The organism is Nocardia fusca NBRC 14340, from assembly GCF_001618425.1.
Lineage (GTDB): Bacteria > Actinomycetota > Actinomycetes > Mycobacteriales > Mycobacteriaceae > Nocardia > Nocardia fusca.
In genome coordinates this window covers 1-56,683 of sequence record NZ_BDCU01000062.1, presented here as the reverse complement: position 1 = coordinate 56,683, position 56,683 = coordinate 1, and the positions used below count along the sequence as shown (strand labels likewise).

Annotated in this window: 56 protein-coding genes (1 of these 56 cut by a window edge); 37 read left to right on the top strand and 19 right to left on the bottom strand. The window is 69.5% G+C overall.

The genetic code is table 11. The features are described from left to right. Positions 1-1,558: the 3' portion of a polyprenyl synthetase family protein gene (locus NF4_RS33795; protein WP_063131487.1), read on the top strand. 464 nt of this gene lie to the left of the window's left edge; only the last 1,558 of its 2,022 coding nucleotides appear in the window; its start codon lies off the left edge, out of view; its stop codon occupies positions 1,556-1,558. Positions 1,559-1,953: 395 nt separating this feature from the next. On the opposite strand, the gene NF4_RS33790 is transcribed toward NF4_RS33795, so the two are convergent. Further along, positions 1,954-2,295, bottom strand: coding sequence for a DUF1844 domain-containing protein (locus tag NF4_RS33790; RefSeq protein WP_063131460.1), 342 nt, complete (start codon positions 2,293-2,295; stop codon positions 1,954-1,956). A gap of 31 nt (positions 2,296-2,326) precedes the next feature. Then, entirely contained in the window at positions 2,327-2,854 is a 528-nt protein-coding gene (locus NF4_RS33785) for a DinB family protein (protein ID WP_232330771.1), read from the bottom strand. A 336-nt stretch (positions 2,855-3,190) separates the two neighbouring features. Between NF4_RS33785 and infC the strand changes: the two genes are divergently transcribed. The 9 genes from infC to NF4_RS33740 all read left to right on the top strand — a co-directional run bounded on the left by infC (position 3,191) and on the right by NF4_RS33740 (position 8,866). Next, positions 3,191-3,835, top strand: coding sequence for a translation initiation factor IF-3 (gene infC / locus NF4_RS33780; protein WP_030523710.1), 645 nt, complete (start codon positions 3,191-3,193; stop codon positions 3,833-3,835). Positions 3,836-3,978: 143 nt separating this feature from the next. After that, the gene (rpmI, locus tag NF4_RS33775) at positions 3,979-4,173 is read left to right on the top strand and encodes a 50S ribosomal protein L35 (protein WP_030523709.1); all 195 of its coding nucleotides are present in this window, start codon (positions 3,979-3,981) and stop codon (positions 4,171-4,173) included. Positions 4,174-4,287: 114 nt separating this feature from the next. Continuing rightward, the gene (gene rplT, locus NF4_RS33770) at positions 4,288-4,668 is read left to right on the top strand and encodes a 50S ribosomal protein L20 (RefSeq protein ID WP_030523708.1); all 381 of its coding nucleotides are present in this window, start codon (positions 4,288-4,290) and stop codon (positions 4,666-4,668) included. Positions 4,669-4,948: 280 nt separating this feature from the next. Next, on the top strand, positions 4,949-6,019 hold the full coding sequence (locus NF4_RS33765; RefSeq protein WP_084533783.1) for an NAD(P)-dependent alcohol dehydrogenase: 1,071 nt from the start codon (positions 4,949-4,951) through the stop codon (positions 6,017-6,019). 156 nt (positions 6,020-6,175) lie between these two features. Beyond that, positions 6,176-6,520, top strand: a complete 345-nt coding sequence (locus tag NF4_RS33760) for an ArsR/SmtB family transcription factor (protein ID WP_063131457.1) — start codon at positions 6,176-6,178, stop codon at positions 6,518-6,520. Then, on the top strand, positions 6,510-6,983 hold the full coding sequence (locus NF4_RS33755; RefSeq protein ID WP_063131456.1) for an SRPBCC domain-containing protein: 474 nt from the start codon (positions 6,510-6,512) through the stop codon (positions 6,981-6,983). Before NF4_RS33760 ends, NF4_RS33755 begins: the two co-directional genes overlap by 11 nt. Beyond that, positions 6,980-7,606, top strand: coding sequence for a dihydrofolate reductase family protein (locus NF4_RS33750; protein WP_063131455.1), 627 nt, complete (start codon positions 6,980-6,982; stop codon positions 7,604-7,606). The genes NF4_RS33755 and NF4_RS33750 overlap by 4 nt, the downstream gene beginning before the upstream one ends. 112 nt (positions 7,607-7,718) lie before the next feature. Continuing rightward, a complete protein-coding gene (locus tag NF4_RS33745) occupies positions 7,719-7,916 on the top strand; it encodes a hypothetical protein (protein WP_063131454.1) in 198 nt (65 codons plus the stop codon). A gap of 122 nt (positions 7,917-8,038) precedes the next feature. Further along, positions 8,039-8,866: a TrmH family RNA methyltransferase gene (locus tag NF4_RS33740; protein WP_063131453.1), complete on the top strand. Its 828-nt coding sequence runs from the start codon at positions 8,039-8,041 to the stop codon at positions 8,864-8,866. Positions 8,867-8,930: 64 nt separating this feature from the next. Here the strand turns inward: NF4_RS33740 and NF4_RS33735 are convergent, their stop codons facing one another. Next, on the bottom strand, positions 8,931-9,473 hold the full coding sequence (locus NF4_RS33735) for a TetR/AcrR family transcriptional regulator (protein ID WP_232330770.1): 543 nt from the start codon (positions 9,471-9,473) through the stop codon (positions 8,931-8,933). A gap of 122 nt (positions 9,474-9,595) precedes the next feature. On the opposite strand from NF4_RS33735, the gene NF4_RS33730 reads away from it, so the two are divergent. Next, positions 9,596-11,050 (top strand): MFS transporter, encoded by a 1,455-nt coding sequence (locus NF4_RS33730; RefSeq protein ID WP_063131451.1) that lies wholly within the window; start codon positions 9,596-9,598, stop codon positions 11,048-11,050. A gap of 78 nt (positions 11,051-11,128) precedes the next feature. Here the strand turns inward: NF4_RS33730 and NF4_RS33725 are convergent, their stop codons facing one another. Next, complete coding sequence (locus NF4_RS33725; protein WP_063131450.1) at positions 11,129-12,415, bottom strand: glycosyltransferase 87 family protein; 1,287 nt, start codon at positions 12,413-12,415, stop codon at positions 11,129-11,131. 168 nt (positions 12,416-12,583) lie between these two features. Between NF4_RS33725 and pheS the strand changes: the two genes are divergently transcribed. The 4 genes from pheS (at position 12,584) to NF4_RS33705 (ending at position 18,170) form a co-directional block, all read left to right on the top strand. Next, on the top strand, positions 12,584-13,657 hold the full coding sequence (gene pheS / locus NF4_RS33720) for a phenylalanine--tRNA ligase subunit alpha (protein ID WP_063131449.1): 1,074 nt from the start codon (positions 12,584-12,586) through the stop codon (positions 13,655-13,657). Positions 13,658-13,687: 30 nt separating this feature from the next. Then, positions 13,688-16,189 (top strand): phenylalanine--tRNA ligase subunit beta, encoded by a 2,502-nt coding sequence (gene pheT / locus NF4_RS33715; RefSeq protein WP_063131448.1) that lies wholly within the window; start codon positions 13,688-13,690, stop codon positions 16,187-16,189. Between the two features lie 68 nt (positions 16,190-16,257). Then, the gene (locus NF4_RS33710) at positions 16,258-16,761 is read left to right on the top strand and encodes a hypothetical protein (protein WP_063131447.1); all 504 of its coding nucleotides are present in this window, start codon (positions 16,258-16,260) and stop codon (positions 16,759-16,761) included. Positions 16,762-17,132: 371 nt separating this feature from the next. Then, positions 17,133-18,170 (top strand): hypothetical protein, encoded by a 1,038-nt coding sequence (locus NF4_RS33705; protein ID WP_063131446.1) that lies wholly within the window; start codon positions 17,133-17,135, stop codon positions 18,168-18,170. A gap of 36 nt (positions 18,171-18,206) precedes the next feature. On the opposite strand, the gene NF4_RS33700 is transcribed toward NF4_RS33705, so the two are convergent. The 4 genes from NF4_RS33700 to mscL form a co-directional block, all read right to left on the bottom strand. Beyond that, positions 18,207-19,013 (bottom strand): ABC transporter permease, encoded by an 807-nt coding sequence (locus tag NF4_RS33700; protein WP_084533782.1) that lies wholly within the window; start codon positions 19,011-19,013, stop codon positions 18,207-18,209. Further along, positions 19,010-19,984: an aliphatic sulfonate ABC transporter substrate-binding protein gene (locus NF4_RS33695; protein ID WP_063131445.1), complete on the bottom strand. Its 975-nt coding sequence runs from the start codon at positions 19,982-19,984 to the stop codon at positions 19,010-19,012. The genes NF4_RS33700 and NF4_RS33695 overlap by 4 nt, the downstream gene beginning before the upstream one ends. Continuing rightward, positions 19,981-20,763, bottom strand: coding sequence for an ABC transporter ATP-binding protein (locus tag NF4_RS33690; protein WP_157120745.1), 783 nt, complete (start codon positions 20,761-20,763; stop codon positions 19,981-19,983). The genes NF4_RS33695 and NF4_RS33690 overlap by 4 nt, the downstream gene beginning before the upstream one ends. Before the next feature lie 127 nt (positions 20,764-20,890). Beyond that, the gene (gene mscL, locus NF4_RS33685; protein WP_063131443.1) at positions 20,891-21,325 is read right to left on the bottom strand and encodes a large conductance mechanosensitive channel protein MscL; all 435 of its coding nucleotides are present in this window, start codon (positions 21,323-21,325) and stop codon (positions 20,891-20,893) included. 260 nt (positions 21,326-21,585) lie between these two features. Here mscL and NF4_RS33680 point away from each other — a divergent pair, with 260 nt between their 5' ends. The 7 genes from NF4_RS33680 to NF4_RS33650 all read left to right on the top strand — a co-directional run bounded on the left by NF4_RS33680 (position 21,586) and on the right by NF4_RS33650 (position 28,997). Beyond that, positions 21,586-21,942, top strand: a complete 357-nt coding sequence (locus NF4_RS33680; RefSeq protein WP_063131442.1) for a PNPOx family protein — start codon at positions 21,586-21,588, stop codon at positions 21,940-21,942. Between the two features lie 265 nt (positions 21,943-22,207). Then, the gene (locus NF4_RS33675) at positions 22,208-23,368 is read left to right on the top strand and encodes a Cmx/CmrA family chloramphenicol efflux MFS transporter (RefSeq protein WP_063131441.1); all 1,161 of its coding nucleotides are present in this window, start codon (positions 22,208-22,210) and stop codon (positions 23,366-23,368) included. Between the two features lie 199 nt (positions 23,369-23,567). Further along, positions 23,568-24,137: a GNAT family N-acetyltransferase gene (locus NF4_RS33670; protein WP_198165571.1), complete on the top strand. Its 570-nt coding sequence runs from the start codon at positions 23,568-23,570 to the stop codon at positions 24,135-24,137. A gap of 118 nt (positions 24,138-24,255) precedes the next feature. Next, a complete protein-coding gene (locus tag NF4_RS39890; protein ID WP_063131439.1) occupies positions 24,256-24,936 on the top strand; it encodes a hypothetical protein in 681 nt (226 codons plus the stop codon). Positions 24,937-25,061: 125 nt separating this feature from the next. Then, positions 25,062-25,481: a VOC family protein gene (locus tag NF4_RS33660; RefSeq protein WP_063131438.1), complete on the top strand. Its 420-nt coding sequence runs from the start codon at positions 25,062-25,064 to the stop codon at positions 25,479-25,481. A gap of 121 nt (positions 25,482-25,602) precedes the next feature. Beyond that, positions 25,603-28,404, top strand: coding sequence for a phosphoenolpyruvate carboxylase (ppc, locus tag NF4_RS33655; protein ID WP_063131437.1), 2,802 nt, complete (start codon positions 25,603-25,605; stop codon positions 28,402-28,404). 101 nt (positions 28,405-28,505) lie between these two features. Further along, a complete protein-coding gene (locus tag NF4_RS33650) occupies positions 28,506-28,997 on the top strand; it encodes a pyridoxamine 5'-phosphate oxidase family protein (protein WP_063131436.1) in 492 nt (163 codons plus the stop codon). A gap of 27 nt (positions 28,998-29,024) precedes the next feature. On the opposite strand, the gene NF4_RS33645 is transcribed toward NF4_RS33650, so the two are convergent. Together NF4_RS33645 and NF4_RS33640 are read right to left on the bottom strand one after the other, a co-directional pair. Then, the gene (locus NF4_RS33645) at positions 29,025-29,348 is read right to left on the bottom strand and encodes an AzlD domain-containing protein (RefSeq protein ID WP_063131435.1); all 324 of its coding nucleotides are present in this window, start codon (positions 29,346-29,348) and stop codon (positions 29,025-29,027) included. Beyond that, positions 29,345-30,037, bottom strand: coding sequence for an AzlC family ABC transporter permease (locus NF4_RS33640; RefSeq protein WP_369690967.1), 693 nt, complete (start codon positions 30,035-30,037; stop codon positions 29,345-29,347). The genes NF4_RS33645 and NF4_RS33640 overlap by 4 nt, the downstream gene beginning before the upstream one ends. Here NF4_RS33640 and NF4_RS33635 point away from each other — a divergent pair. Next, entirely contained in the window at positions 30,036-30,662 is a 627-nt protein-coding gene (locus NF4_RS33635; protein ID WP_084533785.1) for a helix-turn-helix domain-containing protein, read from the top strand. The two genes, NF4_RS33640 and NF4_RS33635, sit on opposite strands and share 2 nt — an antisense overlap. A gap of 22 nt (positions 30,663-30,684) precedes the next feature. On the opposite strand, the gene NF4_RS33630 is transcribed toward NF4_RS33635, so the two are convergent. Then, a complete protein-coding gene (locus NF4_RS33630) occupies positions 30,685-31,485 on the bottom strand; it encodes a crotonase/enoyl-CoA hydratase family protein (protein ID WP_063131482.1) in 801 nt (266 codons plus the stop codon). Between the two features lie 502 nt (positions 31,486-31,987). On the opposite strand from NF4_RS33630, the gene argC reads away from it, so the two are divergent. The 6 genes from argC to NF4_RS33600 are packed head-to-tail and all read left to right on the top strand — an operon-like array spanning position 31,988 to position 37,823. Next, entirely contained in the window at positions 31,988-33,040 is a 1,053-nt protein-coding gene (argC, locus tag NF4_RS33625) for an N-acetyl-gamma-glutamyl-phosphate reductase (protein WP_063131481.1), read from the top strand. Then, positions 33,037-34,248: a bifunctional glutamate N-acetyltransferase/amino-acid acetyltransferase ArgJ gene (gene argJ / locus NF4_RS33620; RefSeq protein WP_063131434.1), complete on the top strand. Its 1,212-nt coding sequence runs from the start codon at positions 33,037-33,039 to the stop codon at positions 34,246-34,248. Before argC ends, argJ begins: the two co-directional genes overlap by 4 nt. Further along, complete coding sequence (gene argB, locus NF4_RS33615) at positions 34,245-35,159, top strand: acetylglutamate kinase (protein ID WP_063131433.1); 915 nt, start codon at positions 34,245-34,247, stop codon at positions 35,157-35,159. Before argJ ends, argB begins: the two co-directional genes overlap by 4 nt. Next, positions 35,156-36,355, top strand: a complete 1,200-nt coding sequence (locus NF4_RS33610) for an acetylornithine transaminase (protein WP_063131432.1) — start codon at positions 35,156-35,158, stop codon at positions 36,353-36,355. The genes argB and NF4_RS33610 overlap by 4 nt, the downstream gene beginning before the upstream one ends. After that, positions 36,352-37,317 carry an ornithine carbamoyltransferase gene (gene argF, locus NF4_RS33605; RefSeq protein ID WP_063131431.1) on the top strand — a complete coding sequence of 322 codons (966 nt, stop codon included), beginning with the start codon at positions 36,352-36,354 and terminating at the stop codon, positions 37,315-37,317. The genes NF4_RS33610 and argF overlap by 4 nt, the downstream gene beginning before the upstream one ends. Then, complete coding sequence (locus tag NF4_RS33600; protein WP_063131430.1) at positions 37,314-37,823, top strand: arginine repressor; 510 nt, start codon at positions 37,314-37,316, stop codon at positions 37,821-37,823. Before argF ends, NF4_RS33600 begins: the two co-directional genes overlap by 4 nt. Positions 37,824-37,862: 39 nt before the next feature. Here NF4_RS33600 and NF4_RS33595 read toward each other — a convergent pair whose 3' ends face one another. Then, positions 37,863-39,374, bottom strand: a complete 1,512-nt coding sequence (locus NF4_RS33595; RefSeq protein WP_063131429.1) for a serine/threonine protein kinase — start codon at positions 39,372-39,374, stop codon at positions 37,863-37,865. Between the two features lie 73 nt (positions 39,375-39,447). Continuing rightward, the gene (locus NF4_RS38320; protein WP_157120741.1) at positions 39,448-39,591 is read right to left on the bottom strand and encodes a hypothetical protein; all 144 of its coding nucleotides are present in this window, start codon (positions 39,589-39,591) and stop codon (positions 39,448-39,450) included. Between the two features lie 294 nt (positions 39,592-39,885). Between NF4_RS38320 and NF4_RS33590 the strand changes: the two genes are divergently transcribed. After that, positions 39,886-41,088 (top strand): argininosuccinate synthase, encoded by a 1,203-nt coding sequence (locus NF4_RS33590; protein ID WP_063131428.1) that lies wholly within the window; start codon positions 39,886-39,888, stop codon positions 41,086-41,088. A gap of 44 nt (positions 41,089-41,132) precedes the next feature. Next, complete coding sequence (argH, locus tag NF4_RS33585) at positions 41,133-42,542, top strand: argininosuccinate lyase (RefSeq protein WP_439956798.1); 1,410 nt, start codon at positions 41,133-41,135, stop codon at positions 42,540-42,542. Between the two features lie 172 nt (positions 42,543-42,714). On the opposite strand, the gene idi is transcribed toward argH, so the two are convergent. Next, positions 42,715-43,293, bottom strand: coding sequence for an isopentenyl-diphosphate Delta-isomerase (idi, locus tag NF4_RS33580; RefSeq protein ID WP_232330769.1), 579 nt, complete (start codon positions 43,291-43,293; stop codon positions 42,715-42,717). 166 nt (positions 43,294-43,459) lie between these two features. Between idi and NF4_RS33575 the strand changes: the two genes are divergently transcribed. After that, on the top strand, positions 43,460-46,396 hold the full coding sequence (locus NF4_RS33575) for an AMP-binding protein (RefSeq protein ID WP_084533780.1): 2,937 nt from the start codon (positions 43,460-43,462) through the stop codon (positions 46,394-46,396). Between the two features lie 21 nt (positions 46,397-46,417). On the opposite strand, the gene rffA is transcribed toward NF4_RS33575, so the two are convergent. Together rffA and NF4_RS33565 are read right to left on the bottom strand one after the other, a co-directional pair. Continuing rightward, positions 46,418-47,554 carry a dTDP-4-amino-4,6-dideoxygalactose transaminase gene (gene rffA, locus NF4_RS33570; RefSeq protein WP_063131425.1) on the bottom strand — a complete coding sequence of 379 codons (1,137 nt, stop codon included), beginning with the start codon at positions 47,552-47,554 and terminating at the stop codon, positions 46,418-46,420. Continuing rightward, entirely contained in the window at positions 47,551-48,564 is a 1,014-nt protein-coding gene (locus NF4_RS33565) for a glycosyltransferase (RefSeq protein ID WP_063131479.1), read from the bottom strand. Before NF4_RS33565 ends, rffA begins: the two co-directional genes overlap by 4 nt. 307 nt (positions 48,565-48,871) lie before the next feature. On the opposite strand from NF4_RS33565, the gene NF4_RS33560 reads away from it, so the two are divergent. Genes NF4_RS33560 through NF4_RS33550 form a run of 3 tightly spaced genes read left to right on the top strand, consistent with a single transcriptional unit; the run spans position 48,872 to position 51,923 of the window. Next, positions 48,872-51,220, top strand: coding sequence for a hypothetical protein (locus NF4_RS33560; protein ID WP_439956797.1), 2,349 nt, complete (start codon positions 48,872-48,874; stop codon positions 51,218-51,220). Next, on the top strand, positions 51,217-51,687 hold the full coding sequence (locus NF4_RS33555) for a GtrA family protein (protein ID WP_063131424.1): 471 nt from the start codon (positions 51,217-51,219) through the stop codon (positions 51,685-51,687). The genes NF4_RS33560 and NF4_RS33555 overlap by 4 nt, the downstream gene beginning before the upstream one ends. 5 nt (positions 51,688-51,692) lie before the next feature. Next, positions 51,693-51,923, top strand: a complete 231-nt coding sequence (locus tag NF4_RS33550) for a Trm112 family protein (RefSeq protein ID WP_063131423.1) — start codon at positions 51,693-51,695, stop codon at positions 51,921-51,923. A 9-nt stretch (positions 51,924-51,932) separates the two neighbouring features. Here NF4_RS33550 and NF4_RS33545 read toward each other — a convergent pair whose 3' ends face one another. Genes NF4_RS33545 through NF4_RS33535 form a run of 3 tightly spaced genes read right to left on the bottom strand, consistent with a single transcriptional unit; the run spans position 51,933 to position 54,141 of the window. Then, the gene (locus NF4_RS33545; protein ID WP_063131422.1) at positions 51,933-52,577 is read right to left on the bottom strand and encodes a TetR/AcrR family transcriptional regulator; all 645 of its coding nucleotides are present in this window, start codon (positions 52,575-52,577) and stop codon (positions 51,933-51,935) included. Further along, complete coding sequence (locus NF4_RS33540; protein ID WP_084533778.1) at positions 52,574-53,413, bottom strand: ABC transporter permease; 840 nt, start codon at positions 53,411-53,413, stop codon at positions 52,574-52,576. The genes NF4_RS33545 and NF4_RS33540 overlap by 4 nt, the downstream gene beginning before the upstream one ends. Next, on the bottom strand, positions 53,410-54,141 hold the full coding sequence (locus tag NF4_RS33535) for an ABC transporter ATP-binding protein (protein ID WP_063131421.1): 732 nt from the start codon (positions 54,139-54,141) through the stop codon (positions 53,410-53,412). Before NF4_RS33535 ends, NF4_RS33540 begins: the two co-directional genes overlap by 4 nt. 177 nt (positions 54,142-54,318) lie before the next feature. Between NF4_RS33535 and NF4_RS33530 the strand changes: the two genes are divergently transcribed. Next, positions 54,319-54,939, top strand: coding sequence for a DNA-3-methyladenine glycosylase (locus NF4_RS33530; protein WP_063131477.1), 621 nt, complete (start codon positions 54,319-54,321; stop codon positions 54,937-54,939). A 129-nt stretch (positions 54,940-55,068) separates the two neighbouring features. Next, positions 55,069-56,358 carry a tyrosine--tRNA ligase gene (gene tyrS, locus NF4_RS33525; RefSeq protein ID WP_063131420.1) on the top strand — a complete coding sequence of 430 codons (1,290 nt, stop codon included), beginning with the start codon at positions 55,069-55,071 and terminating at the stop codon, positions 56,356-56,358. Positions 56,359-56,683: the final 325 nt, after the last annotated feature.

The window sequence follows — 56,683 nt, the reverse complement described above, 5'->3', positions numbered from 1 at the left end:
GGCCGCCGACCAGTATGTGGCCTCCCGCAGTGAACAGTCCTACCTGGAAGCGAGCGACGGCAAGACCGCGGCGTTGCTGGCGCTGGCCTGCCGGGTGGGCGCGATGGCGGCCGGCCGGCCTGACGATCAAGAAGAGGCACTGGCCCGATTCGGCCGATATCTCGGGCTGGCCTACCAGCTCCGTGATGACATCCTCGATTTGACCGCGACGGCCGAAGAAATCGGCAAACCCGTCAACACGGACCTACCCGAGGGCATCTATACCCTCCCTGTGATCCGTGCCGCCGCCCGCGACCGCGGTCTCGCCCGGCTGCTGCGCGCAGGAATGACCGGGGAGGAGGCCGCCCGTGCCCGTGCGCTTGTCATTGCCTCCGGCGCCGTGGAGGAAGCGCAGGCGATGGCCGACGAATTCATCGACCAGGCCGCCGGACAGCTCACCGAGTTGCCCGTCGACCCGCGCGCGGTCCACGCGATGATCGCCTACGCCCGGTCCGCACTCGACCGGCGAGCTTCGCTGCCGGTGGTCTCCCCACCTTCGAAGCAGTCACCCCGGGCCGACAGTAAGGAACTGCCGCCGCATGTCCTGTCATGGGTGCGGAGTTGGTTGGTGGACACCGGCCTTGCCGCATCCGCGGCCGAGTTGAACCACCGCCGGTGGGCGGGCGGATTCGGGCTTCTGGCAGCCGTGATGCCGGCAGTTGCTTCACCGGACGCCGACCATGAACAGACCTCGGCCGGCCTGGGCATGCTCTGCCTCCTGTGGGATGACCTGTTCGAGGATCCGCGGCTGAAGGATCCGGAAGCCATCGCCGCGCTGAAGCGTGGCCTGGTGGCAACATTGCGCCAGGACCCGGAGAACCCGTGGCGGCCCGGGGCGCTCCCGACGGCCTGGGCGAGTTTGTGGCCGCGCGTGCGGGCGGGCCGCAGCACCCGCTGGCAGGAGCAGTTCCTCGACAACCTGGAGGAATGGTACGAAGCTGCCGAACGCGAAGCGCACCATCGCCTCAGCGGCTACATCCCTTCGACAGCGGAGTATCTGCCGCTGCGAAGGTCGACCAGCGGGTTCGACGTCGCCATGGCCTTATTGGAGGTGCACCACGACTACGAACTGCCGCCGGTACTGCGCAACCACCCCGTTTTCCGCCGTCTCGAGGAGCTCGCCTTCTTTGTGGCGTTCGTGGAGAACGACCTGGTGGGGATCGATCAGGACGAGGCCGACCAAGTCCCCTACAACCTGGTTCGGGCCATCCGCCACGAAACCGGATGCACCCGCAGCGAAGCCATCGAGCAGGTGCAGCGCCAGCTCGCGGAGCACCGGGCTCAGCTCTACACGGTGGCCCGCTACATCCCCACGCTGCTGCGCATGCTTCCCGGCCTGTCCGGGCCGAAGAAAAAGTACTCGGCGGTCTACGAAACCGTGACCGGCATGGCACTGTCGGTACCTCACAGCGATCGGCACACGCAAACCTCCGCTTCCGAAGCGCCGGAGCCGGACTTCGAACGCCTGCGCCGAGAGATCTACCAACCAGCCCCGGGCCCGGTGCACACCGCGCTGTAACCACCCCGTCGGCAGGTAAAGCGGGTGTCCCGCCCGATCGCCGTGGTGATCGGGCAACGACTCCCGTTCACGGGGCGCCCGCGGCACCGCGTGCAGAAAAGTTACGAGCGCCGGACGCGCCCGCGCGACCTCCTCAGCGCTGCGCCGAGACGCTGTGTCGCGGATCTGCTGGCCCCAGAACTCTGTGTACTCCGAGCAATGTCGAGCCGGGCCGGACGTGTACCTGCCGCCGCCCACGAAACATTCAGCCGCGCGGGTGCAGCGCGATTCGCTGTTTCCGCCGTAGTCGGTGCCCTCGGCGATCTCCCGGTTCGGGTGTGCGTTCCGCGCGAGCTGGAATGCCGGAGCCGGTCGAGCCGCGGGGTTCGGCCGGTGAACGGCTTCCGGCGCGAAGGTCAGTGGACCGGGCCGGTGTACTTCTCGCCCGGCCCGGCACCGGGTGCGTCGGGAACCGCCGAACTCTCCCGGAACGCCTTCTGCAGCGACTGCAGCCCTTCCCGCAGCGGTCCGGCGTGCGGGCCCAGATACTCCACCGACGCGGTGATCAGCCCGGCCAGCGCGGTGATCACACGCCGTGCTTCGTCCATATCGCGGCGCGGGCTGTTGTCCGGATCGTCGTCACCGAGCCCGAGCTTCTCCGCCGCCGAGCTCATCAGCATCACGGCGGCGCGGCTGATCACCTCCACGGCGGGGATATCGGCCAACTCACGCACATCGCCTTCGGGCTGTTCGGTCATGGGTCCCAGGCTAGAGAACCCGGCGGGTGGCTCAACGAGCCGGTCCGGCGGCACGTAGCATCCGCAACTGGCCGATCTCGGTCGCGTTCTTCATCAGCTCGGCACCGACCCAGGCGGCCAGGTGCGCGACGGTCAGTCCGGCTTCCGCGGGCCAGGGATAGGAGGTGGCGGCATCCAGTTCCGCGTCGCCGGCACGGTCGAGGACCGCGAGCCACTGGGTACGCAGGGTGTTCAGCCAATCCAGAGCCGCGGCGGTATCGCCCGGCCAGTACACCTCGGTGCGTTCGGGCACCGGCCGGCCTTCGGCATGAGCAATGGCCGAACTCCACCACCAGCCGATATGCCAGGTCAGCCACCCGATGGTCGGTACCGGGATCGGATCGGGTTCGGTCTCCGCGAAATCGGCGCGCCACAGGCCGTCGGCGCCGCGGTGCACCGTCCAGCTCACCGCGGCGGGCGCCCAGTGCGTATCGTCGTCGGTCAGGGCTTCGAAATGCAGCTGGGACAGCGACCAGACCAGGTCGAATTGCCAGCGCAGCAGGTCACGTCGGCTGCTCACGGGGGTCGAGCCTGGCACGGCGCCGGCGGCGGGGCAAGCGGTTTACGGCCGGGGTCCGGGGCGCGATTCGTCGGATCGGGACCCCAGCTGTTAGAATTTTCGGCGACGACCGCCCCGGTCCTGTCCGGGGCAGACAAGTGGAGCCCGACTCCCACCGTTGCCGGCGAGTGATCGCCTGGTCAAACGGTCCGGTCGCCCACCCTTCCCGGGTGGGTTCCCGATCGCGCCTCCGGCGTGATCGCGGCGCAGGCGTGTACGACCTGCGTGGACCGGTCGACATCGGGCCTCGTGGCGGTGAAATACCGCACCGGGGCCTTTGTGTTGAACAAGGGGTCCATTGCGAGCGGTCGTCGGACGACACCGCTAGACCTAGGAGGCCCCATCAGCACTGAGACCCGCATCAACGATCGCATCCGTGTTCCCGAGGTCCGGCTCATCGGACCCGGCGGTGAACAGGTTGGGATCGTGCGTGTTGAAGATGCACTACGCGTCGCCCTGGAAGCAGACCTCGACCTCGTAGAGGTCGCGCCGGACGCACGTCCGCCGGTCTGCAAGATCATGGACTACGGCAAGTTCAAGTACGAGACCGCGCAGAAGGCGCGCGAGTCCCGGAAGAACCAGGTCCAGACCGTGATCAAGGAACAGAAGCTGCGGCCCAAGATCGACGATCACGACTACGAGACCAAGAAGCGCAATGTGGTGCGCTTCCTGGAGGCGGGGTCGAAGGTCAAGGTCACCATCATGTTCCGGGGGCGCGAACAGTCCCGGCCCGAACTCGGTTTCCGGCTGTTGCAACGGCTGGCCTCCGACGTGGCGGAATTGGGTTTCGTCGAGACCTCGGCCAAGCAGGACGGCCGCAACATGACGATGGTCCTCGCCCCGCACAAGGGCGCGAAGACGCGGGCCAAGGCCGCCGAGGATTCGGTCCGGTCACAGCCCGGCAGCGCGGCGCCGAATGCCGGTCGGCCGGTCGCGCAATAACAACGGCTTCCGCCGTGAACACTGCGGCGCTCCGCCGCATATATCGCGGCGAACGCCGCAGCGGTATTGCGTCGAGCCCGCAATAACGCTGATCAGTACACCTGGTCCGCCCCTGCGCGGGCACGACACAGATTGAGGTTGCCATGCCGAAGATGAAGAGCCACAGCGGCGCTTCGAAGCGTTTCAAGGTGACCGGTAAGGGCAAGCTGCGCCGTCAGCAGGCCAACCGCCGGCACCTGCTCGAGCACAAGCCCACCCGCCGGACTCGTCGTCTGGACGGCACGGAGTCGGTCGCCGCGTCCGACGTCCGCCGTGTGAAGAAGCTGCTGGGTATCTGATCCCCTTCCCCGGGACCGATACCGTCCGGTACCGCATCCGCGACCGGACGCCGAAGAACCGACCCACTCGGGTGCGCTCGACCGGGCACCCCCAAGATCGATTAGGACTGACCAGTGGCACGCGTCAAGAGGGCCGTCAACGCTCAGAAGAAGCGCCGTTCCATCCTCGAGGCTTCCAAGGGCTACCGCGGGCAGCGCTCGCGCCTGTACCGCAAGGCCAAGGAACAGCAGCTGCACTCGCTCACCTACGCCTACCGGGACCGCCGGGCACGCAAGGGTGATTTCCGCAAGCTGTGGATCGCCCGGATCAACGCCGCGGCCCGCGCCAACGACATCACCTACAACCGTTTCGTGCAGGGCCTGAAGGCCGCCGGTGTGGAGGTCGACCGCAAGAACCTCGCCGAGCTGGCCGTCTCCGATGCCGAGGCGTTCGCCGGTCTGGTCGCCGTCGCCAAGGCCGCGCTGCCCGAGGATGTCAACGCCCCGGCTGCCTGAGTCGTCGTTCCGGGTCCGGACCACTGTCCGGCCCGATGTGCGGAAGGCCCCCTCCTTCGGGAGGGGGCCTTCGGTATTTCCGGAGAGTGTGACCGAGGGGCGGCGATTCGCCGGGACGCCCGCGATGGTGGGCGTGCGGCGAAATTCTTGCGACAATGCCAGTGCGTGGTTGTCGACGTTGCCCGACGATGAGCAGGCCGAAGGTGCGTACCACCCGCTCGCGGATGGCGTGGCGGTGTCTCGGCCGATATCCCGGCACTCCTGTGGAGAGGTTGTGACCATGAAGATGCGCGCGGCCCGGATGTACGACTACAGAGAACCGTTGCGGCTCGAGGAAATTCCGATACCCGATTTCGGTCCCGAAGAGGTGCTGGTCAAGGTTGGCGGCGCGGGTATGTGCCGTACGGATTTCCAGCTGATGGACGGGTATTTCGCCGCCTCGCTCCCGGCTGATTTCCCGATCACCCCCGGGCACGAGATCGCCGGGTGGGTGGCCGGGGTCGGGTCCGGGGTACCTCGGTCGGCCGGTTTGCGTGAAGGCGATCAGATCGTGGTCGAGAGCAGTTGGGGGGAGGGATCGTGTCGCCAGTGTCACGACGGGAATTTCCAGCTGTGCGCGGGCGGCCGGTGGGCAGGCTTCGGGCCGCACGGCGGGTACCAGGAGTATCTACCGGTGCCCTATCGGCACCTCATCCCGGTGCGCTCGGGCAACGGCCTCTCCCCGATGAATCTGGCGCCGCTGACCGATGCCGGGCTGACGCCGTACCGGGGACTGAAGAAGCTCCGGGCGGCGGGGGTTCTGGGACCCGGGCGAACCGTGGCGGTGATGGGAGTCGGTGGGCTGGGCTCCTACGCGACGCAGTACGCGAAATTGCTCGGCGGCGGCGCGACGGTGGTGGCATTCGCCCGTACCGACAGCAAACTCGATATCGCCGCGGCGAACGGCGCCGACCACACGATCAATACGCGCGACAAGTCGGTCGAAGGCGTACGCACCGCACTCGAGAACTCGACCGGCCGGCCGGAGGTCGACGCGGTCATCGAATGCGCGGGGTCGGAGGAGTCGATTCGGCTGGCGTTCGCGCTACTCGCCACCCAAGGGGCGGTCGCATCGGTCGGGCTGATCGGCAACCGCATCGATATCCCGCTGTTCCCATTCGTCGCGCGGGAGTTCAGCTACTTCGGATCGTTCTGGGGCAACTACAACGATCTCACCGAAGTGCTCGACCTCGCCGAGCGCGGCATGATCAGGCACACCGTGAGCCCGGTCCGGTTCGAGGATGTCAACGATACGATCGCCGCCCTCGGTCGCGGTGATGTCGTCGGGCGAGCCGTGCTGGTCTACGACTGAGATGGCGTCGGCCGGAGGCCAGGGCCCGGGGCGCCTGTTCCGGGCCCGGCCCCGGCGACGCTTGCACTGCCGCGGACGTCCGGGTTACCCGACCCTCGGCGCGCGTGATGTGGCCGGACTTGCGGTGGGCCGGTGTGTCCGCTAATACTTAGCCATATGGCTAAGTATTCGGAGTCGCTGGACGGTGTGTTCGCCGCACTGTCGGACCCATCCCGGCGGCGGGTGGTCCAGCGACTCGGCACCGGTCCGGCCAGCGTCGGCGAACTGGCCCGGGATCTGCCGATCACCTTGCCGTCGTTCATGAAGCACCTGCGGGTGCTGGAGGACAGCGGGCTGATCCGGACGGTCAAAACCGGGCGGGTGCGGCGGTGCGAACTCGATCGCGAACGGTTCGCACTGATCGACGGCTGGCTGGCCGAACAGCGACGCGTCTGGGAAGGCCGCACGGACCGACTCGAACAATTCCTGCTGACAACCGAGGAGCCCACCGATGAATCCTGATCTCGACCTGTCCCTGCACCGGGTGATCCGCGCGCCGCGCGGCAGTGTGTGGAACGCCTGGACCGACGCCGGCAGCCTCGCCCGCTGGTGGCTGCCCGCCCCGGCCCGCTGCCGGGTCGAACGGCTGGAGGTCCGCCCGGGCGGCGCCTTCGTGACCAGGATGAGCGCGGACGGCGGCGAATTCGTCCCGCATCTGGACGCCTGTTTCCTCGTGGCCGACGAACGGGAACGCCTCGTCTTCACGACCGCGCTCGACAGCGGCTGGCGTCCGGCCACCGGAGAGATCCTGATGACCGCGGAGATCACCCTGCGGGATCATCCGGACGGTACCGACTATCGCGTACTGGTCCGGCACGGTGATCCGGCCGCGCGGGCCCGGCACGAAGAACTCGGGTTCGCACACGGGTGGGGCACGGTTACCGATCAGCTCGCCGAGCTCGTCGAGAGCGAGGTGCGGGCATGAAACTGGTGCTCACCGAATTCCTCACCCTCGACGGTGTCGGTCAGGGGCCCGGCTCACCCACCGAGGACACCAGCGACGGATTCGACCGCGGCGGCTGGCTGGTGCCCTACCTGGACGAAGTCTTCGTCCGGCGGACCTCCGAATGGCTCGACGCCGCCGACGGGCTGTTGTTCGGCCGCCGGACCTACGAAGCCTTCGCCCGGGACTGGCCCGCCGTCACCGACCCCGGCGACCCGTTCGCGAAGCGGATGAACACCCTGCCGAAATACGTGGTCTCCGGCATCCTGACCGAGGGAGAGTGGAACCCGACGACCGTGCTACCGGGCGACCCGGTTGTCACGGTCGCGGAACTGTTGCGCCGGCCCGGTCGTGAACTGCAGATTCACGGCAGCTCCCGGCTGGGCGATACGTTGCTCGCCGCCGGATTGGTCGACACCGTCCGGCTGGCCGTCGCGCCCACTGTGCTGCGCGCGGGTCGGCGGCTGCTCGCCGGCACCGGACCGGCCACGGGTCTGCGCCTGACCCACCACGAGGCCACACCTCACGGCCTGCTCCTGCTCGAGTACGAGGTCACCGGTCCCGCGCCGCTCGCCGAATTCGACGGTGTCTCCCAGTTCGCCTGATCGAACACCCACGCGTGCCCGGCCCGGTCGCGCCGAGATCCCTTGATTCGGGGGGCGCGCCGGGCCGGGTTGATACTGTGGCCGCTCGGGACGCGGACACCGAGGAGCGATCATGAACCGTCGGGTGCTGAATATCGTCGCCGCAGCAGCGGTTTCGCTGGGGATCGGACTGCAGCCGGTATCGGCGGCCGCGGACGGGATTGCGGTGCAGCCGGTCCTGCCCACCGAGCGGATCGAAACGGCGACGGCACCGTTCGATCCGATCTGCCCGCTGTGCTTCGTGCGCGAATTCCTGGAGACCTTCTCCTAGTTCGCGCGCGGCGCCGTCGCGTGCGGGCCGGCCGTCGCCGGCCCGGCAATGCGCGGAGAAGTCCGCGCAGCGGGTCTCGGCGGGTAGCGGACCCGGAGAGCGGTACCCACTACGATCTCTGGGTGCCCGACCGACAAGAACCCACCGACGTGCGGAATCCCCGTGTGGTGGCCGCCGTCAAACTCCATCGCGGCGTAGCGCGCAAGCGCGCCGGCAGATTCCTCGCCGAGGGCGCGAACTCCGTCGCTGCCGCACTGGAAGCCGGCCGGGTCCGCGAACTCTTCTACTCCGCCGAAGGCGCCACCCGGGAACACGCCCTGATCGCCGGCGCCGCAGCCGACGGTGTGCGCACCACGCTGGTATCCGATCGGGCCGCGCAGGCGCTGGGCGAGACGGTCACACCCCCAGGGCTGGTGGCGGTCTGTGATCTGGTCGATGTGCCGCTGGACCGGATCCTTCCGCCGGATCCGGGAGCGAGCATTCCGCGGATACTGGCGGTGCCGGTCGCGATCGCCGATCCGGGTAATGCGGGCACCCTCATCCGGGTGGCCGACGCGGTCGGCGCGGACGCGGTGGTTCTGGCCGGTGACAGCGTGGACCCGCACAACGGTAAATGCGTGCGCGCGTGCGCGGGCAGCCTCTTCCATGTCCCGATCGTGCGCGCACGCGATACCGGGACGGTACTGGATCGCCTCGACGCCGCGGGCATCACCACGGTGGCGACCACCGCCGCCGGCGAAGTCGATCTCGAGGATGCCGAGGAACTGTTCACCCGGCCGGTCGCCTGGTTGTTCGGCAACGAGGCCCATGGTCTGGACCCGGAGATCGCGGACCGGGCGCGGCACCGGATCCGGATCCCGATCCGGGGGCGGGCCGAAAGCCTCAATCTGGCAGCGGCGGCCGCGATCTGTCTCTACGCGAACTCGCGCACCCGCTTCGGTCGCGGCTGATCACGGCCTCCGTCGGTGTGGGCCGTGGTGAGCCGGCGGTAGGTCAGGGGCTGGACTCGCGCGTTCACATTCCGTGCTCGTACAGATCCGTGAGGATGTCACGGGCCCACTCGGCCTCGATCGCGTCCGGGCCGGTCACCCGCAGCGCGGCCAGGACGGTGAGCAACATACCGGTGGAGAGGAATCGCCGCGTATCGGCCACCGGGGCGCCGGTGAGCTCACGGACGAGTCGGTAGATGCGGCCGTACCGGTCGCGGACGACGGGGCCGATCTCGGGATCGCCCGCTGCCGCGAATGCGTGGAGCAGCACCTGTAGCAAAGTGCGTTCGGCGAGGATCTGTTCGTATGCCTCCGACAGTGCGTCGAGGGCGGTTCCGGTCCCGGCACCCGCCGCGGCGTCGGTGAAGACCTCTTCTATGCGATCGCAGACCTGTGCGACGGCCGCCAGGAACAGTCGCTGCTTGGAACCGAAGAGGCGAATGACATACGGCTGGGAGACCCCGGCCCGGCGGGCGATCTCATCGGTGCGGGTGGCGGCGTAGCCGGATTCCGCGAAGGCCGCGATCGCCGCGGTCAGTACCTGAGCTCCGCGCTCGCCGGCGGTCATCCTGGTCCTGCTCGCTTCCGGCATGGTCCTCCTCGTCGTTCGGTGTGGTCTTGACAGGTTATCAGTCGATGCATACCGTCAGAAGGAGACTAGTTATCAGTCGATTACAACAAGGACTGGATATGACCGAGATCCTGAGCCCACCGGCCGCCACACCACCCGCCGCGCACCGGCACACACCTCCCATCGCCGCGGAGGCACGGCGACCACTGGCCGCCGTGCTCGCCGCGGTCGGAATTCCGATGTTCATGGTCACGCTGGACAATCTGGTGGTCACCAACGCACTCCCGGTGATCCGCGCCGAACTGCACGCCTCACTCGGCGACCTCCAGTGGTTCGTCAACGCCTACACCCTGTCGTTCGCCGCCCTGCTGCTCACTGCCTCCGCCCTCGGTGACCGGCTGGGTCGCCGCCGCGTGTTCCTGGCGGGTATCGCGGTGTTCACCGCCGCCTCGGCGGCCTGCGCGCTCGCCACCGATCCGGCGATGCTGGTCGCCGCGCGGGTGGTGCAGGGCTTCGGCGGCGCCGCGGTGATGCCGCTGTCGTTGACCCTGCTCTCCGACGCGGTACCGGAGCGGCTGCGCAGCGCGGCCATCGGGATCTGGGGCGGTATCGCCGGGCTCGGCGTGGCCGTGGGACCGCTGCTCGGCGGCGCCGTGGTCGACGGATTGAGCTGGCAGTGGATCTTCTGGGTCAATGTGCCCATCGGCGTCCTCGTGCTGCCGCTGGTGGTCTGGGCACTGCGTGAATCGCGGGGCGGTGGCGGGCGCCTGGACCCGGTGGGACTGGTCCTGGCTTCGGCGGGCGTGCTGGCGGTCGTCTGGGGCATCGTGCACGGCGCCGACGACGGCTGGGATTCGGCCGGGGTGCTCACCGCGCTGATCGGCGGCGCGGTCCTGCTGGGCGCGCTCATCGCCTGGGAGCACCGGGCCGCGGCCCCCATGCTGGCGCCCCGGCTGTTCCGGATCCGGGCCTTCGGCGTCGCCAATATGGTGGCCTTCGCCTTCTCGATCGGCGTTTTCGGGTCGATCTTCCTGCTCGCCCAGTTCTTCCAGGTGGTGCAGGGGTACAGCCCGTTCGAATCCGGTATCCGGACCATGCCGTGGACCATGGCGCCGATGGTGGTGGCCCCGCTCGCGGGCCTGGTGATCGACCGCGTCGGGGCCCGGGTCCTGCTGGTCACCGGCCAGGCACTGCTCGCGGTGGCGCTGGCCTGGATGGCCGCCATCGTCTCGGTGGACCTCGGCTACGGCACGTTCGTGGCGCCACTGCTGCTCGCCGGAGTGGGGATGGGCCTGACCTTCGCGCCGCTGGCGACCGTGGTGATGGGGGCGGTACCGGAGGCGGATCGTTCCGTGGCCTCGGGCACCAACAACACGCTGCGCGAGGTCGGCGTGGCGATGGGTATCGCGGTCCTGGCCTCGGTCTTCGCCTCGTACGGCGCGTACACGGATCCGCAGAGCTATGTGGACGGGCTGGTACCGGCGGTCTGGGTCGGGGCGGGGATCGTCGCGGCCGGGGCGCTGGCCGCCGCACTGCTCCCGGGCCGGGCGAGCGTGCGGGAACCGGTGAGCTGACGAGTACCGTCCGCCGCGTTGGGCGCAACCCGGTACCGGATCGATCGATCGGCGGCGCGCGAACCGGCGCGTCGCCGATCAGCGTTCGCGGACCGAGACCAGCGATTCCGTGGCGTCGGCGGGAACGGCCGGGCCGGGCGTGCGCTGCCGCCGGCTCGCGGTCGCGTACAGCACGACCAGCAGCAGGCTGAACCAGACGTAGCCGTTGCCGATCACCTTGTCCCAGGCCGACCAGCCCAGCTCCCGGCCGTCGTTACCGGGCAGGTCGCTGTGTTTGGCCAGCACGAAGACCACCGCGGTGGCCACTGCCGCGGCATACCAGCCGCGCGCCTGCGACCAGGGCCGGGTCGTCGCGTACCCGATCATCGCCAGCAGCGCGGGTGCCACCCATACCCAGTGGTGCGACCAGGAAATGGGCGAAACGAGCAGCGCCACCACCGCGTTGACCGCCAGCGCGATCATCGGAGGTGTCCCGGTGCGCCGGATGGCGGCCACCGCCACCGCCACGAGCGCCACCGCGGCGAGTACCCACAGTGCGGTGGCCAGGGTGCCGGTGACCTCGAAGCGAGCCAGCACGGCCTGGATGGACTGGTTGGTCTGGAACTCCGACCCGCTCAATCCACCGACATTGCCGAACCCGCCGAACCAGTACCGCACCGATTCGTCGGGCATCACCGCGAAACCGATCGCCGTGGCGATCGCACCGCTGATCGCGGCCGTTATGGCGGCCTTGTAGTCCTTGCGGATCAGGAAATACAAGACGAAAGCCGCCGGGGTCAGTTTGATCGCCGCGGCGATACCGAGCAGCATCCCGCGCGGCCAGCGCGGATTGCGGGTCAGGCAGTCGGCGGCGACCAGACCCATCAGGATCAGATTGACCTGGCCGAAATCCAGGGTGGACCAGACCGGCTCGAGCAGCAGCGCGAGCGGGGTCGCGGTCGCGGTGACCACCAGGGCGAGTTTGCGCTGGTCCTGACGCGGCCAGACCTGCCGGGCCACCAGGAACAAAGTCATCGCCAGCGCGCCGATGGAGACCACCAGGTAGGCGACCACCGAGGCGGCCCACGGCAGCAGTGCGTAGAGCCCGAGCGCCAGCGCGGCGAACGGCGGGTAGATGAACGGGAGGCTGATATCGGCGGCCGTCTCGGGGAGATGACCGTAGAGATCGCCGCCGGCCCGCCACTCCTCGACCCCGAGCCGATAGACCTCGAGGTCGATGTACTCGCCGCTGATGGCGCGGAACGGATCGATCGGGCGCGACATACACACCCACGTCACGACCACCGCCAGGAGCGGCAGCAGCCAGACCACCTGCCGACGGGCATGTCCGGCGAGCGTCTCGGTGCGGGTCAAGGCGTTCGTCATCGGAGGGGACTTTACCGGTTGACGGTGTCCATGTACCGGGCAGTGAGCGGCGGGGGATATCGGCGTGAGTCCGGTAGGGGCCATCGAATACGATTCCACCAGCAGCAATACGGGCGCCGGAGCCGACCGGGCCCGCTCACCGATGCCCAGGGGAGAGACGAGTAGACCGTGGCCGACGACACCGACGCAGGCGCAGCGACCGGCGGGCAGGAATCCGCCCTCACCGAAGAAGCCCTGGCCGCCGCGGCCGCGGCGGCCGAGAAGGACTTCGCGGCCGCTGCCGATCTGGACGCGCTCGCGGGTGCGAAAACCGAGCATATGGGCGGCCGGTCGCCGATCGCGCTGGCCCAGCGGTCGCTGGGATCGCTGCCCAAATCGGAGAAGGCCGACGCCGGTAAGCGGGTGAACAAGGCGCGGGCGCGGGTATCGGAGGCGTTCGAGGAACGGCAGCGCGTGCTGCTCGCCGAACGTGATGCCGCGGTGCTGGTCGCCGAGGCGATCGATGTCACGCTCCCGGCCGACCGGGGCCAGGTGGGTGCCCGTCATCCGATCACCGTCATCTCCGAGCAGGTCGCCGATGTGTTCGTCGCAATGGGCTGGGAGATCGCCGAGGGGCCGGAGGTGGAGACCGAGCATTTCAACTTCGACGCGCTCAACTTCCTGCCCGACCACCCCGCGCGCACCATGCAGGACACCTTCCATATCGCACCGGCCGGTTCGCGCCAGGTGCTGCGCACCCACACCTCCCCGGTGCAGGTGCGGTCCATGCTGGAACGCGACCTGCCGATCTATGTGGTGTGCCCGGGGCGCACCTTCCGCACCGACGAGCTCGATGCCACCCATACTCCGGTGTTCTCGCAGGTCGAGGGGCTGGCCATCGATAAAGGCCTGACCATGGCGCATCTGCGCGGCACGCTGGACGCGTTCGCGCGGGCCCTGTTCGGTCCCGAGACCACCACCCGGATCCGGCCCAACTACTTCCCGTTCACCGAACCTTCGGCCGAGGTCGACGTCTGGTTCCCCGACAAGAAGGGCGGCGCCGGCTGGGTCGAATGGGGCGGGTGCGGCATGGTCAACCCGAAGGTGCTGATCGCCAGCGGGATCGACCCCGACGAGTACAGCGGCTTCGCGTTCGGTATGGGGCTGGAGCGGACGCTGCAGTTCCGCAACGGAATTCCCGATATGCGCGACATCGTCGAGGGTGATGTGCGGTTCACCCTGCCCTTCGGTATCCGGTCCTGACCTTTTTCGAGCGAGAGAGCGAACGTCACAGTGCGAGTAGCGCAGTCCTGGCTGGCCGAAACGATCCGCCGCACCGTCCCCGACTGGGAGGTGACACCGGAGGAACTCGACGCCGGATTCGTCCGGGTCGGGCTCGAAGTCGAGGAGGTCGACGAGCTGGAACGGGTGGGCGGGGATATCGAACACCCGCTGGTGGTCGGCCGGGTCGCCGAGATCACCGAGCTCACCGAGTTCAAGAAACCCATCCGGTTCTGCAAGGTCGATATCGGCGCGGCTGAACTCCAGGAGATCGTCTGCGGAGCCACCAACTTCGCGGTCGGTGACCTGGTCGTCGTGGTGCTGCCCGGCGGTGTGCTGCCGGGCGGTTTCGCCATCTCCTCCCGCAAGACCTACGGCCACGTATCCCACGGCATGATCTGCTCGGTCGCCGAACTCGGTATCGGCAAGGACCATTCGGGCATCCTGGTGCTGGAACCCGGTACCGCCGAACCCGGTACGGATGCCAACGACCTGCTCGGTCTCGGCGATACCGTCATCGAACTGAACATCACTCCCGACCGCGGTTACTGCTTCTCGGTCCGCGGCCTGGCCCGCGAACTGGCCTGCGGTTTCGATCTCGAATACGCCGATCCGGCCGTGCGCACCCTTCCCGAAGGGCCCGAGGCGTGGCCGGTGGACGTGGTACCGGAATCGGGCTGCACCCGCTTCGGTGTCCGCCGGGTCATCGGTATCGATCCGCACGCGGTGAGCCCGTGGTGGCTGCAGCGCCGGTTGCTGCTGGCGGGCGTGCGGCCCATCTCCCCGGCGGTCGATGTCACCAACTACGTGATGCTGGAACTCGGACAGCCGCTGCACGCCTTCGACGCGGCGAAACTCAGCGGCGGTCTGGTGGTGCGCCGCGCGCGCCCCGGTGAGACCCTGCGCACCCTCGACGAGGTCGAACGGGAACTCGACGCCGAGGATGTGGTGATCGCCGACGACACCGGGGTGGTCTCGCTGGCCGGTGTGATGGGTGGGGCGTCCACCGAGGTGGGCGCGGAGTCCACCGATATCGTCCTCGAGGCCGCCACCTGGGATCCGCTGTTCATCTACCGCACCGCCCGCCGCCACAAACTGGTGTCGGAGGCGAGTAAACGCTACGAACGGGTGGTGGACCCGGAACTCAACCTGGCCGCGCTGGACCGGGCCGCGTCCCTGCTCGCGGAGATCGCCGGCGGCACGGTGGAGCCCACGCTCACCGATATCCGGCTGCCGCTGACCCCGCCGGAACCGATCCGGATGGATATCGACCTGCCCGACCGGGTGGCCGGTGTCCAGTACGCTCCCGGCACGTCCGCGCGCCGCCTCACCCAGATCGGCTGCCATGTCGAGGTGGCGGTCGACGAGACCAGCGGCCACGGTCAGCTGGTGGTGACGCCGCCGAGCTGGCGGCCGGATCTCGTCCAGCCGGCCGACCTGGTGGAAGAGGTGCTGCGGCTCGAGGGTCTGGAACAGATCCCGCTGGTGCTGCCGCAGGCGCCCGCCGGGCGCGGCCTCACCGCCGTGCAGCGCCGCCGCCGCGCGGTGAGCCGGGCACTGGCCTTCGCCGGCTGTGTCGAGGTGCCGCCGCCGGTGTTCCTGCCCGCGGGGGTCTTCGACACCTGGGGGCTGGACGCCGACGACCACCGCCGCACCACCACCCGGGTACTGAACCCGCTGGACGTCGAACGCGCCGAACTCGCCACCACGCTGCTGCCGGGCCTGCTGGAGATCGCGGCCCGCAATATCTCCCGCGGCGCCCGCGATCTGTCGCTCTACGGGATCGCCCAGGTCGTACTGCCCGGCCCGGACACCGCGCCGGTGGCGCCGCTGCCGGTGGACCGCCGCCCGACCGACGCGGAGGTCGCCGAACTGCTGGCCTCGCTGCCCGATCAGCCGCAGCACGTCGCGGTGGTGCTCACCGGCCGCCGGGAACCCCGCGGTCCATGGGGTCCGGGGCGGCCGGCCGAAGCCGCCGACGCGTTCGCGCTCGCCGATGTGGTCGCCGAGGCCGCCGGGGTCGAACTCGAACGCCGGCCCGGCAAGCACCTGCCGTGGCATCCGGGGCGGTGCGCCGAGCTGACGGTGGACGGTGTCGTGATCGGCTACGCCGGCGAATTGCATCCCGGCGTACTGGAACGCTCCGGCCTGCCGCCGCGCACCTGCGCCCTGGAACTGGATCTGGACGCACTGCCGCTGCGCGAGGCCCGGCCCGCGCCGGCCATCTCGCCGTTCCCGGCCGTGCTGCAGGACGTCTCGGTGAGTGTCGCGCACGATGTTCCGGCGGCGGAGGTGGAGACCGCGCTGCGATCCGGTGGCGGGGAACTGCTCGAGGATATCGCGCTGTTCGACGTGTACGCGGGCGCGCAGGCCGGGGCGGGACGTAAATCGCTCACCTACGCCCTGCGTTTCCGGGCCACCGACCGCACTCTCACCGAGGACGAGGCCAGCGCCGCGCGCGATGCCGCCGTGGCCGCCGCGGCAGACGCGGTGGGCGCGGTGATCCGCTCCTAGGAGAGCCGTTCTCCGGCAACGTGGTCGGTACGTCCGAACGGGCGGGCCGGACGTCGTAGGCTGATCGCATGACTGAACCCAGCACAGGCGATCCGGGCGCGCTCGCCGCGCGGTTGGCGGCCCTGCCCGACGAGCAGTTGCTGGCCGTCCTGGTGGTGGCCGCGGCGGGCCGCGACAAGCTGGCCCCGCTGTACGAAGCTGCCACCCGGCTGCTGTCGGAAACCGGGCAGAGCGCGGCGGCGCCCGCTGTGATTCCCGGCACCCCGCCGCCCCCCGGCTATGGAGCCGCAGCCGATCTCGGTTCGTCGTCGCAGGTGGGCGGGGGTGTCGGCGCGGCCACCGGGCCGAGCGGGGGAGCAGCCGGTGGCTACAGCACTTCCGGTGTGCCGACGTTCGGCTCCGTTCGCGATAAGGTCGAGCGGCGTTTCGGCACCGCGTTCGGTGCACGGGCACTCGGTAGGCAGAGCCCGGCCGGCCGCGGCGCCGACGAACAGTGGGAAGCGCGTGAACAGGCCGCGCGGGAACGTCTGGCACAGATTCGCACCTCTTTGCACGAGGGCGAAGGGTCCTGATCCCGCCCGGCCCGCGCCGGAGCGACACGGGATGGGGCGATACCTTCGCCTTCGCTGCGGCCTCCGCCGACCGCATGGGGCTGCTTCGAAGGAGGATTTGTGAGGGGATACCTTCGCCTTCGCTGCGGCCTCCGCCGACCGCATGGGGCTGCTTCGAAGGAGGATTTGTGAGGGGATACCTCCGCCTTCGCTGCGGCCTCCGCCGACCGCATGGGGCTGCTTCGAAGGAGGATTTGTGAGGGGATACCTTCGCCTTCGCTGCGGCTTCCGCCGACCGCATGGGGCTGCTTCGAAGGAGGATTTGTGAGGGGATACCTTCGCCTTCGCTGCGGCTTCCGCCGACCGTATGAAGCCGCTTCGAAGGAGTATTTGTGACCGAGGACGATACCGCACGCGTACTCGCCGGACGGCTGCTCGATGCTCAGGTGCAGTGGCTGCTGAGCGAAGTGAGCGGGGACCGGTTCGCCGAAGTCGTCGCCCGGGATGTGGCGGCCGCGCTCGAAGTCGCGGGCACGGCGCGCGCGGGCGAGGTGGTCGAGATCGAACAGCTCGAGCAGACCGTGGCCACCCTGGTCGACAAGGTCGGCGGCAGCGCGGTCCTGGCGGATACCGCCGGTCTGTTCGCCGACGCGATCTACGACAGCATCGCCGCCAACGAGGACCACACCCTGGGCGAACTGGTCGAGCGCGAACCGGTCGAGGCGCTGCTGCAGAAGATCGTGGATATGCACCAGACCCAGGAACGGGTTCTGGAACGACTGACCGACAGTCCCCTGGTGGCCACCGTCGCCTCCAAGTTCGTCGACAAACTGGTCGGCGATTTCGTGGAGGCCAACCGGCAGCGCGCGGAGAAGATCCCCGGTATGGGCACACTCATGTCGCTCGGGCAGTCCGCCGCCGACCGCGCCCGCAAGGTCGCCGAATCCAACACCATCCTCGGCGATATCGCGGGCAAGGGCGCCCTGTACGCCCTCAAACGCACCAACAACGCCATCCGCGAAATGCTGCGCGACGCCCCCGTGCACGACGCCACCATGGAGTTCTGGGATCTGCACGCCGACGAACCGATCAGCGGCCTGCGGGAGTACCTCACGAAACAAGACCTCCACGAACTCGTCGCGCTCTGCTACCGCATCGCGGTGACCACCCGCGAGAAGGAGTATTTCGGCCTGCTGGTGGCCGAATGCGTGCAGGTTTTCCACGAGAAGTACCGGGACCACACGCTCGCCGAGCTGCTCACGGAGCTGGGCCTGACCGGCGAGGACATCGTCACCGAGATCCTGCGCTACGGTCCGGCGGTGGTGGCGGCCGCCGAACGGGACGGAGTGCTGGCGGGGTTGATCCGGGAGCGGCTGGAACCCTTCTACTACTCCGACGAGATCTTGAAGATCCTCACTCCGGCCGAGTAGCGGAGGCGGCACCGTGCCGTCCATCGGGTGGATCGCTCACCGCCGCGCCACGACCGCCCGTTCCACCGCGCCGAAGGCGATATCACTGATCTTGCCGAGGCCGGCCAGCAGCACGATGGCCAGCAGCATGATGTCGGTGCGGCCGGTGTTCTGACTGTCGATCAGCAGGAATCCGAGGCCTTTCGAGGATGCGATGAGTTCGGCGGCGACCAGGAACAGCCAGCCGTTCACCAGACCCAGCCGCAGCCCGTTGAGGATCGAGGGCGCCGCGGCGGGCAGCATGATCCGGGTGAGCAGGGCCGCGCCGCGCAGGCCGTAGGCGCGGCCGACCTCGATCAGCTGCGAATCCACCTGGGACAGCGCCGAAGCGGTGGTCGTGTAGATCGGGAAGAACGCGCCGATGGCGACCAGCACGACCTTGGGTTGTTCGCCGATCCCCAGCCACAACAGCAGCAGCGGCACCCAGGCCAGGGACGGCACGGTGCGCAGGATCTCCACCGTCGGCGCGAGCAGGCGACGGGCGAGGTCGGACAGTCCGATCAGCGTGCCCAAGGCCAGCGCGGCCGCCGCGCCGGCCAGATAGCCGATGATCTCGCGCTGCACACTGATGGCGAGATGGTGCCACAGCGCGCCGTCGCCGAGCAGGTCGGTGGCGGCGGAGAACACATCGGCCGGCGGCGGCAGCTGGGACGGCGAGTACAGGCCCGCCGCGGTGACGAGCTGCCACAGAGCGAGCAGCGCGAGCGGCACGATCAGGCCGAGCCCGATCTGGGCCCACCGCGGCGGGCCGACGGTCCGCGGAGCGTCCGTGGCGGTATCGGCGACCCGCGGTGTGGTGCTCATGCAGCGGCCCGCGCCGCGAATTCCGGCTCGAACAGGGTCTCCAGCGCGTCGGTGGCGGCCTCCGCCGACCGCACACTGCCGTCACCGACGATGATGGGTACCACCCGCTCCAGCACAGTGCGCAGCTCCGGGCCCGGCACCGGGTCGTTGTCGAGCACGGTCCGTTCCAGTTCCTCCGCGGCGACCTCGGGGGTGACGCTCGCCTCCCGTGCCAGCAGCGCGGTCAGTTCCACCGGATGCGCGAGCGCCCACTCACGCGCGGTCCGGTACGCGTCCACGACCGCCTGTGCCCGGTCGGGATGTTCGGCGAGGAAATCCTCCCGGGCGTTGAGGGTGCCGTAGGTGGTGAAATCCGGGTTCCGGTAGAGCAGTTGCGATTTGCCCTCCTGCCGGCTCTGCGCCATATACGGGTCCAGGGCAGCCCAGGCCGCCACCGCACCGCGCTCCAGCGCGACCTTTCCGTCCGAGTGCTGGAGGTTGACGATATCGACATCCTTGCCGGTGAGCCCGGCGGTGGCCAGCGCCTGCAACAGGAAGAAGTAGGGGTCGGTGCCCTTGGTGGCCGCGATCTTGCGGCCGCGCAGGTCCGCGACCGAACCGATCGGGGAGCCGGGCGCTACGGCCAGCGCCGTCCATTCCGGTTTGCTGTACAGCGATACGACTTTGATCGGAGTGTTGTTGGCCCGCGCCAGCAGCGCGGCGGACCCGGCGGTCGATCCCACATCGATGGCTTCGGCGCGCAGGTTCTCGTTGGCCTTGTTACTGCCCGCGGACAGTACCCAGGTCACGTCGTAACCGGCGTTCTCCAGAAGCTTCTGGTCCCGCACCACCAGGCTGAGCGGGTTGTAGTAGGCGTAGTCCAGCTTGATATCGGCGCCGCCCGCGTCACCAGATCCCTCACCCTGAACACAGCCGGCGGTCAGCGCGGCCACCGCCGCGGTCAGGATCGCCAGGGCGGCACGGAATTTCATCGGACGGTCTCCTTCACGAGAACCTCGGCGGCCGGGGCCGCGCCCGGCTCGGGGACTCCGAGCCGGTCGAGCAGAGTGGCGCGCAATGCGGTGAGCCGGCCGTCGGAGCGTTCCCGGGGCCGGGGTCCGGGCACCTCGAAGATCGCCCCGATGCCGGAGCCGCGACCGGGCTCCGGTTCCAGCAGCACGATCCGGTCGGCCAGCACCAGCGCTTCATCGATATCGTGGGTGACCAGCACGACCGTGGTGGCGACCTCACTGTGCACCTCGAGCAGCAGGTTCTGCATCTTCAGCCGGTTCAGCGCGTCGAGGGCGGCGAAGGGTTCGTCCAGCAGCAGAACTCCGGGCCGCCGCACCAGGGCACGCGCCAGGGCCGCCCGCTGGGCCATCCCGCCGGAGATCCGGCGGGGCCGATACTCCGCGAAACCGGTGAGCCCCACGATCTCCAGCCAGGTCCGCACCGCGGCGGCGCCGACGGCCCGGCCCGTGCCGGCCGGCAACCCGAGCGCGACATTGCCGGCCACATTCCGCCACGGCAGCAGGCGCGGCTCCTGGAAAACCACCGCGCAGCGCGGGTCGACCCCGATGATGGGCCGATCGTCGATGGTCACCGAACCGGCCGAGGGCCGATCGAGGCCGGCGATGAGTCGCAACAGGGTCGATTTCCCCGATCCGGACGCGCCGACGAGCGCGATGATCTGCCCGGGCGCGATATCGAGCTCGATATCGCGCAGCACGGTGGTGGGTCCGAAACTGCGGCGGACCCCGCGCAGCGTCAGGGCCGCGGGATGCAGGACGGTCGAGCTCACCGGGGGAAGGTATGCGCTTCGCCGCCCGGTGAACAGGTTTATACGAGGCGTGATTCGAACGATCGGCCGGTCACCGCCGGCCCCGGCCGTCCGCCGTCTAGGAGGAGCGGACCTGCGCGGTGTCCTTCTTATCCAGTTCCGCACGTTCGGCGAGCAGATCGCGGATCTCGGTCAGCAGGGCGATATCGGCCGGGGTCGACGGTTCGGCGTCCACGTTGTTGCGGGCGTAGAAGCGTTTCTGCATGGTCTTCATCGGCAGGATGAGCGCGAAGTACAACACTGCCGCGACCATGACGAAATCGATGGCGGCGCTGATGATCGGGCCGAGCGCGATGAAGGTCGCGGGTTTGCCCGCGAGCAGTGTGACACCGAAACCGAACTGGCCGCTGCCGCCGAGTAGGGCCAGCAACGGCTCCACTACGCCCTTGGTCACCGAGCTCACCACCGCGGTGAAGGCGGTGCCCATCACGACGGCGACGGCCAGATCGATGACGTTCCCGCGCATGACGAAATCTTTGAAACCTTTGAGCATCAACCCACTCCGTATCGAACGCTGCTGTTCACCGCCGGTCCCGGTCCCGCCCGCTGGGCGGTACCGCTGCGATCGAGGTCCCGGCGCTACACCGCAGGTGATGGTGGCAGCCGGGATTGCGCCGCGCAAACCGGCGGCGATCGGATGCGTGCCCTTGTCCGCCGGAATCCGCGTCCCGGGTGGCGTCGCCGGACCGGCGGCCCGCGCCGCACCGCGCTAAGGTCGAGACATCGCCGGGCGAACAGCAATCAGGAGGAACCGTGGCATCGACGACACTGCTGGGCCGGGCGGTCCGGGGCTTCAACACGGGAGTGGTCGCCCTGCTCGGCGCCCCGGTGCTGGGCCCCCTGCTGGGTAAGGGGTTCGTGGAGATCGAGTACGTGGGGCGGCGGTCGGGCCGGACGTTCCGGACCCCGGTGAACTATGTGAAGAAGGACGGCGGCCTGCTCATCGGTGTCGCCATGCCGGACAAGAAGACCTGGTGGCGCAACTTCCTCGGCGAGGGCGCGCCCATTGTGCTGCACTTCCGCGACGGCGATCGGCGCGGGCACGCGACCGCCCGGCGCGACGAGAAGGGCCGTGTCGGCGTGCGGGTCCGGTTCGACGAGCCCGGCTGAGTTCGGCGCGGGTATCGAGAGCGCGGACGGGACGTTGTCGCGGGACGCGGAAAACAGGTGTGCGGCAGACCGGGCGAGCCGGTAGTCTTCCTGCCGTGTCGAGCCCGGAGGCATCCAGAGCAGGGCTGCCGGTCATCCCCGTCAGCCCCTGACCTTTCGCTATCTGTTCGCCGTGCCGCCTTCCGGCCGCATGGTCATCCGGTGATTCCCGGGCGCTGACCGGGGTGACGAGACGTCTCCTGTCTCTTCCACCTCGGAGCCTTTCATGCCTTTCGCTCTCTATCTGCTCGCCCTGGCGGTTTTCGCCATGGGCACTTCGGAATTCATGCTCGCCGGTCTCGTACCGGATATCGCGGCCGATCTCGGTGTGGACCTCGGTGCCACCGGTCTGCTGACCTCGGCATTCGCCATCGGAATGGTCGTGGGCGCACCGCTGATGGCAGGTCTCGCCCGGAACTGGCCGATCCGGTCGAGCCTGCTGGGTTTTCTGCTGCTGTTCCTGGCCGCGCATATCGCCGGAGCGGTGACCGGCAGTTTCTCCGTCCTGGTCGCTACCAGGGTGGTGGCCGCCGTGGCGAATGCCGGGTTCCTCGCGGTCGCGTTGACCGCGGCCGCGGCGCTGGTCCCCGCCGGCCGCCAGGGCCGGGCGCTGGCGATCCTGCTGGGTGGTACCGCCCTCGCCACCGTGGCGGGGGTGCCGGGCGGGGCACTGCTCGGGACGATGCTCGGCTGGCGGGCCACCTTCTGGGCGCTCGCCCTGTTGTGCCTGCCGGCCGCGGCCGGTGTTGTCCTGGCCGGAATCCCGGGGCGGCCGGGGCAGACCGCCGCCCCCGACCTCCGTCGCGAACTCGCGCAGTTGCGACGTCCGCGGTTGCTCGCGGTCATGCTGCTGGGGGCCCTCGTGAACGCGGCGACTTTCGGCAGTTTCACCTTCCTCGCGCCGTTGGTCACCGGGACAGGCGGGTTCGGCGCGTTCTGGGTGCCGGTGACGCTGGTGCTGTTCGGTGCGGGTTCCTTCGCCGGGGTGACGGTCGCCGGGCGGCTGTCCGACGAATACGCCGCGGTGGTGATCGCGGTCGGGGGCCCGCTGCTGTGCGGTGGCTGGTTCGCGCTCGCGCTGACCGCCGACCGTCCTGGCGCCCTGCTCGTCCTGGTGTGCGTGCTGGGTGCGCTGTCGTTCGGGGTGGGGAGCACGCTGATCGCGCGGGTGCTCCACGAGGCCGCGGGCGCTCCGACCATGGCGGGCTCCTATGCGACGGCGGCGTTGAACGTCGGTGCCGCGGCAGGGCCCGCCATGGCGGGGCTCGCCCTGGGGGCCGGTTGGGGCGACCGGGGGCCGATGTGGGTGAGCGGTGTCCTGGTGGGAGTGGCGCTGCTGCTGGCACTGCGCTTCCGCGCGATACTCACCGCGGCGGCGACTCGGTAGACGGCAGAGCCGGTGTGCGAGCGCGGTTTACCGGCCGGTGAACACCCGGTGGTGTGAACGGAACGTAACAGTGTCCAGAGTTCGACAACACGCGACCGGAATCGGTGTGCCGACCCCCTGCCGTTCGTTAATCTCACCCTCACCATCCGGATCGGCCGAGTGGCGTGGCGCAACGGCCAGGGTGATGGAGGTGCCGAGCGTGGGTACACCGTCGGTGATCGACACACGGGCCCGTGGTCCGCGTCTGTATCACGTACACCAGGATCATCCACTGGCCGTCGCGCTGCTCGCGGAACTCGCCATCGACCACAGCATCCGCTACGGCGGTACTGCCGGTGCCATCCACCGGCGACTCCGGGACTGCCCGGCCGCCGATTACTCCGCCCCCGACGGTGATCTGCTGGTGCTGGTGGATCACGGCGATCCGGTCGCAGGCGGCGGATTTCGCCGCTTCGATCCGACGACCGCCGAGATCCAACGTGTCTGGACCGCGCGTGAGCACCGGCGTAGCGGACTCGCGACCCGGGTGCTCGCGGAACTGGAAGCCGAGATGGTCCGGCTGGGCTATCGGGAGGCGCTCGTCACGGCCGGCGACCGGCAGCCCGAGGCACATGCGCTCTACCGTGCGGCCGGATACGCGGAGGTGGGTTCCGGTGCCGCCTGCTTCTTCCGGTTCTCGAAAGCGCTCGGTGCCGGAGCACGGCAGCTCGGCACGACAACGCCGGGTGCCGCGGCGCGGACGCGCGGCCGGGGTCGCCGGCGCGGGTGAGCCGGGCAGTCCGGCAGCGACTCCGGTGTCCCGCGGACGGGCCGCAGGGTGATCCGGTGGCCGGGACGGCAGTATCCTGGCGCCCGGTCCCGGCCCGCCGCGGCCGGAAAGGATTCCCGTGCTCGCATCCGTACTCTTCGCCGTGCTCGCCGCCGGACAGCTGGCGCTCGCCGGCCGGTGCGCGCTCCGGTTCCGGGAGAACGGTGACCGGCTGCTCCTCGTACCCGCCGTGGTGTGCGCGGCCTTGGCCTACGACAACGCGGTGCTCGCGGCGGGTCGCTGGATCGGCGCCGGTGCGACGCTGGAGAGCTGGTCGGCGCCCCGTTTCGTCGCCCATATAGTGCTCACTCCGCTGTTGATGCCGTGGGCGTGCGCCGCCGCGGCCCGAGCCGGGGTCGGAGGGGCGCGCACACGGTGGGTACGTGCCGCGGTCGCGGCGGTGACGGCGGCGGTGATCGTGGTGGGGGTGGCCGGCGAACTGACTCCGCTCACGCTGGAACCGCGGGAGTGGGCGGGCACCGTGCGCTACACCACCGCGCACGCGTCGGTGGGCGGACTGCTGCCGCCGGTGGTGACGGTGGTGGTCGTGCTGGTGGCGGCCGTGGCGGTGTGGCGGGCGCGGGGTTACCGGCTCTGGACCGTGACCACCGTGATCATGACGGTGGTCTCGGCGGCCATGCCACCCATGCTGCTCACCAACTGCGCCGAACTGGTGTTCACCGGAGGTGTCGTGGCGACCGCGCTATGGCTGGCGGAGCCGTCCCGGGCGCCCGGTGCCGAGGCGGGCGCGGCGCACTGAGGGAATTTCCGGCCGTGCGATGAATTCCGGGCACGGGGCCCGTCTGGTGTGATGTTCAGACCGGCCGGCTCGAATCGATCCGGCCGGACGCGGTACGGGCGTGCCCCGCAGCGAAGGAGAATCGGATGACCAACGGCAAAGACCTCGCACTGTCGCATATCGGTGTGCTGGTCGGAGATCAGCAGGAGGCCCTCGAGTTCTATCGGGATGTGATCGGCCTCGAGGTCCGTGCGGATCTGCCGCTGGGCCCGCTGCGCTGGGTCACCGTGGGGCCGGCCGGACAGCCCGGTATCGAGTTCATCCTGGAAACACCGTCCATGGTGCCCGACCCCGAACAGAGCGCCGAGGCGCAGCGCCGGCTGGCCGCGGGCGCGCACGGCACGCTGATCTTCGTCACGGAATCGGTGGACGAGACCTTCGCGCGGCTGCGCGACGCCGGGGTCCGGGTCACCCAGGAACCCGCCGACCAGGTCTACGGGGTGCGCGACTGCGGTTTCGCCGACCCCTGGGGAAACTTCCTGCGTTTCTCCCAGCCGCTGGGCTGAGCGGTAGGAGGGGCGTCACCTGTGCCGATAGCCGGATTCCGCGGCGTCCGGCGCACACAGTCGGCCCCGGCCGTGTGCGTCGTCACAGCTACCGGCACGGTGGCCGTCCATACTGCTGATCATGGGCGATGCGCAGACCGCTGAAGGAAACGACGCGACCCTGCCGCTGCGCGAGGACATCCGGTTCCTCGGCGGCGTGCTCGGCGACACCATTCGCGATCACGAGGGCCCCGAGGTCTTCGACCTCGTGGAGCGGGTGCGGGTGGAGGCGTTCCGAGTCCGGCGCGAGGAAGTGGAGCGCAGCGCGGTCGGGGAAATGCTGGCCGGGGTCGATATCGCGGTGGCGCTACCGCTGATCCGGGCGTTCAGTTATTTCGTCCTGCTGGCCAATCTCGCCGAGGACATCCAGCGCGACCGCCGCCGCGCCGCGCACGAGGCAGCGGGCGAAGCCCCGCAGGACTCCTCCCTGGCCGCCACCTACCGGAAACTGGACGCGGCCGCGGTGCCGGGCGAGCGGGTGGCCGAACTGCTGGCGGACGCGCTGGTGTCCCCGGTGATCACCGCGCACCCCACCGAGACCCGGCGCCGTACGGTGTTCGACACCCAGACCCGGGTCACCGAGTTGATGCGCCGGCGGCAGCGGGCCCCGGAATCCGAACGGGAACAGCTCGAGCTAGAGATCCGGCGGCAGGTACTCACTCTCTGGCGTACGGCGCTGATCAGGTTGTCGCGGCTGCGTATCCAGGACGAGATCGCGGTCGGTCTGCGGTACTACGAACTCACGTTGTTCGATGTCATCCCCGCGATCAACGCGAGTGTGCGCGCGGCGCTGGGGTCGCGTTGGCCCGAGCAGCGGTTGCTGCCGAAACCCATGTTGCGGCCCGGTTCGTGGATCGGCGGGGACCGGGACGGTAACCCGTATGTGACAGCGGAGGTGGTGCGCACGGCGGCCGCGCAGGCCGCGGGAGTGGCGTTCGCGCGCTACCTGCGCGAACTGGTGCAGTTGGAGAAGACGCTGGCACTGTCGGCGCGGCTGGTCCCGGTGATCGCGGAACTGCGCGCGCTCGCCGACCGCGGCTATCCGGACCCGACGACCTACGCCGACGAACCGTACCGGCGGGCGCTGTACGGCATCCGGGTCCGGCTCACCGCGACCGCGCGGCGCGCCGTCGCCGCGCTGGTCCCCGAGGCGGCGGGTCCCTGGGAGTTCGAATCGTCCGCCGCCGGCGAGGGCACCTCCGATGCTCCCTACGGCACGCCCCAGGAGTTGCTCGACGATCTCGACGCCGTCGATGCCTCGCTGCGCGCCGGCGGGGACGCACTGCTCGCCGACGACCACCTCGCGGCGCTGCGCTGTGCGGTGGAGACCTTCGGGTTCCATCTGCAGGGCCTGGATATGCGCCAGAACTCCGAAACCCATGAGCAGGTCGTCGCCGAACTGCTGGCCTGGGCGGGCGTGCATCCGGATTACCCGAGCCTGCCCGAGCCCGAGCGGGTGGACCTGCTCACCCGGGAACTGCGTACCCGCCGGCCACTGCTGGGACCGCGGGCGCGAATCGGCGAACTGGCGGCCAAAGAGCTCGGAGTCGTGCGCGCGGGCGCCGCCGTGGTGGCCGCGCTGGGCCCGGACGCGGTCCCCAACTACATCATCTCGATGTGTACCTCGGTCAGCGATCTGCTCGAGGCCGCCCTGCTGCTCAAGGAGGGCGGCCTGCTCGATCCGGGAGACCCGGACAGCGGACCCTCCTGCCCGGCCGGGATCGTGCCGCTGTTCGAAACCATCGAGGATCTGGCGGCCGGCGCGTCGACGCTGGCCTCGGCCCTCCAGGTGCCGGAGTACCGGGAGCTGGTGGCGGCGCGCGGCATGCGCCAGGAGGTGATGCTCGGCTACTCCGATTCGAACAAGGACGGCGGATACCTGGCCGCCAACTGGGCGCTGTACCGGGCGGAACTGGACCTGGTGGAGCTGGCGCGCGAACACGGGATCCGGCTGCGGCTGTTCCACGGCCGCGGCGGCACCGTCGGGCGCGGCGGGGGCCGCAGCTACGACGCGATCCTCGCGCAGCCCGCCGGCGCCGTGCGGGGGTCCCTGCGGCTGACCGAACAGGGCGAGGTCATCGCGGCGAAATACGCCGAACGCGGCGCCGCGCATCGCAACCTCGAATCGCTGATCGCGGGCACCCTCGAATCGACCCTGCTGGATGTCGAGGGGTTGGGCCCCGACGCCGAACCCTCCTACGCGCTCATGGACGAACTCGCGGACCGGGCCCGCGCCGCCTATGCGCGCCTGGTGCACGAAACCCCCGGCTTCGTGGAGTACTTCCGGCAGTCGACCCCGGTCGCCGAGGTGGGCGATCTCAATATCGGCAGCCGTCCCGCCTCCCGTAAACCCACCAACTCGGTCTCGGATCTGCGGGCCATCCCGTGGGTGATGTCCTGGAGCCAGGCCCGGGTGATGCTGCCCGGCTGGTACGGCACCGGGACCGCGCTCGAGGAGTGGATCGACGGCGATCCGGACCGGCTGGCCCGGCTCTCGGATCTGTACCGCCGCTGGCCGTTCTTCCGGACCGTGCTGTCGAATCTCGCGCAGGTGATGGCGAAGAGCGATCTCGCTATCGCCGCCCGTTACGCCGAACTGGTCGACGATATCGATCTACGCAAGCGCATCTTCGGGATGATCGAGCGCGAGCACGCCCGGACCGTCGCCGTCCATGCCGCCATCACCGGCAACGATCATCTGCTGGCCGACAATCCATCGCTGGCGGAGTCCATCCGCAACCGGTTCCCGTATCTCGAGCCGCTGAATCAGATGCAGGTCGAACTGCTGCGCCGGTTGCGTGCCGGGGACGATTCCGAACTGGTGAAACGCGGCATCCTGCTGACGATGAACGGTTTGGCCACGGCACTGCGTAACTCGGGCTGATCCGTGCCGGCCGGCCGGGCGGGTACCGGTGCGGGCTCTGTTCGTCTCGGATCGGGCTCGGTGTCACCCGCGGCGGCGCCGGTCGTCGTACCGTCGGCTGTATGACGACCTGGAGTGAATTCACCGCCGAGGCGCCACGGATCAGCGAGATCTTCCGTCGTCGCCACACCGCGACCAGCAATCTGTGCATGCTCGCCACCTTGCGTTCGGACGGATTTCCCCGGATCAGTCCGGTGGAGCCGCTCATTTTCGAGGAGAAACTGGTGATCGTCGGGATGCCGGGCACCACCAAATTCCGGGATCTCGCGCGCGATCCGCGCTTCTGCCTGCACACCGCGACCGAGGACACGATGGTGTCCGACGGAGACGCCAAACTGTTCGGTCGGGTGATCGATGATCCGGATACCGCATTGCACGCGCGTTTCGCCGAGTACCTGTACGAGGACAGCGGTCTGGATCTGCGGAACCAGCCGTTCGAGCATTTCTTCGTGGCGGACCTGACCTCGGCGTCGTCGGTCGAGGTCGGCGACGACCTGCTGCGGGTCACCATCTGGAAACCGGGTGAGGGCGAGCGCGTGGTCGAGAAGCGTTAGACCCGGGGCTCGCGGGTCGCCGCCGTGTCACGGTACGCCCGCCAGCCGCAGTGCGGCCGTGGTCGCGGCCGCGGCCACGAGGGCCGCGGGCAGCGGCGTCCGGAACCGGTAGAGCACACCGGCGGTCAGGACTCCGGCCGGGCGCGCGATCCCGGCCACGGTGCTGTCCTCGGTCAGGGCGGTGGTGCACACGAGGGCGGCGAGTACGACGACGGACGCGTTCTCGAGAAGCGCGGTGGTCCGCGCAGAGACAGTGATCCGTGACCCCAGTACGGGTCCGGCGAGGCGGAAGGCGAATGTTCCGGCCGCCAGTGCGAGGGCGGCGCCCACCAGGTATCCGAGGTCGTTCATCGCGCGCGCGGCCGGGGGATTGTGCGGGCGGCGGCCATGGCGGCCAGCAGAATCGGCAGGCCGGCGGGCAGCAGCGGAGTCGTGAGCAGGGCGAGGGCGGACCCGGCGAGGGCACCGCGCCGGACAGTGGGTTCACGCAGCGCGGGCATGATCAGCCCCAGTAAGACCGCCGGGAACACCGCATCCACCCCGAAGACACCCGGGTCGGGCACCGCGGTGCCGAGTAGACCGCCCAGCAGCGCCCCACCGGGCCAGCACACCAGAATGCCTGCTCCGCAGGCCAGGTAGGCGGCCCGGCCGTGGTCGGTCGTGCGCTGGGCCAACGCCACCGCCACGGTCTCGTCGTTGAGCAGGTGGGCACCGCGGAGGCCGCGCAGCCCGGTGCCGAGGACCGCGGGGACCGCGAGGCCGTAGCCGATATGGCGTGCGTTGATCAGCAGGCCCGCGCACAGGGCGGCGAGCGGGCTGCCGCCGGCGGCGACGATACCGACGAACAGGAATTCCGAACCGGCGGCCAGGACGAGCACACCGAGCGCGACCGGGAACCACAGTGGGAAACCGGCCGCGATCGCCGTGGCCCCGTAGGACATACCGGCCACCGTGACCGCGACGCAGAGCGCGGTGATCAGTGAGCGGGTCGGCGGATCGACCGTTCGCCATAACGAACGCATGGCTACCATAGTGAACATGGACGCTACCGTTCGTCAAACCGAACAAGACGATGATGTACCGAACAATCGGCCGGAGCGCTCCGGAGCGAGTCGCGACCGGGCCCCGCAGCAGCTGATCGCCGCATCACTGCGCCGCGAGCGCCTGCGCGCGGAGCTGTCGCTGACCGAGGTGGCCCGACGGGCCGGTATCGCGAAATCGACCCTCTCGCAGCTCGAATCGGGCAGCGGCAACCCCAGCCTGGAGACCCTGTGGGCGCTGTGCCTGGCGCTGGAGGTGCCCTTCTCGCGCCTGCTCGACCCGCCGCGCCCGCAGATCCGGGTGATCCGGGCCGCGGAGGGGCCGGCGGTGTTCTCGGCCGAGGCCGATTACCGGGCCACGCTGCTGGCGGTCGGACCGGCGGGGGTGCGCCGCGATATCTACCGCGTCGTCGCCGAGCCCGGGCCGCGGCGGGCCTCGCAGCCGCATCTTCCCGGAACCGTCGAACATGTCCTGCTCGGTGCGGGGCGCGCGCTCGTCGGGACGGCCGACGGGCCGGTGGAACTCGCCCCGGGCGACTACATCGCCTATCCGGCCGATGTTCCGCACGTATTCGAAGCCCTCGCGCCCGCGACAGTGGCCACGCTGATCTCCGAATATCCCTGACGAGCCGGTGTCCGGCCGGTCATCACTGCCCGGTGAAACGGGGGGTGCGCCGCTCCAGCATGGCGGCGACGGCTTCGTCGTGATCGGCGGTGTGGTGGGTGAGAGCCTGCATCGCGGCGGAGAGCTCCAGCAGTGTTTCCAGGCTCTGCTGCTGGCCCTCGCGCAACAGGCGTTTGGTCATCCGCAGCGCATGCGGTGGATTGACCGCGATCTCCGCGGCGAGCCGGTGCGCGGTGTCGAGCAGTCGATCGGGTTCGACGACCTCGTTGACCATTCCCCAGTCGAGCGCGGTGGCGGCGTCGATGGCGGCGCCCGTGAACGCCAGCTGGCTGGCGCGGGCCATCCCCACCGCCCGCGGCAGCAGCCAGGCGCCGCCGTCCCCGGGGATGAGGCCCAGGCGGACGAAGCTCTCCGCGAAGGTGGCGGTGGTCGCGGCGATCCGCATATCGCACATGAGTGCGAGATCGCAGCCGGCGCCGATCGCCGGGCCGTTCACCGCGGCGATGGTGGGGATCTCGCAGTGATACAGCGCCTTGGGGATGCGCTGGATACCGTGCCGGTAGCCCTGGCGCAGGTCGGCCGGGGCGCCGCCGAACATTCCGGCCTTGTCCCGCATGTGCTTGACATTGCCGCCGGCGCTGAACGCCGTACCCGCTCCGGTGAGGATGGCCACCCGGATCGAATGGTCGCGGTCGGCGGCCCGGACGGCGTTCTCCAAGGCCTCGATCGTCGCCTCGTCGGAGATCGGATTGCGCTGCTCGGGATTGTCGATGGTCCAGACGACGACGTCGCCGGTGCGCTCCACGCGCACGGGTGCGGTCACGGTAACTCCTCGGGCCACGGTGCTGCGGTCATCGGCAACAATGCCCGATCGGGTCGGGCGGGGCGAGTGCGAGGTACGGTTCGGCACGGCGGCCGTGGTCTCCGCGAGGTACGCGGCTTCTCGCGTGGGCGCGTTGCCGGGAGCTGCCGCGACCGGCCCGTTCCGGTGGTTGCGCTCGTGCGCCAGCCGCGCGGTGAGGCCGACCAGGGTGCGGGTGCGTGACTCGAGCCGGGCGAGTGCGGTGCCGAGTTCGCTGTCCGGGACCGTGGTGAGGTCGCAGGAGAGCAGCGCGTCGACGGCCTGCTCCAGGGCGCCGAGCCGGTCTCGAAGCCTGCCGTTCGAACGCATGTTCTAAATGCTAGCCGATGGGCTGGTGATCCGTGATCGTCCGTCCGGCGGATGCGGCGGATGGATCCGGCCGCTGGCAGGGGGCGTACGGGGACCAGTTTGTGAATGGGCTTGCATGGTCGTGCATAATCATCACATGGCTGATCTCACGGATATGCCCGACCGGAACGGACCCCTGCGCGTGGCCGTCGCCGGTGCCAGTGGTTACGCGGGCGGGGAAGTGCTGCGTCTGTTGCTGGGGCATCCGGAGTACCGAGCCGGGCGCCTCGAGATCGGGGCGCTGACCGCTGGTAACAACGCGGGTACCGCCCTGGGCGCACTGCAGCCGCAGCTGCTGCCGCTGGCGGATCGGATCCTCGCCCCGACCACGGCCGCCGAACTGGCCGGCCACGACATCGTGTTCCTCGGTCTGCCGCACGGACAGTCGGCGGCACTGGCGGCCGACCTACCGGAGTCTACGGTGATCATCGACTGCGGTGCCGACTTCCGGCTCACCGACCCGGCCGCCTGGGACCGCTACTACGGCGGACCCCATGCGGGGAGCTGGCCCTACGGTCTGCCGGAGCTGCCCGGGGCGCGGGAGTCGTTGCGGGGCGCCACCCGGATCGCGGTCCCCGGCTGCTACCCGACGGTCAGCAGTCTGGCGCTGGCTCCCGCGGTCGCCGCGGGCATCGTCGAGCCGACGGTACACGTCGTCGCCGTCAGCGGCACTTCCGGGGCAGGCCGCAAACTCGATGTCGGCCTGCTCGGATCCGAGGTCATGGGGTCCGCGCGGGCCTACGGCGTGGCCGGTGCGCACCGGCACACCCCGGAGATCACACAGAACCTGTCGGCGGTCGCCGGTGCGCCGGTCCGGGTGTCGTTCACTCCCGTGCTCGCGCCCATGCCGCGCGGAATTCTCGCCACCTGCACCGCACCGGTGCGGGTGGACGCGGCCGAGGCACGCGCCGTCTACGAGAAGGCCTACGCCGACGAGCCCTTCGTACATCTGCTGCCCGAGGGCGTCCTGCCCCAGACCGGGTCGGTGCTGGGCGCCAACTCCGTCACGCTGCAGGTCGCCGTCGATGCCGACGCGGGTCTACTCGTGGTGATCGGTGCGATCGACAATCTGACCAAGGGCACCGCCGGCGGCGCGGTGCAGTCCATGAACCTCGCGCTCGGCTTCGACGAAACCGCCGGGCTGTCCACTGTAGGAGTGGCACCGTGACCACCGACCAGAACGGAAACCTCGTGCACAACCAGGGCGTCACCGCACCGCTGGGCTTCCGGGCCGCCGGGATCGCCGCGGGTATCAAAGCCAAGGGTGGCCCCGATCTCGCGCTCGTCTTCAACGAGGGCCCCGACTACGCGGCGGCCGGTGTGTTCACCACCAACAAGGTGAAAGCCGCACCGGTGCTGTGGTCGCAGCAGGTACTGAAGGCCGGACGGCTCCGCGCGGTGATCCTGAACTCCGGTGGGGCCAACGCCTGCACCGGGCCGGAGGGCTTCCAGGACACCCATCGCACTGCCGAGGAACTCGCCGCGGCGCTGAGCAACTGGGGCACCGAAACCGGGGCGGGGGAGATCGCGGTGTGCTCCACCGGCCTCATCGGTGACCGGCTGCCGATGGACAAACTGCTGCCCGCGGTCACCGAGATCGTGCACGAGATGGGCGGCGGGATGTCCGGAGGCACCGATGCCGCGCACGCCATCATGACCACCGACACCGTGCCGAAAGAAGCGTCCCTGCACCACCCGGACAAGTGGAACGTCGGCGGGATGGCCAAGGGCGCGGGCATGCTGGCCCCCGGTCTGGCGACCATGCTGGTCGTGCTGACCACCGACGCCGTGGCGAGTGCCGAACAACTCGATACCGCGCTGCGGCGGGCCACCCGGCTCACCTTCGACCGCCTCGATGTGGACGGCGCGATGTCCACCAACGATACGGTCCTGCTGCTGGCCAACGGCGCCAGTGAGGTCACGCCCACCCAGGACGAACTGGATGCGGCCGTGCTCGCGGTCTGCGACGATCTGGCCGGCCAGCTGATGGCCGACGCCGAAGGGGTCACCAAGCGGGTGCTGGTCACGGTCGAGGGCGCGCGCAGCGAGGACGACGCACTCGTCGCGGCCCGGATCATCGCCCGGGACAGCCTGGTCAAAACCGCCATGTTCGGCTCCGATCCGAACTGGGGGCGGGTGCTGGCCGCGGTGGGCACCGCGCCCATCGAACTGGACCCGGATCTGATCTCGGTGTCGTTCAACGGCTTCCCGGTCTGCGTCGACGGCACGGGCGCGCCCGGCGCGCGCGAGGTCGACCTGTCCGGCGCCGATATCCATGTGGTCGTCGACCTGCGCCTCGGCGAGGGCACCGCCACGGTCCGCACCACCGACCTGTCCCACGGCTACGTCGAAGAGAACTCGGCCTACAGCTCATGACCGACGCGTTGCACGAACTGTCCGCGCTGGACAAAGCCCATATTCTCGCCGGTGCGCTGCCCTGGCTGCAGAGATTCCGCGACAAGATCGTGGTCGTGAAATACGGCGGCAACGCCATGATCGACGACGGCCTCAAACGCGCCTTCGCCGCCGATATGGCCTTCCTGCGCACCGTCGGCGTGCATCCGGTGGTGGTGCACGGCGGCGGACCGCAGATCTCGGCCATGCTGAAACGCCTCGGTCTCACCGGGGAGTTCCGCGGCGGCTTCCGGGTCACCACGCCGGAGGTGATGGATGTGGTGCGGATGGTGCTGTTCGGTCAGGTCGGCCGGGAGCTGGTCGGCCTGATCAACGCGCACGGGCCCTACGCCGTCGGGATCTCCGGTGAGGACGCCCGGCTGTTCACCGCGACCCGCCGCACGGTTGTCGTGAACGGAGAGGCCACCGATATCGGACTGGTCGGCGATGTGACCGATGTGCACCCGGATTCGGTGCTCGATCTCATCCGCGCGGGCCGGATCCCGGTGGTGTCCACCATCGCCCCCGACGCCGACGGCGTGGTGCACAACATCAACGCCGATACCGCGGCCGCCGCGCTGGCCGAGGGAATCGGCGCCGAGAAACTGGTGGTGCTCACCGACGTCGAGGGCCTGTACACGAATTGGCCCGACCGCTCCTCGCTGACCAGTGTGATCGACACCGACGCGCTGGCCGACCTGCTGCCGTCGCTGGACGCGGGGATGGTCCCCAAAATGGAGGCATGTCTGCGCGCGGTCCGCGGTGGCGTATCGGGCGCACACGTCATCGACGGTCGCGTACCCCATTCGGTACTGCTGGAGCTTTTCACCGGGGAGGGAATCGGGACCATGGTCACACCGCCGGCGAACGAGGAAAACGGAGTCAGAGCATGAACACTGCGGAACTGCGGCAACGTTGGTCGAACGTGATGATGCGCAACTACCCCACTCCGGAGGTCGTGCTGACCCGGGGGACCGGCGCGGTGGTGTACGACGCGGACGGCAACCGCTACGTCGATTTCGTGGGCGGGATCGCGGTCAACAGCCTCGGTCACGCACATCAGGCCATCCTGAACGCGGTGATGGACCAGCTCGGCACGCTCGGACACGTCTCGAACCTGTACGGCAGCGAACCGGTGATCGAGCTCGCCGAGCGGCTGCTCGGGCATTTCGGTGACGGTGACGGTCGTGCCTTCTTCTGCAACTCCGGCACCGAGGCCAACGAGGCGGCCTTCAAACTCGCCCGGCTCACCGGCCGCCGCAAGATCATCGCCTGTGACGAGGCGTTCCACGGCCGCACCATGGGTGCGCTCGCACTCACCGGTCAGCCGTCCAAACGCGCGCCGTTCGAACCCATGCCGCCCGGCGTGGTGCACATCCCCTACGGCGACGCGCGGATCCTGGAGCGCGCGGTCGATGCCGATACGGCCGCGGTCTTCCTCGAGCCGATGCTCGGCGAGAGCGGTGTGGTGGTACCACCGATGGACTACCTGGTGCGGGCCCGGGAGATCACCGCGCGCGCCGGGGCGCTGCTGATCCTGGACGAGGTCCAGACCGGTATCGGCCGCACCGGCAAGATGTTCGCGCACCAGTCGTTCGGTATCACCCCCGATGTCATCACCCTCGCCAAGGGACTGGGCGCCGGTCTGCCGATCGGGGCGGTGCTGGCCACCGGGCCGGCGGCCGAACTGTTCACGCCGGGTATGCACGGCACCACCTTCGGTGGTAATCCCGTCTGCGCGGCCGCGGCCCTGGCCGTGCTGCGCACGCTCGAGGACGACGGGCTCCTCGAACACGTCGAATCGGTGGGTAAACGGCTCAGCGACGGGATCGCGGTGCTCGAGCATCCGCTGATCGCCGATGTGCGCGGGGCCGGACTGCTGATCGGGATCGGGCTGACCGCTCCGGTTGCGCCCCGGGTCGAGGCCCATGCGCGGGCGGCCGGATATCTGGTGAACCCGGCCAAACCCGATGTGATCCGGTTGGCGCCGCCGCTGGTGCTCACCGAAACCCAGGCCGACAATCTCGTGCTGGATCTGCCCGGGATCCTCGACGAGGTGCTGGCCGAAACGAAAGGACCGCGCGGATGACCGCCTCCCTACAACCGGCCACCGCTGTCCGCCATTTCCTGCGTGACGACGACCTGACACCCGCCGAACAGACCGAAGTGCTGGCTCTGGCCGCCGAACTGAAGAAGAGACCGTTCGCGCACCGGCCGCTGGAGGGACCGCGCGGTGTCGGGGTGATCTTCGACAAGAACTCCACCCGCACCCGGTTCTCCTTCGAGCTGGGTATCGCCCAGCTCGGCGGGCACGCGATCGTGGTGGACGGCCAGACCACCCAGCTGGGGCGTGACGAAACGCTGGCCGATACCGGGCGGGTCCTGTCGCGTTATGTCGAGGCCGTCGTCTGGCGGACCTTCGGCCAGCAGCGGTTGGAGGAGATGGCGTCGACCGCCACGGTTCCGGTGGTCAACGCGCTGTCCGATCAATTCCATCCCTGCCAGGTGCTGGCCGATCTGCTCACCATCACCGAGCACAAGGGCGGGCTGCGCGGGTTGCGGCTGGCCTACTTCGGTGACGGCGCCAACAATATGTCCCATTCGCTGCTGCTCGGCGGGGCCACCGCCGGACTGCACGTCCGGATCGCCGCACCGGCGGGTTTCCTCCCGGCGCCCGCGGTGATCGAAGCCGCCGAGGCCCGCGCCGCCGAAACCGGCGGCAGCATCGTCGTCACCGAGGATCCGCTGATCGCGGCCAACGGCGCCGATGTGCTGGTCACCGACACCTGGACCTCCATGGGTCAGGAGAGCGACGGTCTGGACCGGGTCGGCCCGTTCCGGCCATACCAGGTGAACACCGAGTTGCTGGCCCGGGCCGGTGCCGACGCCATGGTGCTGCACTGCCTGCCCGCGCATCGCGGCGAGGAGATCACCGACGAGGTACTCGACGGGCCGCAGAGCGTGGTCTGGGACGAGGCGGAGAACCGGCTGCACGCGCAGAAGGCGCTGCTGGTGTGGCTGCTGGCACGCAAGGACGCGCGACGACGATGAGCGAGGCCCGGATACATTCGGCGGGACCGGTCACCGCCGCCACCCGCGCCGGCCGGCAGTCGCGGATCATCGCGCTGCTGGCCGCGCATCCGGTGCGCAGTCAGACCGAACTCGCCACCCTGCTCGCCGCGGAGGGAATCGAGACCACTCAGGCGACGCTGTCGCGCGATCTGGACGAACTCGGTGCGGTGAAACTCCGAGCCGCCGACGGCGGCGCCGGCGTGTACGTGGTGCCGGAGGACGGCAGCCCGGTGCGCGGGGTCACCGGTGGCACGGGGCGGTTGGCCAAACTGCTCGGTGATCTGCTGGTCTCCACCGATTCCAGCGGTAACATCGCGGTTCTGCGCACTCCGCCGGGGGCGGCGCATTTCCTGGCCAGCGCCCTGGACCGGGCCTCGCTGCCCTATATCGTCGGCACGATCGCGGGAGACGACACCATCGCGGTGATCGCGCGCGAGCCCCTCACCGGCGCCGAACTGGCCGCGAAGATCGAGAACCTCGCCTGACCGCCGCGGTCGTACCCACCCGGTGCGGTCCGCGGCCGGTCAGTACCTGGGTCCGCCGGCCCTTACCGACGTGCGATACGACAGCCATCGCCCGGTGGCGGGTGAGGCGGTACAGACGAACGCCACCGCCGACAGCATCAGCAGGGGGCCGGTGAGCGCCAGGACCGCCAATTCGCTCGCGGCGACAGCGGCCACCGTTCCGGCGATCGCCGACAGCACACCGATCACCGAGCTCACCAGCGTCAGCACGCGACCCGACCGGCGCCCCGCGAGCAGCAGCAGACCGCCGCCGGCCCACAGCAGGGCGACGACTCCGATGAACAGGAGTGCCAGCACCGAATAGGCGAGGTCCGCGCGCCCGGCAGGAGCACCCTGTGCGATCGTCCGGGCTGTCTCCACCAGCCCCACACAGAACACGAACACCGGGAACACCGCGACGAGCACGGTGGCGATACCGGCGGTGACGGCCGTCGTGCGGGAAGGTCTCGGTCCGGCTGCCTGCGGTTGCGGCCACGATCGGGCGCCCGCCGGCCGCGGGTCGGCCACCGGCGGCCGCGGATCGGTCACTACCCGATGCGCCGGAAACGGTTGCGGCCGGGAAGCGTGGCCCGCGCGGACTTCCGGCGGGTTGTGCGTGAGCACCGGGTGCGCGACCGGTACGGGTGTCGCCGGGGTCACCGGCGGCGCCGCGATATGCCTGCCCTCCAGGGCGTCGCGTACCGCGGTGATGAATTGCCCGCAGTCACGGAACCGGTCCGCGCGCTGTTTGGCCATCGCGCGGGCCACCAATGGGTCGAGGGTGGCGGGCAGGTCGGGGCGGGTGGCGGTGAGCCGTGGCGGTGGTTGCGAGATATGCCCCATCACCACCTGGCCGGGGTTCGTGGCGGCGAACGGGGGCCGGCCGGCGAGAACCGCGAACAGGGTGCAGGCCAGCGAGTACTGATCGGAGCGGTGGTCGACCATCGCACCCGACAACTGTTCGGGCGAGCCGTAGGCCAGGGTGGCGGTGAACGCGCCGGTGGCCGTCAATTTCGTATTGGCGTCGGTGAGCCGCGCGATACCGAAATCGGTCAGCACCGCATGCGATTCACGCAGCGACTCGGTATCGGCGATGAGGATGTTGGCCGGTTTCACATCGCGGTGCAATACGCCTCGGCTGTGCGCGTAATCGAGTGCCGCCGCGGTCTCGCCGAGCAACCGGACCGCGGTCGCGGGTGGATGCGCGCGGGCGTTCCAGGCCGCCGCGTCGGTGCCGCGGATGTACTGCATGGCGATCCAGAGGTGCCCGTCGTCGGTTCCGCGGTCGAACACTCCGACGATTCCCGGATGCTCCAGCCGGGCGACGACATCGGCTTCCAGTTCGAACCGGCGGGTGAGTTCGGTATCGGTGCTCACCTCCCGGTTCAGCAGCTTCAACGCGACACTGCGCGGTAGCCGCGGATGGCGGGCGAGGTACACCGTTCCCATACCGCCCTGTCCCAGCACCCCTTCGATCCGATATCCGGCGAAGGTCGCGCCCACCCCCAGCACCGCCGCTCCTTCCGCTCCCATCCGAACGCCGTGACGCTACCGCACTTTCGGGTGCGGGATCGGGATAGGGGAGCTGCCGGGTATCGGGCAGCGCTCAGTTGTTCACCAGGTCCTGCAGGAGCGGTGTGGCCATCTCGATACCCGATTTGCCGAGGGCCAGTGCGGCGTTGCCGAGGGTGACGACGTAGTAGCCGATCGTCTCGTAATTGTCCTGCGCCCACTGCTGCAACATCTGCACGGTTCGTCCTCCTCTGCCTGTCGAGCGCCGATCGGTGTGATCAGCGTCTCATAAGGCAGGGGGGCGGGGAAGGGGCGATGACCGATCGCAATCAATCCTGGGCTCGATATACCGCCAGGTGGAGGGCGTTGCCACCCCGATTATGAATGAGATTGCACCATCGTGCATAATCATTTGTAGCGGCGGCGCGAGCCGATCCGGCAACGGGCCAGCATACTGCTGGGAAGACGGCGGGCCGCGCACGCAGAACATCGCCCGCACCACCACCGAACATCATCCGAGGAGCACCAGAACATGTCCGATCGCGTCGTACTCGCCTACTCCGGTGGGCTGGACACCTCCGTGGCCATCAGCTGGATCGGCAAGGAGACCGGCGCCGAGGTCGTGGCCGTGGCCATCGACCTGGGGCAGGGCGGCGAGGATATGAACGTGGTGCGTCAGCGCGCGCTGGACTGCGGCGCCGTCGAAGCGGTCGTCGTGGACGCCCGCGACGAGTTCGCCGACGAGTACTGCCTGCCGACCATCCAGGCCAACGCGCTCTACCAGGGTGAATACCCGCTGGTTTCGGCCATCAGCCGCCCGCTCATCGTCAAGCATCTGGTGGAGGCCGCCAAGTTCCACGGTGCGAGCACAGTGGCGCACGGCTGCACCGGTAAGGGCAACGATCAGGTCCGCTTCGAGGTCGGGATCGGCGCCCTCGCTCCAGACCTGAACGTGATCGCCCCGGTCCGCGACTACGCCTGGACCCGGGAAAAGGCCATCGCCTTCGCCGAGGAGAACAAGCTCCCGATCAATGTCACCAAGAAATCGCCGTTCTCCATCGACCAGAACGTCTGGGGCCGCGCGGTCGAGACCGGGTTCCTCGAGGACCTCTGGAACGCGCCCACCAAGGACGTCTACGACTACACCACCGATCCGACCGTCAACTTCGAGGCGCCCGACGAACTCATCGTCACCTTCGACCGCGGCATTCCGGTCGCCATCGACGGCCGCCAGGTCAGTGTGCTCGAGGCGATCACCGAACTGAACAGCCGCGCGGGCCGGCAGGGCGTGGGCCGGCTCGATATGGTCGAGGACCGGCTCGTCGGTATCAAGAGCCGCGAGATCTACGAGGCCCCCGGCGCCATCGCGCTGATCACCGCGCACCGCGCGCTCGAGAACGTGACCCTGGAGCGGGAACTCGGCCGCTACAAGCGGCAGGTCGAGCAGCGCTGGGGCGAGCTGGCCTACGACGGCCTGTGGTTCTCGCCGCTGAAGCGGGCGCTGGACGCCTTCGTCGCGGAGACCCAGCAGCATGTGTCCGGTGATATCCGGATGGTGCTGCATGCCGGGAACGTCGTGGTCAACGGCCGGCGCAGCGACCAGTCGCTCTACGATTTCAACCTGGCGACCTACGACGAGGGCGACAGCTTCGACCAGTCGCTGGCCAAGGGGTTCGTGCAGATCCACGGCCTGTCCTCCAAGGTCGCGGCCAAGCGGGATCTGAACCAGAAATAACACACAGCGCAGTCGATACGGCCGACCGAGACGTGGGAGAGGTAGTGGGCACCAACGAGGGCGCGTTGTGGGGTGGGCGGTTCGCCTCCGGTCCCGCCGAGGCGATGGCGGCGCTGAGCAAATCGACCCAGTTCGACTGGGCGCTCGCGCCCTACGATATCCGCGCCTCCAAGGCGCACGCCCGAGTGTTGAACAAGGCCGGGCTACTGTCGGAGGGCGATCTGAGCGCCATGCTCACCGGCCTGGACCGGCTCGCCGCCGATGTCGCGTCCGGCGCCTTCGCGCCCGCGGAATCGGACGAGGACGTGCACGGCGCGCTCGAGCGCGGACTCATCGACCGGGTCGGCCCGGAGCTCGGCGGGCGGTTGCGCGCCGGACGTTCCCGCAACGACCAGGTCGCCACGCTGTTCCGGATGTGGCTGCGGGACGCGGTACGGCGTATCGCGGCCGGGCTGGTGACGGTGGTCGACGCCCTCACCGACCAGGCCGCCGCGCATCCGGACGCGGTGATGCCTGGCAAAACCCATCTGCAGGCAGCGCAGCCGGTATTGCTGGCCCACCATCTGCTGGCCCACGCGCATCCGCTGGTGCGCGATATCGACCGGCTGCGTGATTTCGACAAGCGGGCCGCCGTCTCGCCGTACGGGTCCGGTGCGCTCGCGGGGTCCTCGCTCGGCCTCGATCCCGAGGCCATCGCGGCCGAACTCGATTTCACCGGCGCGGCCGCCAATTCCATCGATGCCACCTCGGCCCGGGATTTCGCGGCCGAGGCCGCCTTCGTCCTCGCGATGATCGGGGTCGATCTCAGCCGGATGGCCGAGGAGATCATTCTGTGGAGTACGCCGGAATTCGGCTACATCACCCTCGCCGACGCCTGGTCGACCGGTTCGTCGATCATGCCGCAGAAGAAGAACCCGGACGTCTCCGAACTCACCCGCGGAAAAGCGGGCCGGTTGATCGGCAACCTCACCGGGCTCCTCGCCACCCTGAAGGCCCAGCCGCTGGCCTACAACCGGGATCTGCAGGAGGACAAGGAACCCCTGTTCGACTCGGTGGCCCAGCTGGAACTGCTGCTGCCGGCTATCGCCGGCCTGGTCTCCACGCTCACCTTCCACACCGGCCGGATGGCCGAGCTGGCGCCCGCCGGTTTCACGCTGGCGACCGATATCGCCGAATGGATGGTCCGGCACGGGGTGCCGTTCCGGGTCGCGCACGAAGCGGCCGGCGCCTGTGTCCGGACCGCCGAGGCGCGGGGCGTCGGCCTGGACGAGCTGACCGACGAAGAGTTCGCGGCGATCGATCCGGCGCTCACCCCGCAGGTACGCGAGGTGCTGACGGTGGCCGGCTCCGTGGCATCGCGTAATGCCCGCGGTGGCACGGCGGGGGAGCGGGTCGCCGAGCAGCTCGGCGAGATCCGCGCGGCCGTCGACGATATCCGGAGCTGGCTGGCCTGATCCGGCGTCCGGGGTAGCAAGCGTTCGAAGCGCCGGGTCCGGCGGCACCGCCGGGTCCGGTCGGCCGCGCGGGAAACAGTCCCGGTTCAGCGAGGCGGCACATTTGCAAGATGTAACTACCTGGATATGCGCATCTGGCTATAAGTAAGGCGGTGCCGCCCCGGCCGCGGGCTCAGGCGTGCACCGGCGGCCCGGCGGCGATCTCCAGTACGCCGGCGAGCCAGGGGCTGAACCCCTCCGGGTCCTCGCGCAGCCGGGCGCGCAACTCCTCCGGGTGCACCCAGCGGTAGTCGGCGACCTCGGCCGGGTCCGGCTCCGGTCGCGCCTCGTCGAGTACGCCCACCAGCACGTGATCCCATTCGTCCTCGACGAACCCGGTGCGCGGGTCATCCGCCCGGTAGCTGTAGATACCGACTTCGGTCAGCGATGCACGCAGCCCCATCTCTTCGGCCAGCCGTATTCCGGCCGCCTCGGCGACGGGAACGCCGGGGGCGGGATGGCCGCAGCAGGTATTCGACCAGCGTGCGGGGAACCGCGTCTTACCGGGCGCGCGCTGCTGCAGCAGCGTCCGGCCCGCGGTGTCGAAGATCAGCACCGAGAACGCCCGGTGCGGGCGGCCGGGGGCCCGGTGGGCCTCGGCCACCGGGCACGAGCCGACCGTGTTGCCGGCGGAGTCCACCAGCTCGACGGGCAGCGTTTCCCGGTCGGTGGGGGCGGCCGGGCGGGCCGGCGGGAGGGTCGGGTCGGTCACGATCCTTACCCTATCGGCGCGGGCGCGGGGGTCCCGCCGAGGTGCCGGGTACATGATGTAGATGTCACAACGGACCTCACGGGTACGGGGTGCGATATGGCAGGCTTTGTGCATACCGCAGGGTTTGTGAGGTATGCCACGCCACAGGTAGGGCTGGGAGCGGAACGTGAAGTTGAGTGTGCGAGGTCTGGCGGGGACGGCGCGGCGGGTGATGTCGACCGCGCAGAACGGGCTCGAGGTGATCCGCTTCGGCGGACTGGGCAGGGATACCGAGTCCTCGCCGTTCGAGATCGCCGAGCGACGGCCCATGTACCGCCTGCGCCACTACTTCCCCGCGGCCCCCACCAACGGCCCGGCGGTATTGCTCGTACCGCCGCTCATGGTCAACGCCGATATCTGGGACGTCAACGGCGACGACGGCGCGGTCGGGATCCTGCACCGTGGCGGTATCGACTGCTGGGTGATCGATTTCGGTTCACCGTCGGTGGAAGAGGGCGGCTGGAAACGGGATCTCGCCGACCATGTGCTGGCGGTGAACACCGCGATCGATACGGTCTGCGCCGCGACCGGCCGCGACGTGCATCTGATGGGGTATTCGCAGGGCGGTATGTTCGCCTACCAGACCGCGGCCTTCCGGGCGAGCAAGGGGATCGCGAGCATCGTGACCTTCGGCAGCCCTGTCGATATCGTGGCCGGGATGCCGCTGGGCCTGCCACATGCCGCGGTCTCGGATCTGGTGGATTTCGCCGCCGACCATGTCATCCCCCGGCTGCCGATCACCGACCGGATGGTGCGGATCGGATTCCAGCTTCTCGACCCCGTGAAGACCGCCAAGGCGCGCATCGATTTCCTGCGCCAGCTGCACGACCGCGAAGCACTGCTGCCGAAGGAACGGCAGCGGCGCTTCCTGGCCAACGAGGGCTGGATCGGCTACGCCGGGCCCGCCGCGGCCGATCTGCTCAAGCAGTTCGTGGTGCACAACCGCATGATGCTGGGCGGTTTCGTCATCCGCGACCAGCCGATCTCACTGGCCGATCTGAAATGCCCGATCCTGGCCTTCGTCGGCGAGGTGGACGAGATCGGCCAGCCCGCGGCGGTGCGCGGGATCGTGCGGGCCGCGCCGCGGGCCGAGGTCTACGAGTCGACACTGGTCTCGGGCCATTTCGGGCTTGTCGCAGGATCGGTCGCCACCAAGTTCACCTGGCCCCAGGTGCGCGACTGGGTGGGCTGGGTCGAGGGCGGTAATCCGCTGCCGGAAGAAATCGTGCCGATGACCGACCACGTCGCCGAGGGAGTGCCGCGTACCGCCCTGCGCCGCGCGGTGCACACCGCGGCGGTATTGGCCGAGGCCGGCGCCGAGATGGGCCGCACCCTCGAACATCTGGCCGCCGATACGCTGCGCGGATCGGTGGGCGTGGTCGAGGGCGCCGCGCGCACGCTGCCCAGGCTGACCCGTCTGGGCACGATCGAATCGACGACCCGGATCTCCATCGGCCGGCTGATGGCCGAACAGGCCCGCCGGTCGCCGCGCGGTGAATGCTTTCTCTTCGACGACCGGGTGCACACCAATGCCGCTGTCGATATCCGGATCGACAATGTGGTGCGCGGTCTGATCTCGGTCGGGATCCGGCCCGCGACCCGGGTCGGGGTGGTGATGGAGACCCGGCCCAGCGCACTGGTGACGCTGGCGGCGTTATCGCGTCTCGGTGCCGTCGCGGTGCTCATGGCACCCGAGAGCGACTTGAACGCCGCGCTCGCGCAGACCGGGACGACGGTGCTGGTCTCGGACCCGGAGAACGTGCGCCACGCCGTCGCCACCGGAGCCCGGGTGTTCGTTCTCGGCGGTGGCGACGCCCGCGGCCTGGCGGTGCCCGCGGGCACCGATGTCGTCGATCTCGAGCAGATCGATCCCGAGCGGGTCCGGATGCCGGGCTGGTACCGCCCGAACCCGGGACGCGCGCGGGAACTGGCTTTCATCCTGGTCGCCGGGGTCGGTGACCGGCTGGATATCAAATACATCACCAACCACCGGTGGGCGCTGTCGGCGTTCGGTACCGCCACCGCGGCCGATCTCGACCACAAAGACACGGTGTACTGTCTGGCGCCGCTGCATCATTCGTCCGGGCTGCTGGTGAGCCTGGGCGGCGCCATCGCCGGTGGGAGCCGGATCGCGCTGGCCCGTTCGCTGGATCCCGGTCGCTTCGCCGAAGAAGTCCACCGCTACGGGGTCACGGTCGTGACGTACACGTGGACGATGCTGCGCGATATTCTCGACGCCGAGGTTTTCCCGGAGGGGCACGCGCATCCCATCCGGTTGTTCATCGGCTCCGGGATGCCCGCCGGCCTGTGGCGTCGCACCGTCGAACAGTTCGCTCCCGCCCGGGTACTCGAGTTCTACGCCTCCATCGAGGGCGATGTGGTGCTGGCGAATGTGCCGGGGGTGAAATTCGGCTGCAAGGGCCGGCCGGTGCCGGGGACCGCGCGGGTGGAGCTGGTGGCCTACGATCCGGTCTCCGGCCAGGTCCAGGTCGACGACAACGGGTACGCGCGGCGGTGCGCCGACAACGAGGTCGGGCTGCTGATCGGCTCGGCCGGGGCGAGAGTGGATCTGTCCCTGGGCGGTTTGCGCGGTGTCTTCGATCCCGAGGACTCCTGGCTGCCCACCGAGAATCTGTTCCGGCGTGACAGCGACGGCGACTACTGGCTGGTCGACCGTATCGACACCGTCATCCGAACCCGCCGCGGCCCGGTGTTCACCCAGCCGATCGTGGATGTGCTCAACGATATCGCCGCCGTCGATATGGAAGTGGCCTTCGCACTGCCCGCGCGTGACCGGGTGCTCGCCGTCGCGGCGGTGAGCGTACGACCGGGGTTCCGGCTCGAGCCCGGCGATATCACCGATGCCCTGCGCTCGCTGGCGCCCGACCAGCGCCCGGACGTCGTCTACGTCGTCGACGATATCCCGCGCAGCCCGTCGTTCCGGCCGTCGGCGCATGCGGTCAAGGCGGCGGGCGGTCCACGGCCGGGCCCGCTCACCTGGTGGTACGAGCCGATATCGGAGAGCTACGAGGTACTCACCGAGACCGTACTCGGCAGACTGTGACCGCGGCCGGCCGCGTCCGGTTCAGCACCGGTACGCGGTCACCGCGTCGAGTACCCGGTGGATCTGGTCCCGGGTGAGCATGGGCCACAGCGGTAACCGGATGATGCTCGCCGCGAACCGGGCGCTGCGGGTGCACGGGTAGGGCGTCCGGCCGTATTTGAGTCCCGCCGCGCTGGAATCGAGCGGTACATAGTGGAACGGCGCCACGATTCCGCGGTCGGCCAGATGCCGGATGAGGCCGTCGCGGGCCTCTTCGGTCGGCATGCGCAGATAGAACAGGTGCGCGGTGTGGCGCCGGTCCGGTGGCACCGACATAGGCACCACCCCGTACTCGGCCGCCCAGGGGCCCAGCCCGGCCGCGTAGGTGTGCCACACCCGGTGCCGGGCGCGCTGAATGATGTGGAATTCGGCGAGCTGGGCGTCGAGCACGGCGGCATTGAGCTCACTGGGCAGATAACTGGACCCGATGTCCTGCCAGGAGTACTTGTCCACCTGACCCCGCAGGAACCGGGCGCGGTCGGTGCCCTTCTCCCGGATGATTTCGGCGCGGCCCATCAGGATGTCGTCGGAGAGCAGCAGGGCGCCGCCCTCGCCGCAGTGCACGTTCTTGGTGTCGTGGAAACTCTGGGTACCCAGCGTGCCGAGGGTGCCGAGCGCGCGCCCCCGCCAGGTTCCGCCCAGTCCGTGCGCGTTGTCCTCGATGAGCGCGATACCGTGCCGGTCGGCCAGGTATTGCAGGGCTGCCATATCGGCGGCCACCCCGCCGTAGTGCATGACCACGATCGCCTTGGTGTGGTCGGTGATCGCCGCCGCGGCGGCCTGCGGGTCGATATTGCCGGTGGTGCTGTCGATATCGACGAAAACGCAGGTCGCGCCGTGGACGGCGAAGGCCGCGGCGGTGGAGGTGAATGCGAAACTCGGTACGATCACCTCGTCGCCCGGCCCCAGCTCGAGCAGGAGCGCGGCCAGTTCCAGCGCGTGGGTGCACGAGGTGGTCAGCAGAACGTGGCGGGCGCCGGTGATCTCGGCGAGTTTCGCGGTGGCCGCGGCGGTGAACGGGCCGTCACCGTGACAGTGGTCGGACTCGAGTACGGCGGTCACATTCGACAGTTCCGCGGCCGACCGATAGGGCCGGCTGAAGATGATCCGCCCGCTCACCCGGCCGCCGCCTCGGCGGGCCGGTGCCCGGCCGCGGCCGTCATCTCCTCCGGTGGCCGGGGCGTCGGTGATTCCACCGTGAGATACAGCGGTTTTCCGACCAGGATGTGCAAGACCACCCCGAGGTATTCGGCGATGAGGCCGAGTGAGAACAGCACCGCCCCCGAGCACAGCAGCAGCACCACGATGATGGAGGCCCAGCCCTCCGGGTCGGCGCCGTCGCCGGTCAGCGCCGTGTAGACGATTACGCCGGCCAGCACCGCCCCGGCCAGCGCCAGTGTCACACCGAGCAGGCTCACCAGGCGCAGTCCGCGGGTTCCGGTGCACAGCACCATCTTCCAGAACAGCGAGAACAGTCGCCGGTAGTTGTAACCGGATTCGGTCCGGCCCTCGGTGCGCAACAGCACCGGGACCGTCGCCGTCCGGCCCACGACCCAGGTCAGTGCGACATCGAGATAGGCGCCGTTGGCCGCGACCTCGGCGAGCCGGCGCCCGATATCGCCGCGAATCAGCCGGAAGCTCTCGAACCGCGTGGAGGCGGGGAAGGCGAAGAGGGTGGCCAGCACCAGTTTCGCGCCGCGCGAGGTGAGGTTGCGCAGGGGACCGTGCGGCCGGGTGTTGGTGGGCCGGGAATAGACCAGGTCGGCGCGTTCGCGATACGCAGCATCCAGGAACGCGGCGAGACAGGCCGGGTCGTGCTGCCCGTCCTCGTCCATGGTGACGACCCAGCGGCCCCGGGCGGCGGCCAGCCCGGCGATGGTGGCCGCGTCCTGTCCGTAGTTGCGGCTCAACCAGATCACCCGGACCTGCGGATATTCGCGGGCAAGCCGCTGTAGCACGAGATCGGAGCGATCGGGACCGTGATCGTGGACCAGCACGATCTCCGCGACGCGGAAGCCGATCCCGCCGGGTGTCGTGGTGGGTACGCCCAGCGCGTCCAATTCCCGCACGAGGGCGGCGACGGTCTGTTCGCCCCGATACACCGGCACCACAACCGAAATACCGCACACTTCGGGCGAATCGGATTCGAAGCCCGGGGACGGACGGTCGGTTTCGGGTCGTAGGGCCGCGGCGGCGAGATCGGGGACGGAGCGGGCCGCCGGTGGCCGATCGGCGGTCCGGGCGGACGCGAAGCTGGGAGAAAACGGCATTGGCGAGATCGACTTTCGACGGTGGATAACGCGTGCCGGGTCTCGATGACGCTGGTGAGCCCGAGAAATGCGAACTCTAGCAGGTGCGGTGCGGACGACGCGGGCAGATTCGCAAGCGCGTCGTTCCGGCCGCGGAACCCGCTGTGGGCGGTAGGGTCTGGGACCCGTGGCGGATGGTCGAGCCGAGAATCGGCGGGATGTGTTCCGGTGGGGTCTGGTGTGCGCGGCGGGGGTGGTCGCCGCCTATCTCGCTGTCCTGCTGGCGAATTCCCGGCATTTCTACACCGACGACACCGAGTCCCAGTACGCGCCGCTGTGGGTGATGACCGGCCGTGCCCTGCGGGAGGGGAGGTTTCCGGTACTGGTGCCGGAGAACTGGCTGGCCGGCAACTACGCGATCGAGGAAACCGGTCTGCTCAATCCGCCGCAGCTGCTGATCGATCTGCTCGCGGTCTCGGTGGACGATCTCGCGCTGTACGCGACGCTGGTCAAACTGCTGTTCGCGGTCGTGCTGGGGCTCGGCGTCTACCGGGTCTGCCTGGCCTACGGCGGCCGCCCGGCCTGGTCGGCGGTGGCCGGAGTGGCCTTCCCCTGTAGCGGTTTCCTGCTGTTCTTCGACGCCGCCAGCTGGATGACCGCGTTCACCGGAACCGCCTGGCTGGTGCACGCCTGGGGATCGGGGGTGCGCTACGCCCGCGGCCGCGGGGGACCCGTCCCGGTTTTCGTCTTCCTCTACCTGACGATCTCGGTGCAGTACGTGTTTCCCGCGGTGGAAGCGGCCGTGCTGTTCGCCGCCGTGCTCCTCGGCGAATTCGTGTACCGGCGGCAGTGGGCGCCGGTGGTCCGGCTCGCCCTGGTGGCAGGGTGCGCTGCGGCGGCCGGTCTGGCGACCTATCTGCCGAGTCTGCTCACCGCGGATGTCACCTGGCGCGGTGCGTCCGAAATCCGCAACGACCAGTTCCTGGCCGTGCCGTGGTCGGAATCGCTGAACGCCAGCCTGCCCAGTACGTTGCCCGCCTTCACCTCCTGGTGGGGATACGTGCAGCCGCTGCCCATGGTCTATGTCGCCTGGTTCCTGATTCCGGCGCTGGCTTTCGTCGACTGGAAACGCGCCGCGGGCGCGGCCCGGGAGCTGAGCGGGCCGGCCCTGTTCGCCGTCCTGACTCTGCTGTGGACCGCCGGGCCCGGAACCATGGGCCCGCTGCGCTGGCCGGCCCGGGTACTGCCGATGGTCGCGCTGGCCCTGCTGGTGCTGGTGTGCGTCCTGCTCGGGCGGTTCGGCACGATCGCCGGAACCCGCCGGCGCGGTATCGCCGCCGCGGTACTGGTCGTCCTGCTGCTGGCGCGTTCCGCCGCGGCCGCGCCCGAGAAGGTGCTCGGCCACTTGCTGGCCGCGGCCGGGGTGGGCGCGCTGGGGGCGGTCGTGGTGTGGCTGGGCCGGACCCGCGGGCGGGCCGCGGCCTGCCTGCTCACGCTGGCCGCGGTGGCGCCGATCGCCTATCTCCAGGTGCACGCGGCCCAGCCCACGCCCATGAGCTGGAATCTGCCCACGAAACGGTCGGAGATGAAAGCGGCCTTCCCCGATTTCCCGGGTACCACCCTGCAACTGGGCGACCGGTCGCTGATCGCCCCCGGCGAACGCACCCTCGACGGCGCCTACGGTTCGCTGGCCTTCGGTAACTACGCCAAGAACCTGGAGGCCGACTATGTGGGCGGCTACACCCCCAACGGTCATTTCCACTTCGGCCATCTGCTGTGCATGCGCTGGGACGTCAGCGTCTGTCCCGATGCCTATCGGCGGGCCTTCGCGCCGGAACCGGAGACCGGGCGGCCCCTGGTGGATCTGATGCTCGTCGACCGCGTGGTCCTGCAGCGCGCGCTGTTCCCCGGGGCGCGCGAACAGCCCGCGCCCGCGGGCTGGAAATGGGTGGACCATCCGGGGCACGAGCAGTACATCGCGGTCCTCGAACGCGAAACCGGCCCCGTGTCGGGACGCAGCGGGCGGGTAGCCCGCACCGAAGGTGTCACCGTCGGCGCCACCGCCGAATCCGATACCACCAGCCGGGTCCGGATCGATTCGCCCGCCGGTGGCCGGATAGTTTTCGCCCGGCTGGGCTGGCCGGGGTACCGCGCGTACCTCGACGGCCGCCAGCTCCCGATCGATGTGGTCGCGAACAGTTTCGTCGCCGTGGACATCCCGCCCGGCACCCGCGGGGGCGAACTGGAAGTCACCTGGCGGCCGCCCGGCTGGAAGATCGGCGCCGCGCTCGCGGCCGCCGGACTGCTCGGCCTCGCGGGCCTGGTGATCGACCACCGGCGCGGCCGCCGACGTCATACCCGCCCGCCCGCTGCACCACCCGCCGGATCGGCTGTACTTCCTGTCGGCCCGGCTGCGCCGCCCGCCGACCCGGTGGCTTCTCCTGACGACCTGACGGCTCCGCCCGCCGAACCGGTTGCTCCGCCGCCCGCCGACCCGGTGGCCGGTGGGTCGGGACCCGTCGCCGCGCGCCCGTGATCGAATCCGCCGGACACCCGGCCACCTCGCGCGGCAGCCCGCTCGCGGAACCCGCCGACCCTGGCCCGCTGCTCCGGCTCGTGCGCCGGCGGGAACTCGCCTTCGCGGTCGTCGGCGCCGTGAACACGGCGATGGGGATCGGCCTGACCGTCGGGTGGCTGTGGCTATTCGGGACCGCCGTGCCACCGTCGGTGGCGGTGGCCGCCGCGTACGCCACCGGTGTCGGGATCGCCTTCGTGCTGCACCGCCACCTCGTGTTCCGGGTCCGCGGCCGCGTGTTACGGGATTTCGCCGCGTTCGTGGCCGTCAACAGCGGCGGACTGGTTGCCAACGCCCTGCTGCTCGAACTCGCTGTCACGGTGCTCGGTTTTCCCCGCGCGCCCGCCGCGGTCGTGGTGATGGGCACCGTCGCGGTCGGCAGCTATTTCGGCCACCGCTCTATCTCGTTCCGCCGACCGGTAGGTTGAACCCCATGTCGGAGGAAACCATTCTGGACCCCACCCTGCTGAGTCTGCTGGCGTGCCCGCAGGACAAAGGTCAGCTGCATCTGGTGCGCGCCGCCGACGGCGCGGATCTGCTGTACAACCCGCGGCTGCGCCTGGCCTACCCGATCGACAGCGGCATCCCGGTGCTGCTCGCCGACGAGGCGCGTCCGGTCGACGACGCCGAGCACGCCGAATTCGCCCGTCAGTACGGGGAATGACTCCCCGGGTCAGGGCTCACCGGCGGTGGCCGAGTCCTGGCCCAGATCCCCGGTGAGATAGCGCTGCACCGTGGGCCCGACGGCCGCCACGATCTGCGGCAGCGGCAGTCCGCTCACCGGTTGGAGCGCCAGGATCTTCCGGGAGATCACCAGGCCCGCCATCTGTGAGGCGGCCAACGCCACCCGCAGTCGGCCGTCGTCGGTATCGGTCGCGATCCGCTGCCGCACCCGCTCCAGCACCACCGACAGGAGAAAATCGCGGGCCAGCGAGGTATCTCCGCTCGCCACCAGACTGCGGACCAGTGCCACCGCGCCGGTGCCCGCCGGGGAATCCCACAGGCCCACCACCGCGGTGACGATGGTTTCGCCGAGCCGGTCCAGTGGCACCGCGTCCACCTGCCGCAGCACGATCTCCGGGTCCACCGGCAGTTCCACCACCGCGGCGAACAGCTGCTGCTTGGTCCCGAAATAGTGGTGTACCAGCGCCGGATCCACCTCGGCGTCCGCCGCGACCGCCCGGATGGAGGTTTTGTCGAATCCGGATTTCGCGAACCGCTCCCGGGCGGCGGCGAGGATCGCGTCCCGAGTCCCGGACCGGCCGGGTCGGCGGCCCGGCCGGATCGGACGCGGGCCGGCCGGTTCCGCCGCGCTCATGCGGTACGGCGGCGTAGCGTGGCCGCGCCCAGACCCAGGGCCACCGCCGCGAACGCCGCGACGATCGCCAGGTCCCGCCACATCAACCCGGTCGGGTCGGTGTGCACCGAGACTTCGTGCAGCGCGTCGACCGCATAACTGAGCGGCATGACATTGCTGATCACCTCCAGCCAGTCCGGCAGCTGGGCGCGGGGCACCAGCAGGCCGCACAGGAAGATCTGGGGCGCCGCCACCAGCGGCATGAACTGCACCGCCTGGAATTCCGTCCGCGCGAACGCACTGCACAGCAGCCCCAGCGCGACCCCCAGCACCGCGTCCACCATCGCGATCAGCACGACCCATCCGGGATTCCCGGCGGCGGCCAGGCCCAGCAGGCCGAACGACACCAGGCAGGCGACCGCCGCCTGCGCGGCGGCCGCGAGGGAGAACGCCGTACCGTATCCGCCGAGCAGATCGAGTTTGCTCAGCGGTGTGGTGAGCAGTCGTTCCAGCGTTCCGGAGGTGCGTTCGCGCTGCATGGCGATCGCGGTGATCAGGAACATCACGATGAACGGCAGAATGCCGAGCATGCTGATCCCGATGCGGTCGAACGGGGTCGCGGACTGCGTGGGTGGGCCGGGGACGTCCCGGTAGATGAAGTAGAGCAGGGCCATCAACAGGGCCGGTACCACCAGGATCATCGCCACTGTCCGGTGATCGTTGCGCAGCTGCCGCAGAATCCGGGTGGTCGTGGCCAGATACGCCCGCCCCGGGCGGGGTCCACTCGAGTAGGGCCCACCGGACCCCGTCCGGCTGGTGTCCGGGATCGCGGCCGATGCCGCTCGCTGCCCGCTCATACCGGAGCTCCCATCGTGATGAGTGCGAGAAACGCCTGTTCCAGGTTCTGTTCCCCGGTGTGTTCCCGGAGTTCGTCGGGGCTCAGCTGAGCCAGCAGGTCGCCTTCGCGCAGCAGCAGCAACCGGTCGCAGTGCTCGGCCTCGTCCATCACATGGCTCGACACCAGCAGGGTTGTCCCGCCTGCCGCCAGTTCGTGGAACTGTTTCCACAGCTCCACCCGCAGGACCGGGTCCAATCCGACCGTGGGTTCGTCGAGAACGAGCAGCTCCGGCCCGGCCACCAGCGCGCAGGCGAGCGAGGCCCGGGTCTGTTGTCCGCCGGACAGTTCGTCGCCGCGCTGCGACTGATGGTCGAGCAGCCCGACCGCGCCGAGGGCGGAGTCGACGGCGTCCCGGTCGGCTCCGGAGAGCGCCGCGAAGTAGGCGACATTGTCGCGCACGCTGATATCGGCGTAGATGCTCGGCGCCTGGGTGACGTATCCGATCCGCCGCCGCAGCGCCGCGCTGCCCGCGGGCAGCCCGAGCGCGGTGATCTCCCCGGCCGCCACCAGCTGGGTTCCGACGATGCTGCGCATGAGCGTGGTCTTCCCGCAGCCCGACGGACCCAGCAGCCCGGTGATCGAACCGCGCGGAATGGTCAGCGAAATATCGTGCAGCACTTCGCGTTTGCCGCGGCGAACAGTGAGGTTGCGCACCTCCACCGCGGCGGTCGCGTCGGTATCGGGCATGGTCGGCCTCTATTCATCAGGTGTTGAATTCATTCTTCGATGAATTATTCGCCGCCCGGTCTCGGCCCGCAAGACCCGGGCGTGATCGATCTGTCGACCCCGCTTACCTGTGCCGGGGATCTCTGCCGCGGCTGCCCCCGCGGCACCTGGTCGCCGCAGGCTGGGACAATCCACGCCGTGAGTGCTGAGGAACTGGCAGTTGATCCGCTGACCGCCGCCCAGCGTCTGCTCGGCGCGATTCTGTGGTCGGGCCCGGTCGGCGGCCGCATCGTCGAGGTCGAGGCATACGGCGGCGATCCGGCCGGCCCCTGGCACGACCCGGCCGCCCATTCCGGCCGCGGCCGGACCCCGCGCAACGCGGTGATGTTCGGTCCGCCCGGCCACCTCTACTGCTATCTGAGCTACGGCATGCACACCTGCGTCAACATCATCAGTGGGCCGGACGGCGTGGCCGGCGGCGTGCTGCTGCGGGCCGCCGAGATCGTCGCCGGTCACGAGACGGTGCGCGGCCGCCGGCGGGGCGCCCGCACCGAAGCGGACCTGGCCAAGGGCCCGGGCAACCTGGGGAGCGCGCTCGGCATCGGCCTGGCCGACTACGGCACCGATGTCTTCGATCCCGAATCCCCGATCCGGCTGGAACTGGGCCGCCGGATCGACCCGGCACGGATCTCCGCCGGACCGCGTGTCGGGGTGAGCAGCGAAGCCGATCGCCCCTGGCGCGTCTGGCTACCCGACTCCCCGGCCGTCTCCACCTACCGCCGTAGCCCACGCGCCCCGCGTATCGACGAATCCGCCTGACCGGCGATCCGCCGCCCGGCCGCAGCCTGTCGCGGGCTCGCCGGGCTCGTCTCCGCCGCGCCGGCGTAACGCGATGGCGATGGCCGCACCGGGCGATATGTGGTTGCGGACGTAGGCGAAGATGGAGCCGTGAGCAGCGACATCATCGACGAACTGACCTGGCGCGGGCTGATCGCGCAGTCCACCGACCTCGACGCGCTCCGGGCGGCGCTGGGCTCGGGCCCACGCAATCTCTATGCCGGTTTCGATCCCACCGCGGCCAGTCTGCACGCCGGCCATCTGGTGCCGCTGCTGGCGCTGAAACGGTTCCAGCGGGCCGGCCACCGGCCGATCGTGCTGGCCGGTGGCGCCACCGGACTGATCGGTGACCCGCGCGACGTCGGTGAGCGCACGATGAACTCCGCCGATACCGTCGCGGCCTGGGCGGATCGAATCCGTTCGCAACTCGAGCGGTTCGTCGACCTGGACGATTCGCCGACGGGCGCGCTGATCGTGAACAACATGGACTGGACCGGCTCGCTGAGCGCGATCGATTTCCTGCGCGATATCGGCAAGCACTTCTCGGTCAACGTGATGCTCGCCCGCGACACCGTCAAACGCCGCCTGGAGGGGGAGGGCATCTCCTACACCGAGTTCAGCTACATGCTGCTGCAGGCCAACGACTACCTGCAGTTGCGCCGAACGCACGACTGTGTCCTGCAGGTCGGCGGCTCGGATCAGTGGGGCAACATCATCGCCGGCGTGGAACTGAACCGGCGCGTGGACGGTGCCGCCGTCCACGCGCTGACGGTGCCGTTGGTGACCTCCGCCGACGGTAAGAAGTTCGGCAAGTCCACCGGCGGCGGCAGTCTCTGGCTCGACCCGGAGCTGACCAGCCCCTACGCCTGGTACCAGTACTTCGTGAACACCGCCGATGCCGATGTCGTGCGGTACCTGCGCTGGTTCACCTTCCTCGACCGCGCCGAACTGGCCGAATTGGAGGAGGCCACCGCCGAACGGCCGCATGCCCGCGAGGCGCAGCGCCGGCTGGCGGCGGAGATGACCACGCTGGTGCACGGAGCGGAGAACACCCGCTCGGTACAGCTGGCCAGTCAGGCGCTCTTCGGGCGCGGCGAGCTCCGGGATCTGGATGAGCCGACCCTGGCCGCGGCGCTGCGCGAAGCAGCTGTCGACGGGAAGGTAGCCGAAGCCGTGCCCGGCAACGACACGATCGTCGATCTACTGGTGGCGTCCGGCCTGTGCGAAAGCCGTGGTGCGGCCCGTCGAGCGGTCAACGAGGGGGGCGCGTCGGTCAACAACGAGCGCGTGAAGGACCTCGATTGGACTCCGGAAAGCGGCGATTACCTGCACGGACAGTGGCTCGTATTGCGCCGTGGCAAGCGGAATTTCGCGGGTGTCCGGTGGCCTTCCGGAAATTGATCTTGGTGGGCTGGGTCACACTTCGTCGATCCGGCCCGCCCGATCGCCTCTCGGCAAGCCTCTGAACTGCGCAAACGCCCTGCCGACGTGGCGATTTGACGTAGCGTTCCCCGCCGCGTAACTTATTCAACGTCAGAGCGACACGGACACCGACCAGGGGCCCGGAGCGAGGCGGAAACGCCGAGCCGGAGGGACCAGGGACAACGAGGTAGTACGAGGAGCGCCTGACAGGCCGGCCGAAGAGCGGGGTTTGACTCTGAGCCACTGGACGGTTAAGCTAGAAAACCTGCCCCATTGAAGCCCTGGTTGAGTCCAGTCGCTGAAA

What these genes read in the sequence shown, in the direction of transcription:
- NF4_RS33550 (WP_063131423.1), top strand. Translation starts at nt 51,693, where the DNA reads ATGTCGGAGGAAACCATTCTGGACCCCACCCTGCTGAGTCTGCTGGCG.
- argC (WP_063131481.1), top strand. Translation starts at nt 31,988, where the DNA reads ATGCCCGACCGGAACGGACCCCTGCGCGTGGCCGTCGCCGGTGCCAGT.
- NF4_RS33755 (WP_063131456.1), top strand. Translation starts at nt 6,510, where the DNA reads ATGAATCCTGATCTCGACCTGTCCCTGCACCGGGTGATCCGCGCGCCG.
- NF4_RS33540 (WP_084533778.1), bottom strand. Translation starts at nt 53,413, where the DNA reads ATGAGCGGGCAGCGAGCGGCATCGGCCGCGATCCCGGACACCAGCCGG.
- NF4_RS33790 (WP_063131460.1), bottom strand. Translation starts at nt 2,295, where the DNA reads ATGACCGAACAGCCCGAAGGCGATGTGCGTGAGTTGGCCGATATCCCC.
- NF4_RS33645 (WP_063131435.1), bottom strand. Translation starts at nt 29,348, where the DNA reads ATGAACGACCTCGGATACCTGGTGGGCGCCGCCCTCGCACTGGCGGCC.
- NF4_RS33710 (WP_063131447.1), top strand. Translation starts at nt 16,258, where the DNA reads ATGACTGAACCCAGCACAGGCGATCCGGGCGCGCTCGCCGCGCGGTTG.
- mscL (WP_063131443.1), bottom strand. Translation starts at nt 21,325, where the DNA reads ATGCTCAAAGGTTTCAAAGATTTCGTCATGCGCGGGAACGTCATCGAT.
- NF4_RS33640 (WP_369690967.1), bottom strand. Translation starts at nt 30,037, where the DNA reads ATGTTCACTATGGTAGCCATGCGTTCGTTATGGCGAACGGTCGATCCG.
- NF4_RS33590 (WP_063131428.1), top strand. Translation starts at nt 39,886, where the DNA reads ATGTCCGATCGCGTCGTACTCGCCTACTCCGGTGGGCTGGACACCTCC.
- ppc (WP_063131437.1), top strand. Translation starts at nt 25,603, where the DNA reads ATGGGCGATGCGCAGACCGCTGAAGGAAACGACGCGACCCTGCCGCTG.
- argF (WP_063131431.1), top strand. Translation starts at nt 36,352, where the DNA reads ATGACCGCCTCCCTACAACCGGCCACCGCTGTCCGCCATTTCCTGCGT.
- NF4_RS33735 (WP_232330770.1), bottom strand. Translation starts at nt 9,473, where the DNA reads ATGACCGCCGGCGAGCGCGGAGCTCAGGTACTGACCGCGGCGATCGCG.
- NF4_RS33750 (WP_063131455.1), top strand. Translation starts at nt 6,980, where the DNA reads ATGAAACTGGTGCTCACCGAATTCCTCACCCTCGACGGTGTCGGTCAG.
- NF4_RS33545 (WP_063131422.1), bottom strand. Translation starts at nt 52,577, where the DNA reads ATGAGCGCGGCGGAACCGGCCGGCCCGCGTCCGATCCGGCCGGGCCGC.
- NF4_RS33600 (WP_063131430.1), top strand. Translation starts at nt 37,314, where the DNA reads ATGAGCGAGGCCCGGATACATTCGGCGGGACCGGTCACCGCCGCCACC.
- NF4_RS33700 (WP_084533782.1), bottom strand. Translation starts at nt 19,013, where the DNA reads ATGAGCACCACACCGCGGGTCGCCGATACCGCCACGGACGCTCCGCGG.
- argB (WP_063131433.1), top strand. Translation starts at nt 34,245, where the DNA reads ATGACCGACGCGTTGCACGAACTGTCCGCGCTGGACAAAGCCCATATT.
- NF4_RS33635 (WP_084533785.1), top strand. Translation starts at nt 30,036, where the DNA reads ATGGACGCTACCGTTCGTCAAACCGAACAAGACGATGATGTACCGAAC.
- NF4_RS33765 (WP_084533783.1), top strand. Translation starts at nt 4,949, where the DNA reads ATGAAGATGCGCGCGGCCCGGATGTACGACTACAGAGAACCGTTGCGG.
- NF4_RS33675 (WP_063131441.1), top strand. Translation starts at nt 22,208, where the DNA reads ATGCCTTTCGCTCTCTATCTGCTCGCCCTGGCGGTTTTCGCCATGGGC.
- NF4_RS33730 (WP_063131451.1), top strand. Translation starts at nt 9,596, where the DNA reads ATGACCGAGATCCTGAGCCCACCGGCCGCCACACCACCCGCCGCGCAC.
- NF4_RS33610 (WP_063131432.1), top strand. Translation starts at nt 35,156, where the DNA reads ATGAACACTGCGGAACTGCGGCAACGTTGGTCGAACGTGATGATGCGC.
- NF4_RS33535 (WP_063131421.1), bottom strand. Translation starts at nt 54,141, where the DNA reads ATGCCCGATACCGACGCGACCGCCGCGGTGGAGGTGCGCAACCTCACT.
- NF4_RS33725 (WP_063131450.1), bottom strand. Translation starts at nt 12,415, where the DNA reads ATGACGAACGCCTTGACCCGCACCGAGACGCTCGCCGGACATGCCCGT.
- NF4_RS33745 (WP_063131454.1), top strand. Translation starts at nt 7,719, where the DNA reads ATGAACCGTCGGGTGCTGAATATCGTCGCCGCAGCAGCGGTTTCGCTG.
- NF4_RS33760 (WP_063131457.1), top strand. Translation starts at nt 6,176, where the DNA reads ATGGCTAAGTATTCGGAGTCGCTGGACGGTGTGTTCGCCGCACTGTCG.
- rpmI (WP_030523709.1), top strand. Translation starts at nt 3,979, where the DNA reads ATGCCGAAGATGAAGAGCCACAGCGGCGCTTCGAAGCGTTTCAAGGTG.
- NF4_RS33695 (WP_063131445.1), bottom strand. Translation starts at nt 19,984, where the DNA reads ATGAAATTCCGTGCCGCCCTGGCGATCCTGACCGCGGCGGTGGCCGCG.
- NF4_RS33595 (WP_063131429.1), bottom strand. Translation starts at nt 39,374, where the DNA reads ATGGGAGCGGAAGGAGCGGCGGTGCTGGGGGTGGGCGCGACCTTCGCC.
- NF4_RS33660 (WP_063131438.1), top strand. Translation starts at nt 25,062, where the DNA reads ATGACCAACGGCAAAGACCTCGCACTGTCGCATATCGGTGTGCTGGTC.
- NF4_RS33650 (WP_063131436.1), top strand. Translation starts at nt 28,506, where the DNA reads ATGACGACCTGGAGTGAATTCACCGCCGAGGCGCCACGGATCAGCGAG.